Genomic DNA, 50,631 nt, shown 5'->3' on the forward strand with positions numbered 1-50,631 from the left:
CAAATAATAGTATTTCTTTATTTACACAGAAATATTATGTAAATTTGTAACAACTTATTAATTATGTTATAATATAATTAAATATATTATATGATTTGTGCTTAATGTCAGCTGTTTATTTAAGTTATTTTTGAACCATATAATATTTAAGTAAAATTAGTATATAAATAACTTATATAACTGGAGGTGTAAATATATGAATAAAAAATTTACAGCAATAATTATCTCGCTATTAATAGGTTTTTCCATGATTTCTTGTCAGAATGGAGATAAAGACAATAATATATCGGAAAAAAATAATACTGGAAGTTTTTCTAATAATAATGATGATTCTAAAAACAATATTAATAATTCCAATAATGAATCTAGTGAAATAGTTTCTGATGATGCAAGAATTTATTATTATGATGTTGTTATTGATAAAATAGTTTATATTAATAAAACTATTGAAATAAAAGATAAAGCTACAGCTACAGCATTAATTAATGAATTAAAGAAATCTCCTAATAGTGATATTTCTCCTGCTATATCTAATGATATTTCACTAATATCAGCTAAAGTTAATGATGAAAATGATACTATAACATTAAATTTTTCTTCTAACTTTGTTGAAGCTCAGAATTTAGGATCTGGTGCTGAAACAAATACTTTAAAAGCTATATGTAATACTTTTGGAGATTATTTTAATGTTAGCAATGTTATAATAAATTTAGATGATAAGCCTTATACTTCTGGACATATCTTAATGAAAGATGGAGATTCATTTAAAGTTGATACAAACAACTCTATTGAGTTAAAGTAACACAAATCCTATCTTGCAGTAAAAATTAAGAATAAAAAAATTAATTTTGAAAACTTCCATAGTGATTTTCAAAATTAATTTTTTTTATCTTTGTTATAGCCTTTTATTTATATTCTATACCTCTTGTATAGAATAAGTCATCAGAAATAGCTGCAATTCCCCTTATTTCACTTCCACTTTTTACTTTTCTTTCTTTTATAGGATCTAAAGGATATGCATTACCATTAAATTTTAATACTCTAAAATCTTCTTTTTCACTATCTAATACTTTTACTATTAAGTCTCTATACCCATTACTTTTATTTTCAGAAATTATTATTGGATTTACAATATTGCTTATTTTAGATATTAAATTATATTCATCATTTTTTCTTTTGAATATGGCTAAAGTTCCCCCTCTTTCGGTACAAAATCTAGGCCCCTCTAAATAAACTAATATGTGATAATTAGCATCATCATTCAAGTTCACTTTATTATATAAATAATTAACCTTATCCTCTCCATGATTTAAATTAAAAAACTTTTCTATTGCTCTTTCTATAGAACTATCTTTTACTAATTCCGATTCTATAAATTCAATTTTAGAAAAATTTATATAACTCTTATTGCTTATTTCCTTTGATCTTATTAAAGGATTTGGTAACTTTTCTCCTAATATACCTACAAATGAATCTTCTTTTTCAAAAGTTATGTTCCTAAAGCTTAAAGTACTATTCATTACAGCTAAAATATCACTTTCACTTCTTCCAATAATTTTTTGTATTAATAAAAGGTCTAATACATCTTCTCTTCTTATATCTATCGGACTTATTCCTGATACTGGAAGAACCTTCCCTATTATCTTTTTCTTTAATAATCCATTATCATTATATATTTCGCTTAAGTAAAGTTTATCTTTTCTACTTATATCTATTGAATAAACTGTATTTTTCTTAGTATCTACAACATCTACCACATAATTATCTTGATATATTACCTGATATGATTCACTTTGATTATAGTAATTTGTATCAAAAATTTTGATAACTTTGTCTCCATCTAATGTAAAAACTTGTGCTGTTATATATGCATTGGTACCTATATCCTCCATAGAAAATAATATTTCATTATCTTTATCAGCCTTAAAATGCTGCAATGTTATTCTCGGCTTGTATCCTTCGATTCCTCTTAAGTCTATATTAACTATCTTACCGGTCTCCCCATCAGAAATTAATATTTCCATATTATAAAAGATGGTATTTTTCCCACTGCCTTTTCTATTTCCTACTAAATATACAATATCTAGGGCACTACTTCCTATTACGTCTCCAACCCTAGTTGAAATTACTTCTTTTTTATCTCCTATATTCATTTCAGTTCTTGGGATATGACTTATATATATTGACATAAAAATTTCCCTTTTAAATTACTATTACAGTATATACTATTACAATGCATTTAATTTTGTTATTCTAAATAAAGATAAGGTAAGAAAAAATCCTACCTTAATATAAATAATGCAACTAATTGCTAGACATATCTAGTTTATGATAAACCTAAAGTTTTCCCCCACCTTCACAAACAGGACATTTAAAACTCCCTTCACCACCACAAGTTAGGCAACGTTCATTTGGCGATTCTTCTGTACACAATCGCATTTTATTCTTCCTGTTCCACTACAACTTATGCATTGAGACATATATTCATCTTTATCTATCATTTATATTCCTCCCTTACTAATTCTATCTATTAATTATTGTCTAATTTAACTATTTTATTCATTTTTCATTAATATTCTTACTAAAATAAATAAGTCATAAAGTATTATTTTTATAACACTTCATGACTTTTTAACTGCTTTATTATACTAAAATCTCTGTTTCTATTTGTAACGCATCTTTATTTTCTTCAATAACTGGTCTTATATAAGTATCTATAAATTCTAAAACTTGACTTGGAGCTCTCCCAATAAATTTAGTTGGATCTATTATATTTAATATTTCCTCTTGATTTAACATAAAACTTCTATCATTTATTATTCTTTCTATAAGATCATTTTCTAATCCTTCACCTTTCACTCTTTGAGCTGCTTCCATTGAATGAACCCTAATTTTTTCATGAAGCTCTTGTCTGTCTCCACCTCTTTTAACTGCTTCCATCATGATATTTTCTGTAGCCATAAATGGTAACTCTTTATTAACGTGAGAGCTTATAACTTTTTCATATACAACCATATTTTCAGCAATATTTATATAAAGATTCAATACTCCATCCAATGCTAAAAATGCTTCAGCAACTGCTATTCTTTTATTAGCTGAATCATCTAAAGTTCTCTCAAACCATTGTGTAGCTGCTGTTATAGCTGGATTTAATGAGTTTACTATTACATATCTTGCTAGAGAACCCATTCGTTCGCTTCTCATTGGATTTCTCTTATATGCCATTGCTGATGATCCTATTTGATTTTTTTCAAACGGTTCTTCGATTTCCTTCATACTTTGTAATAGCCTTAAATCATTACTAAATTTATAAGCACTTTGAGCAACTTCTGATAACCTATTTAGTACTATAGAATCTAACTTTCTTGGGTAAGTTTGACCCGTTACACCGTAGCTTTTCGCAAATCCCATTTTTTCAGCTACAATATAATCTAATTTCTTTACCTTTTCTTCATCATTATTGAATAACGCCATGAAACTTGCTTGTGTGCCAGTAGTCCCTTTAACACCCCTTAATTTAAGCGTTGACAGTAAAAAGTCTATATTTTCTATATCTAAAACTAAATCTTGCATCCATAAAGTAGCCCTTTTTCCAACAGTAGTTAATTGAGCCGGCTGAAAATGTGTAAAACCAAGTGTAGGCATTTCCTTATATTTTAATGCAAAACTAGATAAATGATTTAATACTAATATAATCTTTTTCTTAATTAATAATAGTGCATCTCTCATTATTATTATATCTGTATTATCTCCAACATAACAGCTAGTTGCTCCTAAATGTATAATACCCTTTGCTCTAGGACACTGAAGTCCATAAGCATAAACATGGCTCATAACATCATGCCTAACTTCTTTTTCTTTTTTAATTGCTTCTTCATAATTTATATTATATATATTGGATTTAAGTTCTTCTATTTGCTCTTCACTTATATTTAATCCTAGTTCTTTTTCTCCTTCTGCTAATGCAACCCATAGTTTTCTCCATGTTGAAAATTTCATATCATCTGAAAATATAAAACTCATTTCCTTTGATGCATATCTTGAATTTAATGGTGAATTATATAAATCTCTCATCTTTAGATAACCTCCGAATAAATTTTTAGTTTTTTTATCATCATTCGTATTATAACATAATTATAATACTTTTAAATAGCTTTTATATTAATTTTCAGTTATATTTTTGTTTTTTTTTAATATATATATACTGTATTATTTATAAGAGGTAAATATGTGTAAAATATCTTTATTGGATAAGATATCTTTTATATTAGTATTAATTGGTGCAATAAACTGGGGTCTCATAGGTTTATTAAGTATAAATATTGTAACTCTACTAGTTGGAGGCTCTGTTATACTACAAAGAATAGTATATATCGTAATATTTATTGCTGCTTTGGATATAATCGCCTTAGTTTTCAAGTGCAAATCTTTAAATTTATTTAATTAACTACATACTAATAAAAGATTAATAAAAAGTGCCTTTTGGCACTTTTTTATTAATCTTCTAAGTTAGCTATTAAGTTAACAATTTCTTCTGCTGCTAAAGCTTCGTCATCTCCGCTTGCTAAAACAGTTATTTTAGCTCCTTTAGTTACTCCTAAAGAAAGAACTCCAATTAAACTCTTAACGTTTGCTTTCTTTCCGTTAAACTCTATGCTTACATCTGATTTGAAAGATGAAGCCTTCTTTACTAATAAAGTTGCTGGTCTAGCATGTAAACCAGTTCCGTTGTTTACTACAACCTCTTTAGATATCATTAAACACACCTCTTTACATTAAATTTAAAATAGTTTTCTATTTAACTATTTCATTATATATGTAATTTTAAAAAATTTCAAGGCTTATAAAGGCTATTTTGCTTAATATGAAAAGGAACTACCTAAATGTAGTCCTTTTCTTTATTTCCCCTAAATAGATTTTCTCCCCAATTTAAATATAAAACCTTACTATCTTGGTTGTACAATTAATTTTATTGCAGTTCTTTCTTCACCATCTATTTCAATATCAGTGAATGCTGGAACACAAACAATATCTTTTCCGCTAGGGGCAACGAAGCCTCTTGCTATAGCAATTGCTTTTACTGCTTGATTTATAGCACCTGCTCCTACTGCTTGGATTTCTACTATATTTTTTTCCTTAATTATGGCAGCTAATGCACCTGCCACCGAATTTGGATTTGATTTTGTTGAAACTTTTAATACTTCCACTTGTCTTTACCTCCTAGATAAAAATCGTTTACAATATGTTATAGAGCTTTTGCTCCTACATCATATATATTCTATAAGATACAAAAAAATCCTTCTTTATTTTTAAAATTTTTATACTTTTATTTTTTTAATTTATATAAAAAATAAATTTCTTTAAAATGAAAAATAAAGTACATTTTGCACTGCAAAATGTACTTTATATTATTTAGCATAATCTACTGCTCTTGTTTCTCTTATAACATTAATTTTTATTTGACCTGGATATTCTAATTGTTCTTCTATACTCTTAGCTAAACTTCTAGCTAATTCTACAGATCCAGCGTCATCTAACTGATCTGGTTTAACCATAATTCTAATCTCTCTACCAGCTTGAATTGCATATGATTTTTCTACACCTTCGTAAGAATTTGCAATTTCCTCAAGTTTCTCTAAACGCTTAATATAAGCCTCAAGAGTTTCTCTTCTAGCTCCTGGTCTTGCTGCTGATATTGCATCAGCCGCTTGAACTAATACAGCTTCTAGTGTTAGCATCTCAACATCTCCATGATGTGCAGCTATAGCATTATATACAGCTTGTGATTCTCCATATTTTTTAGCTAAATCGCCCCCTATTACAGCATGGCGGCCTTCTTCTTCTTGTGTTGCTACTTTACCAATATCATGTAATAATCCTGCTCTCTTAGCTAAATTTACATCTAAGCCTAACTCTGCAGCCATAACACCAGCTAAATATGAAACTTCAATTGAATGCTTTAACACATTTTGTCCATAACTAGTTCTATACTTTAGTCTACCAAGTAATTTAATTATTTCAGGATGAACACCATGAACACCAGTTTCTAATGTTGCTTGTTCTCCTTCTTCTTTGATGTCATTTTCAACATCTTTGGTAGCTCTTTCTACCATTTCCTCGATTCTAGCTGGATGAATTCTACCATCCACAATTAACTTTTCTAAAGCTATTTTAGCAATTTCTCTCCTTACAGGGTCAAAACTTGATAAAATAACTGCTTCCGGAGTATCATCTATTATTAAATCTACTCCTGTTAATGTTTCAAGAGTTCTGATATTTCTACCTTCTCTACCTATAATTCTACCCTTCATTTCATCATTAGGAAGGGCAACAACATGTACTGTTGATTCTGATACATGATCAGCTGCGCATCTTTGAATGGCAGTTGTTATAATTTCTCTAGCTTTTTTATCTGCTTCTTCTTTTGCTCTAGATTCTATTTCTTTGATCATAATAGCAGTTTCATGAGTGATTTCTCTTCTAACTTCTTCTAAAAGAATTTCTCTAGCTTCATCAGTAGATAGAGTTGCTATTCTTTCAAGCTCCTCTCTTCTTTTAGCAAATAGTTCCTGTACATTTGCTTCCATTTCATCGATTTCTTGTAATCTTTTACTTAATGCTTCTTCTTTCTTTTCCAGAAGATCACTTTTCTTATCTAGGGATTCCTCTCTTTGAATTATTCTTCTTTCAAGTCTTTGAATTTCATTTCTTCTTTCCCTTGAATCCCTTTCTAAATCATTCCTAAGTCTATGAACCTCTTCCTTTGCCTCTAAAATTGACTCTTTCTTAGTTGCTTCAGCTTCTCTCTTAGCATTTTCTAAAAGAGTTTCCGCTTCTTTTTCTAAGCCTTCTATCTTATTTTTAGAAGCACTTTGTATAGCCTTATAAAGTAATAAGCCAAGTATGACTAATACTATAATATCAACTATTATCCAAATAAGAACCTTATTCATATCCATAACAACACCTCCTCCATTCATATAAACTTATGTTTAAACGAAAATGTAGTAGGCATCACATTTAATCTTAACTGATATTTGAAATATGATAAAACCAGTATTTGTTATTATTTTATCTTAAAATTAAAATTATGTCAAGTTTAGTTATTTATTTGATAAACAAAATTTAATTGTTTACATTATTAATAATGTATTGATTTCTATGTTTTATTTTATAATTAATAAAAAAGTCGACAATAATAATATTTCAATATTATCACTATCGACTATTAGTATTAACATTTTTATCTAATTATATTCAATATATTATTAAAGTTTATTATTCTTTTGCAGTTTTATCTTTTGTAGTTTTATCTTTTGCAGTTTTATCTATAGCAACTTCTTTCATTATTGGAAGTTGAAACTTTTCTCTAATTTTATTTTCTATTTCTAATGCAATTTCAGGATTATCTTTTAGATATTGCTTTGCATTTTCTCTTCCTTGACCAAGTCTTATATCACCATAAGAGAACCAAGCTCCGCTCTTTTGAACCATTCCCTCTTTAACTCCAACATCAACTATATTTCCATTTCTTGATATACCTTCATTATACATTATATCAAATTCAGCTTGCTTAAATGGAGGTGCTACCTTGTTTTTCATTACCTTAACTCTTGTTCTATTTCCTACAATACTTTCACCTTGTTTTATTGAATCTATTCTTCTAACATCAAGTCTAACTGAAGAATAGAATTTTAAAGCTCTTCCGCCTGTTGTAGTTTCAGGATTTCCAAACATAACTCCAACTTTTTCTCTTAATTGGTTTATAAATATAGCTACACAACCCGTTTTTTGTATAGTTCCTGTTAATTTTCTTAAAGCTTGTGACATAAGTCTTGCTTGAAGACCAACGTGAGAATCTCCCATTTCACCTTCTATTTCCGCTCTTGGAACTAAAGCTGCAACTGAATCAACTACTATTACATCTATTGCACCTGAACGAACCAATGCCTCAGCGATTTCAAGACCTTGCTCTCCTGTATCTGGTTGTGAAACTATAAGATTTTCTGTGTCAACTCCCAAATTTTTTGCATAACTTGGATCTAATGCGTGCTCAGCATCAATAAAAGCAACAGCGCCTCCAAGCTTTTGTGCTTCAGCAGCAATGTGTAATGCTACTGTTGTTTTACCTGAACTTTCTGGTCCATATATTTCTATTATTCTACCTTTAGGAACTCCCCCTACACCTAAGGCTATGTCCAAATCAAGACAACCTGTTGAAATAGTTTCTATATTTAATGAACTATTTTCTCCTAGTTTCATTATAGAGCCTTTACCAAACTGCTTTTCAATTTGACCCATTGCATTTTCTATAGCCTTTAACTTATCCATATCTATATTTCCCATATAGCACCTTCCTCTCTTTGCGAACATTTGTTCTATGATTAATTATAAAGTATTTCTTACTTATAGTCAACATATAATATTCATTTTAATATAAATATATAAATTTCAATAATTATTCAACATTTAAATAAATTAGCTATGCTAATCTTTAATTTATAGCACTTTTCTATTTATATAATTTATTAATTAGAAACTATATATATTAAAAATATATTAAAAGTTCCAACTATCTAAGATGGAACTTTTATTTTTAATTATACCCATATTTCTATTTTTAAACTACTTATTAGTATCTATTATTTTCATGTTTTTAGCAAAATAATCATATCCAGATATTATCGTCATTAGTACAGCTAAAAACAATGCAATCTTAGGTCCATATGTAATAACATTTTTAAATATATCACTTTCTGATACTAATGATATTAGATATTTTGAAGATGCTACATTTACTTGAATTAATAAAAATATTATGGCAATTATTTGAGTAACAGTTTTTAGCTTTCCCCAATTGCTTGCAGCAATTACTTTTCCTTCTGCTGCTGCTATAGTTCTAAGTCCTGAAACTGCGAACTCTCTCGCTATTATTACTACTGTAGCCCAAGCTGGTATAACTTGAAGTTCTACTAATGAAATTAGGGCAGCTGTAACTAAAAGTTTGTCTGCAAGAGGATCCATAAACTTTCCAAAATTGGTTACTTGATTTCTACTTCTTGCAATATATCCATCTAATTGATCAGTTAAAGACGCAATTATGAATATAAAAGTAGCTATGAAAGTTCCATATGGAATGTTTTTTACAGCAATAAATATTAAAAATATCGGTACCAAAAATATTCTTATCATTGTTAGCTTATTTGCTAAATTCATCGCATATCTCTCCTATTAAATCATACTCTAATGCTTCCTTAATTTTGACTTTCACAATATCGCCTTTTTTAAGACTTCTAACTTCATCAATTAATATACTTCCGTCAATTTCAGGTGCCATTTCTGAACTTCTCCCAATGAAATATTTCCCTTTTCTTCCTTCTATAATAGTATCATAAATCTTTGAAATTTTCAATTTGTTTAGTTCCTCAACAACATTTTTTTGAATTATCATAATCTTTTTTTGTCTTTGCTCTTTTGTATCTTCGTCTACCTGATTTTCCATATTAGCAGCTGGAGTTCCTTCTTCTTTTGAATATTTAAAAACTCCTACATTATCAAGTTTATAATCTTCTAAAAAATTGCACAGCTCATTAAAATCTGCATCTGTTTCTCCTGGAAATCCAACTATAAGAGAAGTTCTTAGAGTAATTCCTGGTATTCTTTTTCTTAATTTATCTATTATTCCTATTATAGCTTCCTTATTAGTTCTTCTCGCCATACCTCTTAGTATATTACTACTTATATGTTGTATTGGTAAATCTAAATATTTAACTACCTTAGGATTAATTGCTATTTCTTCAATTAGTTCTTCTGTTATTTCTTCTGGATAACAATATAATAATCTTATCCATTCTACTCCATTTATATTTGAAATTTCTTTAATTAATTCATGAAGTTTATTTTCATTGAATATATCCATTCCGTAATATGTTAAGTCTTGAGCTATTAGAATAATTTCTTTTACTCCATTTTTAGTTAGATAATTAATTTCTTCTAGTATAGATTCTTTACTTCTACTTCTAAATTTTCCCCTTATTTTTGGAATTATACAATAAGTACAATAATTATCACAACCTTCTGCAATTCTTACATATGCAGTGTGCTTATCTGTAGTTAAAAGTCTTATTCCTTCGTTTATATTATCATCGCTATAATTCGTTGCAAGTAGCTTTCTTTCTCCTTTTATAAAATCTAATATAAGCTTATGCAGTTTCATATAGTCATTAACACCCATAAGAATATCAATTTCTGGCATAAGTTCTAAAAGTTCTTCTCCATATCTTTGAGCTAAACATCCTGTTGCTATAAGCATTTTACATTTATATTTATTTTTATATTCAGCCATCTCTAATATTGTATCTATTGATTCTTGTTTTGCACTTTCAATAAATCCACATGTATTGACTATTATTATTTCTGCCTCTCTAGGATCATTTGTTATTTCATAAAATTTATTTATAGTTCCAAGAATAAGTTCTGAGTCTACCCTATTCTTATCACATCCTAAACTTACCATACCAACTTTATATTTTTCCAAAGCTACTTCCTCCTACGTTTCCTAAATTCTTGATTTTTAGCCTAAATATTATTTTAATGTAGAAAAATAATATTTACAAGTTTTTTTAGTCATCCATATTTAATTCTTCTTTAGAAAGTAGAACTTGCCTTGGTCTGCTCCCATCTTTTTCGGATATAATACCTCTCTCTTCAAGTTCATCCATTATTCTTGATGCTCTATTAAATCCTATCCTAAGTTTTCTTTGTAAAAAAGATGTTGATGCTTGATTATATTCTATAACAATTTTTATTGCTTCATCTAAAAGCTCATCATTTTCTTCTATATCATCTGATTTTCCACTTTCCTTGCTTCCGTTTTCTATATGTTCAAGTATTGATTCTTCATAATCAACCCCAGCTTCTTCCTCTTTTATAAAACTTACTACTTTTTCTACTTCTTCTTCTGAAATAAACGCTCCTTGAACTCTAATAGGTTTGTTTTCACCTATTGGACAATATAGCATATCTCCTCTTCCTAGAAGTTTTTCTGCTCCAGTTGAATCTAGTATAGTTCTTGAGTCTATCCCTGATGAAACAGCAAATGAAATTCTAGATGGTATATTAGCCTTAATAACACCAGTAATTACGTCAACAGATGGCCTTTGAGTTGCTATTATCAAATGCATCCCTGCTGCTCTAGCCATTTGTGCTAGTCTACAGATATAATCTTCTACATCATTAGGGCACGCCATCATCAAGTCAGCAAGTTCATCTACTATCATAACTATATAAGGTAATTTTTCTTCAATTATACCTTTATCATAAAGAGAATTATAACTTTCAATATTCCTTACAGAGGAATCTGCAAATAACTTATATCTTTTATTCATTTCATTAACTGCCCAATTTAATGCTGCTGCAGCTTTTTTAGGATCTGTAACTACAGGAATTAAAAGATGAGGTATCCCATTATAAACACTAAGTTCTACAACCTTAGGATCAACCATTAGTAGTTTAACTTCATTCGGACTGTATTTATATAATAAACTAACTATAAGAGTATTAATGCATACAGATTTACCTGAACCTGTTGCCCCTGCAATAAGCATATGAGGCATAGTTGCTAAGTCGCCAACTACACATTTACCCGCTATATCTTTTCCTAAAGCAAAAGCTAGTTTTTTATCTGAAGTTTCAAACTCCTTGGAATCTAAAACTTCTCTTAAAAATACTGATGTTTGCTTATTATTTGGTACTTCTATCCCTATAGCTGCCTTTCCAGGAATAGGAGCTTCCATTCTTACACCACTAGCTGCAAGTCCTAATGCTATGTCATCTTGAAGGTTCACTATTTTAGAAACCTTAACTCCTGGACTCGGTTGAATTTCAAATCTTGTTACTGATGGCCCTTTAGTCACTTGTACAACCTTTGCATCTACTCCAAAGTCATTTAGAATTCCTTCAAGCTTTCCAGCATTTTCTATAAGCTCTTTTTTATCTTCGCTTCTAAGCTTCATTTTGCTATTTATATTTAAAAGATCTACTGATGGATGTATATAAATTTTCTCTTCTTTTTTTTCATCTGTTAAACTTTCTTCTATCTCCTTACTTACTACATCCTTAACTGAGCTATCTAACTTCTCTTTTTTCTTAGGCTTTTCATCTTCTTTTACATTTTTATTAGCTTCTTTATTTGCCCTACTTTCATGATTTTCTTCATCAAAAACTTCGATATTAAATGGATTATTATTTTTATCTACTTTAAAATCTTCTTGATTACTTTCGATCGTACTTTCTTCTAAAGAAGAATTTTTCATAAAATCTAAAATTTTTATTTTATTATTTATTCCATTTATAAATTCTTCTCTTTCCTTTTCTTTTTCCTTAGGTATAACTTCTATTAAAGGTGCATTTTCTTTTTCTGCTGCTGATTCTATAGCCGCTTCCTTTTTTAATGCTTTATCTTTTTTGGCATTTTTACTTTTTTCTTTAAAATACATGATTATATCGTAGAAAGTTATATCAAATAGTAATACTGTTCCTATTACCCATATCGAAATGTATAATATATATGATCCTATATAACCAATAAGTTTACTTAGTGGATAAGCAAAGATATGCCCTATAAGCCCTCCATGCACCCCATTTATATTAACAACTTCTAACCAACTTTCATAAAATCCGCCTTTATTTTGTAATATATTAATACTACCAGTGGCGCATCCTAGTGTTATTGCTAATATAATAAGAGTAATTGCAAAAACTCTTCTTGTTACTTTTATACTTCCCTTTGATACAATTGTATAATACCCAAAATAAATTAAATATAACGGAAGAACAAAAGTGCTAACCCCTAATAATTTATATATTACTTTTCTTGATAAAACAGATAATGCACCTGCCCAAGTTGTATAAATCGCAATAGATAATAGCATACCTACTACTATATAAATTATTCCCTTAATATCTCCACTTTCTTTTAAATCATTGTTTTTTTTATTTGTGTCCTTTTTTTTGCTAGTATTTTTACTCTTAACTTTAGACAAAGAATCACCTCACTGTTTTCCCACTTATTGTAAACTAATTATTTACATAATATTATTATAAACATTAATAAAAAAAAAGCAATTTAAATAACTACTCATTATTCAAACCGCCTAAATTAATTTATAATCTTTTAAATATAAAATATATTTTTTATACTCTTTCATATCTATTATAATTATTCCTTAATATCCATTTCTTTTTTCTCTTCTTCCTCTTTTTCTTCTATTAATTGTTTTAATTTAGCCAATGCATCCTTAATCCCGCCTTCTTCATCTATAAGTCCACATTCTACTGCTTGACTTCCTATTAATATAGTACCCATATCATTCAATAACTCATCAGATTTTAACATCATTTCTTTTAATTCATTTTTATTTATTTTAGATGTTCTTACTATAAAATTATCTATACGCTCTTGCATTTTTTGAAAATAATTAAAAGTTTGAGCAACTCCTATAACAAACCCATTCATTCTTATTGGATGTACTATCATTGTTGCAGATGGTGTTATAAATGAGTAACTAGAAGATGTTGCAAGTGGGACTCCTATTGAATGACCACCTCCAATTACTATTGATACTGTAGGTTTAGATAAAGAATTTATCATTTCTGCAATAGCTAATCCTGCCTCCACATCTCCACCAACTGTATTTAATATTATTAATACTCCTTTCACTTTATCATTACGCTCCATTGAGATAAGTTGTGGAATTACATGTTCATATTTGGTTGATTTTGATTGAGCCGGAAGTACTTGGTGTCCTTCTATCTGGCCTATTATTGGTAATATCTGAATACTTTCATCTTGCTCTACTTCATTAGTAGTACCAAATTCTTTTATTTCTTCTCTTTTTTCTTTAGCTTCATTTAGTTTTTCTTCATCCTTTTCCATATCTTTATTTTCACTTTTTAATGAGTAAAAAAAATTTTTCATAATAAAATCCTCCTATACAATATTATTTTGTACAAGAGGATTTATTTTATTCACCTAATTTAAAAGCTTTATGAAGTAGATTAAGAGCTTTTATAATATTTTCAGATTTAATTAGACACCATATGGTCATATTTGAATCTGCTGTTTGTAATATATCTATTGAGTCCTCAGATAATGTCTTTATTATTTTAGCCATTATTCCTGGAACTCCAGTCATTCCAATTCCAACTATAGCTATGGTACTACAATTGTCCATTATACTATATTTTATATTCTGATCTTTAAGAACATTTTCTAATTTTTCTTTCTTACATGAATCTATAGTAAAAATTTGTTCAGTAGGAAATATATTTATAAGATCTAAACTTATATTATTTTTTGCTAAAGTTTCTAATAGGTTTCTGTAATTATCTTTATTGCTATTTTCTTTCAGCCTTACTGTTATTTGTGTTCTGTTATTTAAATGAGTTATCCCAGAGATAACTTTTTCCTTCCTGTTCATTCCATTGTTATTTACTAACGTGCCCTTACATTGACTCATTGTATTCTTTATAACTATTGGAATATTAGCCTTTCTTGCACATTCTACAGCTCTTGGATGTATAACTTTTGCCCCTTGATCTGCAAGTTGAAATACTTCGTTATAGCTTATAGTGTCTATTAATGATGCATCATTAACTATCCTTGGATCTGCAGTCATTATTCCATCTACATCTGTGTAAATCTCTATTTCCTCTGCATTTAAAGCTTGACCTAAAAGACATGCTGATGTATCACTTCCCCCTCTTCCAAGAGTAGTTAAATATCCTCTTTCAGTTATACCTTGAAATCCAGCAACAACTGGGACTTTTCCGATTTTCAAGATTTCTTTTATATCTTCTGTTTTTGTATAAATTAAATCTGCCTCTGAAAAATTATCATTTGTTATAATACCTGCTTGCCCACCAGTAAGTGGAACTGCTTGAATACCTGCATTTATTAGCATATTACTCATTACTACACTACTTATTATTTCTCCACAGCACATAAGCATATCAGTTGCTTGTAGGTTATTTCTTTTAAAATTATTATCTAGTAAAGATAATAATGTATCAGTAGCATAAGGCTCTCCCTTTCTTCCCATAGCAGATACTACTACTACAGTGGAAAATCCTTTATTTATTGCCTCTTTGACCTTAGATACTACTTGATTTCTTCTTTCTTCGGTAGATACTGATGTACCTCCAAATTTTTGTATAATTATTTTCAAGTAATAACCTCCCTAAGTTTCTACGCTCTTGCCCTCTTAATCTTATCTTTATCAGCTGAAACAACAATAACATTTGCTCCAATCTTAGTGACATAATTCCAAGGAATTTCTACATATTCCCTACCACCAAATAAGCCTAATTTACTTCCGGCAACAGCAGCAACTATAAATTGTAAATTCCCATTTTCATCAATTATAAAATCTAAGGCTTGTTGAGTATCATATTTTTCTGCTTCTTCTGTATTAAATATTTCATATCTTTCTAAATCACTAAGAAGCCTATATTTTGATTCTCTCTTAGATTCCTCTTCATAGTATTCTCCTCTTTTTTATCTCCTCTTAACATAAGATTCACCTCCATACCATCTTATGTAAATCTTATGCTAATTAGAGATACTTTAGTACATAATATTCTAATAAAGATTACATTCTTTTTATTCCATCTTTATTAGAATTGTCATATGCCTTTATATCTGGCTCTATAATTTGATTTAATTTCTCATACTCTATATCTTGACCTACATATGCTGAGCTTATTATGCCTGGTTTAAAGCACGTATCTAATACATAATTTATGTCATCGCTATTTATATTGTTAATTCTTTTTATTACTTCTTCTTGAGTTTTAATTTTGTTTTGAAGTAACATACTTTTTGCGTTAGAAAACATTCTAGATGAAGTACTTTCAAGACCTAATATATAACTCGCCTTTATCTTTTCCTTATTAATTTCTAGTAATTCATTTGATATTCCTTTATCCGCAAACTTTTTAAGTTCCTTATTAATAACATCCAAAGCCTTATCTGCAGATTGTTTACTTACTCCTGTATATATATTATTGATTCCAGTACCTAAATATGGCTGACCATAAGAATAAATAGTATAGCATAGTCCTAATTCTTCTCTTACATTTTGAAATAATATTGAAGATGCTCCTCCTCCAAATACATTATTTAATAGTACTAAAGAATATGCCTTTTCATGTGCATATGGTAATCCTTTAAAGGCTAAATTTATATGCAACTGTTCTATAGGCTTATTTGTATACTTACTTTGAGAAATCAAAATTGGAGACTTGTATTCTGGTTTATAATCTCCTTCTCCTTTCCATGAACCAAAGTTTTCTTCTAGCATTTTCATTAGTTCCTTTTCATCAAACTTTCCACATACAGATACCACTGAATTATGTGGAGCATAATGAGATTTAACAAATTTTTTAATTTTTTTACTATTAAATGATTTTATATTTTCTATTGTTCCTAATATAGGATATGATAATGAATTTTCTCCAAAAATAGCTTTTGATGAATCATTATCTAGAACATCTTCTGGAGTATCTTCACTCATATTTATTTCTTCAATTACTACACCTTGTTCCTTTTCTATTTCTTCATCATCAAATTTAGAATTTAATATCATATCCGCTAATATTTCTATAGATAAATCTAAATGTGTATTTAATGCTTTAATATAATAGCAAGTTGCTTCCTTGCTAGTATAAGCATTTATTTGCCCTCCTACATTTTCTATCTGCTGAACTATTTCTTTTGAGGTTCTTTTTTCTGTACCTTTAAAAAACATATGCTCTATGAAATGAGAAATACCATTTAACTCTAATTCCTCATTTCTTGAACCATTTTGCACCATTACTCCCACACTTATTGAATTAACATGATCTATATATTCAGTTACAACCCTTAATCCATTTTTTAATGTATATATATTGTACATAGCTCCTCCTTGCTTTACACTTTTTTAATTTATTGTATATTACTATTATTCTATATTATTTTAGAGTTATGTAATACTAGTTTATTTATATTTAATTTAATTTTTATTATATGAAAATTTATTGAAAGGTAAATTTGCTCCTAAACTCAATTTATTCAAAGGAAATAGATACTTACATAAATTCACTTGAAAATTAAATAAAAGAAGTCATAAAGAACTGATTTAAAAGATAAACTTCTTATAAAGCCATAAAATAAGAAAAAAGGCAATAAATTGCCCTTTACTAACTTTTTTACTATTCACTTTTTTCTTTTTTATCTTCTGAATCATCAGTTAAAGCATCTTTTCTTGAAAGATTTATTCTTCCTTGATTATCTATTTCTGTTACTTTAACTAATATTTCGTCTCCTACAGATACAACATCTTCAACTTTATTTACTCTTGCTTTATCTAACTTTGATATATGGCATAGTCCTTCCTTATTTGGAAGAATTTCCACAAAAGCTCCAAAGGTTGCTATTTTAGTTACTTTGCCTAAATAAACTTCCCCTGATTTAACTTCTTTAGTTAAACCTTCTATAATAGCTATCGCTTTATTAACGCCATCATGATCTGTCGAAGATACAAATACTGTACCATCTTCTTTAATATCGATTTTAACTCCAGTTTCATCAATAATTTTATTTATAACTTTTCCACCTGCACCTATAACGTCTCTAATTTTTTCTGGATCAATGCTTATTACTGAAGTTTTAGGAGCATATTTTGAAACTTCTTCTCTTGGAGTTGGAATACATTCGCTTATTTTATCTAATATATGAAGTCTAGCTTTTCTAGCACCCATTATAGCATCTTCTATTACTTTAAAGCTTAGTCCTTTTATTTTTGTATCAACTTGTATTGATGTAATACCCTCTACAGTTCCTGCAACCTTAAAGTCCATATCTGCAAAGAAATCTTCTATGCCTTGTATATCTGTTAAGACTTCTTCCCTTGAAAGATCTTCTGAAGTTATAAGTCCCATTGCTATACCAGCGGCCGGTCTCTTAAGCGGTACACCTGCATCTAATAAAGCTAAAGTACTACCACAAACTGAAGCTTGTGAAGTCGATCCATTAGAACTTAACACTTCCGATACTAATCTAATAGTATATGGAAACTCTTCTTCTGAAGGTATTAATGGCTCTAATGCTCTTTCGGCTAAAGCTCCATGACCTATTTCTCTTCTTCCTGGGCCTCTAAGAGGTCTTACTTCACCTACTGAATAAGCAGGGAAGTTATAGTGATGCATATATCTCTTAGATTCTTCTTCACCTATTCCATCAATTATTTGAATATCACCTACAGCACCCAAAGTAGCAACTGTCATTACTTGAGTTAATCCTCTTGTAAATAGTCCTGTACCATGAGTCCTTGGTAGTATTCCTACTTCACAAGATATTGGTCTAACTTGATCAAAAGCTCTTTCATCTGGTCTTCTATGGTGATTTAAAAGCATATCTCTTACAACTTCTTTTTGTAAGTTATAAATTATTTCCTTTATATCTCCTAAATTTTCTGGATACTTTTCTTCAAATTCTGCATAAACCTTTTCATTTACTTCGTCCATTGCAGCATTTCTTTCATCTTTATCACTTATCCACATAGCTTTTTTAATAATTTCACCAGCAAATTCTTTTATGTCATTTTCTAATTCCTTACTTGGTTTATATAACTCAGGAATCATTTTTTCTTTTCCAAATCTTTGCATAGCTTCTTCTTGAAACTTGATTATATCTTGACAACTATCAAATCCAAATTTAATAGCACCAAGCATAACATCTTCTGGAATTTCTTGACCACCAGCTTCAATCATCATAACTCTTTCATTAGTTGCACAAACAGTTAATTGAAGTTCACTTTCTTCTCTTTCTTTAGATGTTGGGTTTAAAATGAATTTTCCATTGATTAGTCCTACTTGCACAGCCGCAACAGGAGTTGTAAAAGGAATACTTGATAAGCATAATGATAATGACGCTGCATTAATTGCTAGAATTTCTGGTAGGTTATCCTTCTCAACTGATACTACTGTACAAACAACTTGAACATCATTCCTATATCCTTTTGGAAATAGTGGTCTTAAAGGTCTATCTACCGCTCTTCCAAATAATATAGCATTTTCTGAAGGTCTACCTTCCCTTTTGATAAATCCACCTGGGATTTTTCCTACTGAATATAATCTTTCTTCATATTCAACACTTAGTGGGAAAAAATCTATTCCCTCTCTTGGTTTTTCTGAAGCATTAACATTAGTTAAAATAACTGTTTCTCCATAACTAATAAATGATGCTATATTTGATAACATCCCAACTTTTCCAAATTCTAGTTTAAGTTCTCTACCAGCTATGGTTGTTTTCATTACATTGTTCATTTTGTAACCTCCCTTCAGGCTTGTATCTTATCATTTAAAATTGTTAAAATAATAGAGCGGCTTAAAAACCGCTCTAAAGACTATCTTCTTAAGCCTAATTTTTTGATTATAGCTCTATATCTTTCGATATCTTGGTCAGCTAAATAGTTTAAAAGACCTCTTCTTTGTCCAACCATCATTAAAAGACCTCTTCTTGAGTGGTGGTCTTTTTTGTGCATTTTTAAGTGACCTGTCAAAGAATTAATTCTTTCTGTTAATAATGCAATTTGCACTTCTGGTGATCCAGTATCTCCTTCGTGTCTTGCATGTTCTTTAATTATTTCTTGCTTTCTTATTGCGTCCATTGTTCGCACCTCCGTAAAATTATCCCCTATATCCATGAAATGAGATAGCACCCTCATATCTTAGAATTAGGTTCTTCTTTGCTATTATAACAAATGATATACATATTGTAAATTATAAATTTACATAATTAAACTACTATATCTTTATCTATAGCAAATTTTTCATCTTGCTTAATTTGTTCTATTAATTCTTCTAAAGAATTAAATTTTATTTCATCTCTTATTCTTTCAATAAAATAGACCTTAATCTCTTGTCCATAGATTGTATCATTAAAGTTCAATATAAATGTCTCTATAGTTAATTGTTTCCCATTTACTGTTGGATTATTCCCAACTGATGTAATTCCTTTGAAAATTTTATTATTATATTCTATATTTGTATAGTAAACACCTTTTTTAGGAATTATCATCTTTCCATCAAATTGTAAATTTGCAGTTGGAAATCCTATAGTTCTACCTAATTTTTTCCCATGAATAACTTTTCCCTTAATTAAATATGGTTTAGATAGCATTTTAGTGGCTTCTTTCACATCACCTTCTAAAAGTATCTTTCTTATTCTGGTACTACTTATTACATCACCATTATAAGTATAAGGCTCCATTATGTATAACTCATATCCATATTTATCTTGAAGATTTTTTAGCAACTCTATATCACCTAAGTTTTTATATCCAAACTTAAAATTAAATCCAACTATAATTCCTTTTACATTATAGTCTAAACAAAGAAGCTTTATAAAATCTTCTGCAGACATTGACATGAATTCTTTATTAAAACTTTTAAGAACGACTATATCTATATTTTCCTCTTCTAAATACTTTAACTTTGTTTCTAGATCCATAATTAATTTAGGTGAACTTTCTGGTTTAACCAATGTTTTAGGATGGTTCTTATATGTAAACACCATACTTTTCCCATTCTTTTCCTTTGCAACCTGAACAGTTTTTTTTACAAGAGATAAATGACCATAGTGAAGTCCATCAAAACTTCCTAGTGCAACATAAATTTCACTTTCTTTATTATTCATAATAATATCATCTATTACTACCATATCCTGCTCCCCTAATTAATTAATAATTTTTCTATCTTAAATCCTTGATGATCACTTTTCCCAAGACCGATGAAATTATTATTCTCATCATAAACCCTATATAATTTTCCTATTTCAGCTTTTTCTTTAGTAAGCCTTTTATCGAAAACCTTAACTCCATTAATTAAAAGTTTTGAAAATTTATTTGAAATCACTAATTTTTGATAGCTATCTAATGCATCTTCTATGCTTATAATATAATCTTTTATGTTTTCAGAGTTTATATCTTCTATATTAATAGATTTTTCTTCAGTAAATTTAGATGTTTTACTTCTTTTAAGCTTTGTCATTGTTGCTCCAACTTGTAGATCTTCCCCAATGTCATAACAAAGACTTCTTATATACGTTCCTTTGGAACATATAACTTTCATACTAATATATGGATTATTTATTCTCACATCTTCTATTTTATGGATACTTACAAGCCTGCCTTTTCTTTCAACTTCAATTCCTTTTCTTGCAAGTTCATAAAGTCTTACTCCATTTTGCTTTATTGCTGAATACATAGGCGGTATTTGAGAGTATTCTCTTTCAAAAGAATAGATAGATTTTAATATTTCTTCATTTTCTATATTAGATGAATCCTTTTCTTGTATTACATCTCCTTCTAAATCATATGTAGTAGTTTTTATTCCAAGTTTAAATTCTACTTCATATATTTTATCACTGTTCATTATATAATCAATAATCTTTGTTCCCTTACCTATACACACAGGTAGGACTCCACAGGCTTCTGGATCTAACGTGCCTGTATGTCCAACCTTTCCTGTTCCTGCTACTTTTTTAATTTTCCTAACAACATCAAAGGAAGTCATTCCAGTATTCTTAAAAATATTAATTACACCATCCATTACAATAACTCTTTCTCTATTTCTTCTAGAATTTTATCTTTAGCTTCTTCTAACTTTATTCCTTTTAAAGTTATTCCTGCCGCCTTAACGTGACCCCCGCCACCTAATCTTTCAGCTATATTCCTAACATCAAATTTATCTTTTGATCTTAAACTTACTTTAGTTCCATTTTCTACTTCTTTAATTAATACAGCTACTTCTACACCCTTTATTTGTAATCCAAAAGATATTATATCCGAAGTATCACCTATTTCTATTCCAAGTTCATTGCCATAAGAAATTGGAATTTTAATTAATGATACTTTTCTATCAAGTAGAAGCTCCATACCATTTAAGGCTTTACCTATTAATCTAATTTTTTCAAAACTTTTGTTATCAAAGAGATTTTGATGTATATACGTATTATTTACTCCGATTTTTTTTAACCTTGCTGCTATAGTATGTGTTCTAAAAGTTACATTTGAATGCCTAAAAGCTCCAGTATCTGTAACTAATGATGTATAAAGACAAGTTCCTATATTTTTTATAGAATCAGTTTCTTCATTAAAATTTAAACCTAATTCTTCTAAAAGTTCAAAAACTATTTCTGCTGTCGCAGCCGCATCTGTATCTATATAATTTAATTCACCATAATTATCATTTGAAACATGATGATCTATATTTATTATGCTTCCTTTAAAAGTATCTAGGTCGGCAGATATTCTTTCATAATTTCCACAATCTAACACTACAACTATTGAAGTATCTTCTGTTGCAGATGTTAAATTTCCAGTAGCTTCCTTTGCTCCTTTAAGAAATTGAAGGTTTTCTGATATTATATCTTTTGAAATTAAATAAGCGTCTTTTTTTAATTTCTTTAAGGCATTTAATAGTGCAAGTGCACTACCTACTGCATCACCATCAGGTGATACATGATAGGTAATGCCTATTTTTTTACTATCTAAAATTATCCTGCTTATATCTTGTAAATTATTCATTTACTTTTCTTTAACTTTTTCTATAAGTTCTTCTATTTTCATACTATAGCTTATAGAATCATCAAGTTCAAATAGTATTTGAGGGGTATTTCTCAAATTCATTCTTTGACTTACTTCTTTTCTTATATATCCGCTTGCACTTTTTAATGCTGCAAAAGTCTCATTTTTCTCTTCTTCACTTTTTCCATATATACTTACAAATACTTTTGCATATCTTAGATCCTTTGTAACTTTGACTTCTGTAATTGAAACCATAGCCGTCATTCTAGGATCTTTTATTTCATCTCTTATTATAACGCTTATTTCTCTTCTAACTTCTTCGTTAATTCTTCCGCCTCTGTAATTAGCCATTTAAATCACCTCTTTAATTAAAGCTGCTTTCTTTCAATTGCTTGCATGCTAAATGACTCTATTACGTCACCTTCTTTTATATCATTAAATTTCTCAACGCTTAGACCACATTCATAGCCTGCATTTACTTCTTTAACGTCATCTTTAAATCTCTTTAATGAAGCTAAAGTTGATTCAAATATTACTATTCCATCTCTTATAACTCTAACTTCTGAGTTTCTTAATATCTTACCATCTGTAACGTAACATCCAGCAATTGTTCCTACATTTGAAATTTTATATACTACTCTTGCTTCTGCTTTACCATTTACAACTTCTTTATATTCTGGATCAAGCATTCCAATCATTGCTGATTTAACATCTTCTATTGCATCATATATTATTCTATATGTTTTAATTTCGACTCCTTCTTTATCTGCAATTATTGTTGCATTTGAATCTGGTCTTACATTAAATCCTATAAGTAGTGCATTTGATGCAGTTGCAAGTGTCACATCGGTTTCTGTTATTGCACCAACTCCACCATGAATTACTCTTACCTTAACATCTTCTGTTGAAAGTTTTTCTAAAGACTGTTTTATAGCTTGAACTGATCCTTGAACATCAGCTTTAACTATTATACCAAGTTCTTTAACTGTTCCTTCTTGAATTTGGTTATATAAATCTTCAAGAGATACTCTATTAGCTGAATGGAAGCTCTCATCTTTGATTTTTTGCTTTCTAAGTTCAGCCATATTTCTAGCTGTTTTTTCATCTTTAACAACAGTAAATCTATCTCCTGCTGCTGGTACTTCTGAAAGTCCTAAAATCTCTACTGGTATTGATGGCCCAGCTTTTTTTATACTCTTTCCTTTATCATCAAACATTGCTCTAATTCTACCGTATGTAGACCCAACTAATATTGAATCTCCAACATGTAATGTACCATTTTGAATAAGTAGTGTTGCAACAGCTCCTCTACCTTTATCAAGTTTAGCTTCTATCACTGTACCCTTAGCTTTTCTCTTTGGATCAGCTTTAAATTCTGCCATCTCTGATGTTAATAAAACCATTTCTAATAATTGCTCTAAATTTTCACCTGTTTTAGCTGATACAGGAACACAAATAGTATCTCCACCCCAGTCTTCAGCTACTAATTCATATTCTGTTAATTCTTGTTTAACTCTTTCTATATTAGCTCCTGGTCTATCTATTTTATTTATAGCTACTATAATAGGAACTCCTGCTGCCTTACAATGACTTATAGCTTCCTTAGTTTGTGGCATTATTCCATCATCTGCTGCAACAACTAAAATAACTACATCTGTAACTTGAGCACCTCTTGCCCTCATTGCTGTAAAAGCTTCATGTCCTGGTGTATCTAAAAATGTTAACTTTTCTCCATTTAGGTTTACAGTATACGCACCAATATGTTGAGTTATTCCACCCGCTTCGTGTGCAGTAACATTTGCTTTTCTTATAGCATCTAATAATGAAGTTTTACCATGGTCAACGTGTCCCATAACAGTAACAATAGGAGGTCTCTTTACTAGATTTTCTTCAATTACATCTTCTTCTTCAACTATTTCTAGCTCTTCTTTTTCTTCTTTTTTTACAACTAAACATTCATATTTTTCACATACTTTTTCAGCTGTTGCAAAATCTATTTCTTGGTTAATAGCAGCCATAACTCCTGTAAAAATAAGAGTCTTTATAACATCTGCTGTTGGTTTTCCAAGCTTTTCTGAAAGTTCTTTAACAGTTATTGTCTCTCCTATTTCAACAACTCCAGATCCACCTTCTCCAATCACGTCTTCTTCTTCTTCTGATTTTTTCTTCTTTCTCTTTTTAGCTTGATTATTAACTTCTTCTGCTAATATCTCTTCATATTCATCAACTATAGTTTTGTTATCTGAAGAATTATTTTCTCCAATTAATTCTTTAATTAATTCTGCATCTTCATCTTCTATAACGCTCATATGATTTTTTACATCAACACTAAATTCACTCATTAATAATTCTATAAGCTCTTTTGAACTTATTTGCAGTTCTTTTGCCAATTCATATACTCTGATTTTTGACAATAAAATCACCCCCGGTTAAATTTTAACTTTTTCCTCTTCGTAAAGGGTATAAAGTTTTTTTGCCATATTTTCATCTGTTACAGCTATTATCTTCACTTCTTCTCTTCCAATTGAAAAACCTAATTCTTCCTTTGAAAAATCCTCTATTAGCCTTATATTTTTTGCTATACAATGGTTTTTAAACTTTTTTCTGGTACTATCAGATGCATCGTTAGATATTATAAACAAAAAAATGTTTTTTCTATTTCTTTGTTCATCGCATTTACTATACCCTTCAACTAAATTTCCTGATCTCTTTGCTAATCCTAGAAAATTAAAAAATTTATTCATTTCCTATTTCTTCCCTTAATCTATTATATATAGCCTCATTTATAGCTATATCTAAGTTTCTTGACAACCTTTTAGTTTTAAAAGCTTTTTCTAAGCATTCTTTATCTTTGCAGATATATGCACCTCTGCCTGATTTCTTTCCAGTCAAATCAACTGAAACTTCATTTTCCGGGCTTTTTACAACCCTTATAAGTTCTTTTTTAGGTTTCATTTCCATGCATCCTGTGCACATTCTTAAAGGAATTTTCTTTACCTTCATAAAAATCCTCCCCTTACTCTAAATTTTCTTCTGCTTTTAATGCTTCTGCTTGAGATTTACTTTTAATATCTATTTTCCAGTTAGTTAATTTTGCTGCAAGCCTAACATTTTGCCCTTCTTTTCCTATAGCTAATGATAATTGATTATCATCTACCACAACTTTCGCAGATTTTGAATCTTCAAAAGCTACAACTTCTAAAACTTTGGCAGGACTTAATGAAGCTGCTATAAATTCTTCTGGATTTTTGCTCCATTTTATTATATCTATTTTTTCGCCTTTAAGCTCATTTACTATATTTTGAACTCTAACTCCTTTTGGGCCAACACATGAACCCATTGGATCTACATTTTCATCATTTGAATAAACTGCTATTTTACTTCTTGATCCAGCTTCTCTTGATATACTCTTTATTTCTACAACACCTTCGTATATTTCAGGTACTTCTAATTCAAAAAGTCTTTTCACTAATCCAGGATGAGTTCTTGAAACTAATATTTGAGCTCCTTTTGAGCCATTTTTAACTTCTACAACATATAGCTTTACTCTTTCGTTAAATTTATATTCTTCACCTGGAATTTGTTCGTTTGGTCCAATAGAAGTTTCTATTCTCCCAAGATTTACAAATACATTACCTTTGTCTTTTCTTAGTACAGTTCCGGTAATTATATCATATTCTAATTCCTTATATTCTGAATATACTATGTTTCTTTCTGCTTCTCTTATTCTTTGAGTTACTACACCTTTAGCAAGTTGAGCTGCTACTCTTCCAAAATTCTTTGGAGTAACTTCTAAATCAACTATATCATCAAGATCATATCTTACACTTACGTCCTTAGCATCTTCTAAACTTATTTCAGTTACATCATCATATACGTCTTCAACTACAACCTTTTGAGCATATACATGAATTTCTCCTGTTTCTCTATTTATACTTACTTTAACATTTTGTGCTGAAGTTGTCGGACTAGCGTAATTTTTTTTATATGCTGCAACTAAAGCATCCTCTATAGTAGTAAAAATTAAATCTTCGCTAATCCCCTTATCTTTAACAATTTCTTTAAGAGCACTTATAAACTCTTGGTTCATTTTAATATCCTCCTTATTATATTTCCCCTTCTAAATTGGCTGATTTTATTTTATCCTTTGGAATTGTAACTAATTTGTCAGCTTCAACTACAATCGAATCATCATTTACTTCTTTTAATATGCCCTTTACATTTTTTCTTCCATCTAATGATTTTGTAAATCTAACCATTATTTCTTTTTCTATTTGTTTTTTAAAATGATCATCTGTAAATAATCCTCTATTTAATCCTGGTGATGATACTTCTAGAAAATATGCTTCTTTTATTGGATCTTTTTCATCCATGACATCGCTTACTCTTCTTGATAAAGCTTCACAGTCAGATAAAGTTATACCACCATCTTTATCTATATATATTCTTAAATAATATTCTCCATTTTCTTTTACATATTCAATGTGATAAATCTCATACTTTAATTCTTCTGCTATAGGTCTTACTAATTGATCAATAGTTTCCAATAATGCATCAACTTTCATATTACCCCTCCTTTGCTATATTCAGTTTTAATTTTAAAGATTTACTAAACTCTTAACTCCCTATAAAAAAAGCAACTATTTTAGTTGCAATTAAATAGAAAAAGCGGGCATTTATCACTCCCACTCACATTTTCTAGCTATTAGTAAATTACTTCTTTAATTATCCTATCATAATTTCCTAAATAATACAAGGGGTAGCAATAAATTATTACTTTTCTTATATTTATTACTTGCCCCATATATATTGTTTTTATACTTATTTTAAAATAATGATAATTGATTTGTTTCTGACATTCCCTCAAGACACCCATGGTTGCTTAAAGTTTCTATTACCGTCTTCGAAACCTTTGACCTTATTCTTAAATCTTCTTTAGATATAAATTCACCTTGTTTTCTAGCTTCAACTATACTTTTTGCAGCATTTTCTCCAACTCCCTGAAGCGCACTAATAGGAGGTCTTATTCCATCCTTTTCAATTGTAAATTTTGTTGCTTCCGATATATATAAATCTACTTTCAAAAAATTTAGCCCTCTTGCATAAAGCTCATAAGAAAGCTCAAGTACAGTAATTAATCCCTTATCTTTTGCAGTAATCTTATTTCCTAGTTCATAAAGCTCATCTAATTTTGCTTTTATAGCCCCTGGACCTTTACAAATAAGCTCTGCATCAAAATCATCCGCCCTTACAGTAAAATATGTAGCATAATAAGCTTCTGGATAATACACTTTAAAATATGCTATTCTTACAGCCATCATAACATAAGCAACTGCATGCCCTTTAGGGAACATATACTTAATTCTTTTACATGATTCTATATACCAATCAGGAACATTATTTTCTTTCATTGTTTTCTCAAACTCTTCCGTTAGCCCTTTACCTTTTCTTACACTTTCCATTATAGTAAAGGCCATTTTAGGTGGAACTCCTGCATACATTAAATAAACCATGATATCGTCTCTTGTAGATATACAATCTTTAAGAGTTGTATATCCTTCTTTAATAAAGTATTGTGCATTATTAAGCCATACATCTGTTCCATGTGAAAGTCCAGATATTCTAACTAAATCGGCAAAACTCTTAGGTTGAGTATCAACAAGCATCCCTCTAACAAATTTCGTTCCAAATTCCGGAAGTCCATAACTACCAACTTCACAGCCTAATTCTTCCTTAGTTACTCCTAATGCATCTGGAGAAGTAAATAATGAAATAACCTTTTTATCATTTAATGGTATGGTTTTGGGATCAACTCCTGTTAAATCTTGAAGCATCCTAATCATGGTAGGATCGTCATGCCCAAGTATATCAAGCTTAAGTAATCTACCTGATATAGAATGATAATCAAAATGAGTAGTTGTAACATCTGAAGTTGGATCGTCTGCAGGGCGTTGTATTGGTGTAAAATTATAAATTTCATTATCACTTGGAACAACCATAATACCACCTGGATGTTGTCCTGTTGTTCTTTTTATTCCTGTACAGCCAATAGTCAATCGTTCAATTTCAGCAGTTGAAGTTCGTATTCCTCTCTCATCAAGATATTTTCTTACATATCCATAAGCTGTTTTTTCAGCAACTGTGCCTATTGTTCCTGCTTTAAAAACATATCCCTTTCCAAATAGAACTTCTGTATATTTATGAATTTCTCCTTGGTTATCACCCGAAAAGTTAAGATCTATATCCGGCTCTTTATCCCCTTCAAAACCTAAAAAGGTTTCAAAAGGTATATCATGACCATCCTTTATATATTTAACTCCACATTTAGGACAATCCTTATCTTCTAAATCAGCTCCTGAACTAACAGAACCATCTAAGAAAAATTCAGAATTTTTACAGCTAGGACAAACATAATGTGGAGGTAATCCATTAACCTCTGTTATATTTGACATCGTAGCAACAAAAGATGAGCCTACCGACCCTCTTGAACCAACCAAATATCCATCTGCCAAAGATTTTGCCACTAATTTTTGAGCTATTAGGTAAAGAACTGCATATCCATTACTTATAATAGAATTCAATTCCTTATCTAATCTTTTTTGAACTATTTCAGGTAAGGGATCTCCATATATTGAATGTACTTTTTTCATTGTCATTTCCCTTATTTCTTCATCTGCACCTTCAATTTTAGGTGGATATGTTTCATCTGGTATTGGCTTTAAAACATCTATTGAATCAGCAATTTCTCCTGGATTGGTTATGACAACTTCTTTTGCCCCATTTTCCCCTAAATATGAAAATTCTTTTAGCATCTCTTCGGTTGTTTTCAAATATAAAGGTGGTTGATTATCCGAATCTGAAAATCCTTGTCCTGCCATTATTATTCTTCTAAAAACTTCATCTTGTGGTTCTAAAAAATGAACATCTCCAGTTGCAACAACAGGCTTATTTAATTCTTTTCCCAAATTATATATTTTAGTATTTAGTGTTCTTAATTCATTTTCATCTTTTACATTTCCTTTTGCAATAAGATATGCATTATTTCCTATAGGCTGAATTTCTAGGTAATCATAAAATCTCATTATATCTTTTAACTCTTCATCTGACTTACCATCTAAAACTGCTCTATATACTTCACCAGCCTCACAAGCAGAACCTATAATAAGGCCTTCTCTCATTTCCATAAGCTTACTTTTTCGAATTCTTGGATTTTTATGAAAATTATCTATATGTGCTTCTGACACAAGTTTATAAAGATTTTTCATCCCTTCTTGAGTTTTAGCAAAGATTATTATATGATATGTTTTTTCTTTCTTAATATCCATTTTTCTAAGAATTCTTTATTCAAGTCATTAAGTTTATTAATATTTAACTCTTCTATCATTTTCTTTATTGATATTAAAAAAATTTCTGCTGTCGCCTTTGCATCATCTACTGCTCTATGGTGATTTTGTAGTGAAACTCCTAAATGTTTTGCTACTAAATTTAACTTAACTCTTTTTAATTCTGGATATAAAAATCTTGCAAGCGGAACTGTATCAACTATAGTAGAATTAAACTCAAGACCTAAATCATTGCAGTTCTTTTTTATAAATCCTGTATCAAAAGCAGCATTATGAGCTACAACAGCCGAATCCTTTATAAATTCCATGAATTTAGGTAAAACAACTTCTATAGGGTCTGCATCTTTTACCATTTCATCTGTTATTCCTGTAAGTTCTGTTATATTATACGGAATTCTACATTTAGGATATATAAATTCACTAAAGGTATCTATTACTTCTTTTCCTTTAATTTTTACAGCACCTATTTCAATTATTTTATCATTTTTAGATGAAAATCCTGTAGTTTCTATATCAAATACTACATATGTATCATCAAAACTTTGTCCCTTATCATTTAATGCTATAGGTATTCCATCATTAACTAGATATCCTTCTACACCATATAATACTTTAATCTTATTTTTTTTAGCTGCAATTTGAGCATCTGGAAAAGCTTGAACGACACCATGATCTGTTATTGCAATAGCTTTATGCCCCCACTTAGCCGCTCTTTCTATTAATTTTGTAGCTGATGTAATTCCATCCATAGCACTCATAGCCGTATGACAATGAAGCTCAACTCTCTTTTCTTCAGATCCATCCATTCTCTCTATTTTGCCCATTTTTAAAATATCTCTTCCCATTATTACTACTTCTCTTGCATAAGTATCATAAATGGCTTCTCCTCTTACTTTACAGTAAAGTCCTTTTTTAACATTATCTAATACTTCTTCAGTTTCTTGTGGCTTTAAAAAGCATTTTACAGTTATTGAGCTTGTATAGTCTGTAACAAAGAAGGTAAGAATTATTTTGCCTGTTTTCGTTTCAACTATATCTGTCTTAAAAACTTCACCTATAACAGCAACAACTCCAGAAGTTTCATCAATTTCCTTTATTGAAATAGCTTCTTGACTTATACTTCTCCCTAAAATGCTATTTTCACTTTTAGGTTCTCTTTTGAATTCTCTTTTTTCATAAGTTTTCTTAGGTTTAGCATTTTGTTTTTCTTCATTTTGTTTATTGGTAGATTGTGCTGAAATATTTCTTCCACTAAATATTTCTTTTAAAACTTCTTTTTCTTTTTTAATTTTTTCATTATAATTGCTTTCTACTTCTAAGCTGCTATCATATTCTAAAGTTACTTTACTTTTAACTCCAAAAATATTTTCAATATTAAGAGCAATTTGTTTAGGAACTTCTTTAATATTTAAATGTTCATTTATTTTTTCATACCCACTTTTTATAGTTAAAATATTTCCTTTTGTAGTCTTTAAGCCTTTAGTTAAAACAACTTTTGACAGAGGAATTCTTTGCATAATGCCTTCTATTACTTCAGACCAATGCTTTTCAATTATTTCTTCTATCGTTAGGGTAGATATATCTCTATAAAATAATACCTCTATATCTATTTCTATTCCTAAGGTTTTTTTAATAGCTTTCTTTACATCAGCTTCTTCTTCATTATTTAGTCCATCTTTTCCTCGTAATACCACTTTAAGAAGATTACTTTTTTTCAAAAATTGGAATCTTACTATATTTATTTCTTTATCTTCTAAGGATTCATTTTTATTAATTTCCTTTTTTATAAGTTTTAAAGCATTTTCACTCAAATAAACAACACCTCCTATACAATCAATAATTAGTAATGGATAATGTTTAATTGATAACAGATAATTTAATATTTACCAATTAAAATTCAACGAAATAATTGACAATGTTAATGTTAACTAAGCATTTATTTAAACTTAATTTTTCATTACTCATTGTCAATTATTTTAATTACATATTTTCTATTTCTTTCATTAATTCTTCAATTAAATCTTCTTCTTTAACCTTTTTCACAATTATACCTTTTTTGAAGATTAAGCCTTCTCCTCTTCCACCTGCAATTCCAATATCTGCTTCTCTTGCTTCTCCTGGTCCATTAACAGCACATCCCATTACAGCAACTTTAATATTTTTATTTATACTTTCTAACTTTTTCTCAACTTCTTGTGCTATTTTAATAAGGTTTATTTGAGTTCTACCACAAGTAGGGCAAGATATAAATTGTAAGCCACTTTCTCTTAATTTTAAAGCTTTTAATATTTCTTTAGCTACTTTTATTTCTTCAATAGGATCACTAGTTAAAGATACTCTAACTGTATCCCCTATACCTTCAGCTAAAAGTGTGCCAAGTCCTATACTTGATTTTATAGTTCCTCTAAAAGGTGTTCCTGATTCAGTTACTCCTAAATGAAGAGGATAATTACAACTTTCGCTCATTAATCTATAAGCTTCTATCATCATTACAACATCTGATGATTTTATAGATATAACTATATCATAAAAATTTAATTCTTCTAATATTTTAACATGTCTTAAAGCTGACTCTACTAATCCCTTTGCAGTTGGTTTCCCGTCTCTTTCTAATATATCCTTTTCTAAAGAACCTGAATTTACGCCAATTCTAATTGGTAAACTTTTAGCTTTTGCAGCTTCTGCAACTATCTTAACTTTTTCTATACTTCCTATATTGCCTGGATTGATTCTTAAAGCAGATACTCCATTTTCAATAGCCGCCAAAGCTAATTTATAGTCAAAGTGTATATCAGCAACTACAGGGATAGGTGAATTTTCACATATATCTCTTAGAGCTTCCGCAGCTTTCATATCAGGAACTGCACATCTTATTATCTCGCATCCTGCTTTATATAAATAATCTATTTGTTTTAGCGTTGCTTCTGCATCTCTTGTATCTGTATTAGTCATTGATTGAATAGATACAGGAGCATCACCTCCTATATAACAACTTCCAACTTTAACTTTTCTTGTTTTTTTTCTTTCCATTTTATTTCCTCTCCTAAATTTGTATAGGGAATAATATATCCTTTATTGTAACTACTATCATAAGTCCAAAAAGTAGCATTAATCCAACGTAGTTCATTGCCCCAACTACCTTATCTGGAACTTTTCTTCTTGTAATAAGCTCTATTAATAATATTACAGTCCAACCACCATCTAATGCTGGGAATGGTAGCATATTAAATACAGCTAAGTTTATACTTATGAAAGCTACAAAATACATAAGATTCCATATACCATTTTTTGCGGCTTCACTTGACATTCTAATTATAGATACCGGTCCCCCTACATCAGTCTTAAAGTTTACATTTCCTGTAATCATCATTTTTAGACCTTTATAGGTTTGATTTACTACAGATGCTGTTTCCTTAAAACTTTGTTTAAAACTTTGAACAATTCCCGGTTTTTCTATTCTTTGAAATTCAAAGCCTATCATATATCTTTCTCTATCGCTTTCCTTTACTAGTTTAGGAACAACAGTAATTTCTTTTTTCTCCCCATTTCTTTCTATTAAAAAGTTAATTGGCTTATCTTTAGCCAAATTTATACCTATTGTTAGGTCATCAGCTGAAAAAACCTTACTTCCATTAACTTTTAAAAATTCATCACCTTTTTGTAATCCAGCTTCTATAGCAGGCATATTTTCAGATAAATTTTTTACTGTCGGTAAACTATAACCAAATTTATTTAAAAACACCGTAAATATTATTATAGCAAACAAAAAGTTCATCGTTGCTCCTGCTATAATTACACTTATCCTTCTAAGAGGTGACTTTGAAGAAAAACTTCTTTCATCTTGAACTTCTTCTTCTTCCCCCATCATTTTAACATATCCTCCAATAGGAAACAAACCTATTGAATATTTTGTTTCTTTTCCTTGAGTTGAAAATATTTTCGGGCCCATTCCAATAGCAAATTCTTCAACCTTTATTTTATTTAACTTTGCCATAGTAAAATGACCAAGTTCATGAACTATTATAAGTAAACTAAACCCTAATAACGCGTATATTATATACAATCTCTCTCTCCTCCTAACTCCATTTTAACCTTATATACTCTCTTACTTTTTTATCTAACTCAATTACATTTTCTAGAGTGACTTTTTTTAATTTTTCCTCTTTAAAGTATTCTAAAGATTCTTCAATTATTTCTGAAACTTGTAAAAATTTTATTTTCTCTTCTAGTAATAAAGCTACAGCTTCTTCGTTAGCACCATTTAATATACATGGAGCTAAGCCACCTTCTTTTCCAACTTTATAAGCAAGTTTCAAGCATTTAAAAGTTTCCAAATCAGGTTTCTCAAAAGTTAGCGTTCCAATTTCATAGAAATTAAGTTTTTCTGCTATAGCATGTTTTCTTTCTTTTTTATTAATTGCATATTGAATTGGTAACTTCATATCTGTTGAGCCTAATTGAGCAACCACACTTGCATCTTTATATTCTACCATAGAATGAATTATACTTTGAGGGTGAACTACAACTTCTATATTTTCATATGGACAATTGAATAAAAAATGTGCTTCAATAACTTCAAGACCTTTGTTCATAAGTGTTGCTGAATCAATAGATATCTTTTGCCCCATATTCCACTTTGGATGCTTAAGCGCCTCTTTAACGCTAACACTTTTTAAATATTCAGTATCCTTTCCTCTAAAAGGCCCTCCAGATGCTGTTAGAATAATTTTGCTCACATCCTTTTCAGTATACCCATTTAATGCTTGGAATATAGCACTATGTTCTGAATCTACTGGAAGTATATCAACTCCCATCTCTTTTGCTTTATTTATAACAAGTTCTCCAGCCACTACTAAAGTTTCCTTATTTGCTAAAGCTATATCTTTTTTAGCTTCAATAGCTTTCATTGTCGGTCTTAAACCAATCATTCCTACAACAGAAGTCACAACCATATCTATTTCATCTAAGGATGCAATTTTCTCAAGTCCTTCTATGCCTGAGAAAACTTCTATCATTAACTTATTTACTGAACAATAATCTTTAATTGATTTATAACTTTCTTCATCCATCATAGCTACGTATTTAGGACTAAATTCATTTATTATTTCCTTAATCTTTTCAACAGAAGAATTAGCACTTACTCCTATAAGTTTTATTTCTTTATTTGAGTTTCTTATTACTTCTAAAGTTTGTGTGCCTATAGAGCCTGTAGCTCCTAAAATTGAAATTTTTCTCATATTTACCTCCTAAGTACTCAGTATTTAACTGCCGTAAATCATATCTTTTGCAATTATGCTATAAATTGGTCCTGATATTATACCAATAAACCCAAACATTTTTACCCCTACATAAATCGATATTATTACTATTAAAGGATGAATGGCTAATTTATTACTTAAAAATTTAGCTTCAAGTATTTCTCTTGTCAAACGCTCTAATAAATATAATGCAATTAATCCAAATACTAATAAATATCTCTTCATTACAATATTGTATATTATAATTGGTATAAAAACAATTGTTGTCCCAACAAAAGGAAGTATATCTAAAACGGCACATAAAATTCCTAAAAAAATACTATTATGTATTTGAAGCACCTTAAAACCTAAAATTATTATACATGCACTTAATATTATCAATTTAAGTTCAACTTTGAATACTTCTTTTAAATTTTTTATTTTTTAGAAAAATTAATTATTATTTCATTAGGAAATAAATTTTTTAATAAATCATAAATCTTATTTTTATCTACTAATATAAAATAATCTACTATATTTGCTATAAAATATGATACGATTCCGCCCCCTGTAACTATAGCACCTTGCATAATCATATTACTATTAAGAAAACCACTTAATGTTTGCAAAATTTTATTTAAATCGAAGTTTAAAAGTACTTTCATATTAGTAATGAAAGCATCTACCTCTTTCATATTATTTCTATAAAATTTATAGAACATTTCCAATATTGTATTGCCGAAATAAAATACTATCATGAATATTCCTAAGTTTACTATAAGCAAACTTAAAATCGCACATATTGATTTTGGTATATTAATTTTTAAGAAAAATTTATATATTGGTTGAGTTATTAATATCATTATTAATATTATTAAAAAAGGTTGAAAATAGTTTTTTATTAAAATAGTTATTACAGAAACAATAATAAATGTAATAACTAAGTTTATTATTTTATTGTAATTTTCATATAATTTCATAGCACTACTCCTAATTATTTCATACTATGATTATATTAATTATAATAATAATACATACCTTTTATCTATTTATATAAGTATATTTATTTAAAAATAAGGTAGAGAAGTTTCTCTACCTTATTTTTAGCTAATATATTAAATTCCATTTTATACTTATGTTCTTCTAAATTCCTACAATAAAGGTTAAGTAATAAAAGACTACTACCGCATTAAATAATATTGAGTCAAATCTATCTAAAATTCCACCATGACCAGGTATTAAATTACTATAATCCTTTATTCCAACATATCTTTTTACAGATGATGCTACTAAATCTCCAAGTTGCCCCATTATGCCACATAATCCACCTATTAAGAAGAAATGGATTGTTTGAACTTCTGGTACATTAATTCCTATTATTATACCATAAATTCCACATCCAATAGTACTTCCTAAAAATCCCCCTACCGATCCTGCAATTGTTTTTTTAGGGCTAATCTCTGGACATAACTTTCTTTTTCCTAAATACTTTCCACAATAATAGGCTGTAGTATCTGCAATCCAAGACCCAAGGAAAATTAACCAAACTAAGTATTGTCCTCCAACTTTATTATTAACTATCGGAATAAAACTAAATAATATTGCTACATATAAGAATCCTAATAAAGTTAGTGAAACATCAATAAAATTATATTTTAAATTTACAACTGGTATTATTAATAATAAAATAGTTGATAATATTAAAATATACATAGCTTCTTCAAAATTATTTCCTCTTAAATAAAAAATAATTAAAAGTGCATATCCTCCTATAGATATTGGGTTAAATTTTTTTTCTTTTAAAGCATTGTAAAATTCATATAATCCAAATATTGAAATCACTATTGTAAAAGCCTTAAGCCATATTCCGCCTAAAAAAATAAACAATATAAATGGCGCTATCATAGCGGCTCCTAAATATCTACTATTTAACTTCATTACTCCACCTCAACTACTATACTCCACCATATCGTCTATCTCTGTGCTGATAATCATATATGGCTTTATGTAAGTGTTCTTCTTTAAAATCAGGCCAGCATACATTAGAATACCAAAATTCTGAATAAGCACATTGCCATAATAAAAAATTACTAATTCTTTGTTCCCCTGATGGTCTTATTATCAAATCCGGGTCTGGTATATTATAAGTATATAAATATTTTTCAAATATATCTTCGCTTATGCTATCTTCATTTATATTTCCCTTTTTAACTTCTTCTAATACCAAATTAACCGCCCTTAATATTTCATCCCTTCCACCATAATTGAAAGCTATATTTAAAGAAATTCCAATATTATCTTTAGTTGTCACAATGGCTTTTTTTATTTCTCTTTGAGCATCACTAGGCAACTTATCAATATCACCTAAAATATTTATAACAACTTGATTTTTATTTAACTCTTCTAACTCATTTTTCAAATACTCAACTAGTAGTTTCATAAGAGCCGAAACTTCATCATTTGGTCTCTTCCAATTCTCAGTTGAAAATGCATATAAAGTTAAATATTTTATCCCTAACTTATTAGATTCCTTTATTACCTTTCTTATAGTTTCCACTCCTGCTTTATGTCCCATAGTTCTTGGAAGATTTCTTTGCTTAGCCCATCTTCCGTTTCCATCCATAATTATAGCTATATGTTTAGGTATATTTTCTTTATCTAAAACTATTTGTTCTTTATTCTTTCTACTTTTATTAGTTTTAAAAATATCTAACATATTTTTATTCCCTCCGCCACTTCTAATATGGAAAAAACCTGCTAAAGGCAGGTTTTAAATTGACATAATCTCTTTTTCTTTTGCCAAAATTATTGTATCTACTTCTTTAACGAAAGAATCTATTATTTTTTGAACTTTTTCTTCTGAATTTTTAAGTTCATCTTCAGTGATCTCTCCATCTTTCTTTAACACTTTAATTTTATCATTAGCTTCTCTTCTTATTGATCTTAAAGCAACTTTTGCTTCTTCGCCAGTTTTCTTAACATTTTTAACAAGATTTTTTCTTGTTTCTTCTGTTAACTCTGGAACAACTAATCTAATCACACTTCCATCATTGGATGGATTAATTCCTAAGTCTGATATAAGAATAGCTTTTTCTATTTCTTTTATTAAACTTCTTTCCCAAGGTGAAATCACTAAAACCCTTGGTTCTGGAGCTGATATATTAGCCACTTGATTTAGCGGACATTGACTGCCATAATAATCAATGTGAATTCTATCAAGCATAGTTGGGTTGGCTCTTCCGGCTCTCATTGTCGAAAGATCTGATTTTAATACAGAAATAGTTTTCTTCATTTTCTCTTCTGCTTTTTGAATAATATCCTTAATCATAAAAACCTCCTATTTTTTAGATGAAACTAAAGTTCCTATTTTTTCACCAGAAATAGCTTTTTTTATATTTCCTGGCTCATCTAATCCAAATACTAAGATTGGAATATTGTTATCCATACATAAAGAAGTTGCAGTTGAATCCATTACTTGTAATCCTTTTTCAAGTACTTCTATATAATTAAGTTTATCATATTTTTTAGCATCTGAATACTTATATGGATCTTTATCATAAACTCCATCAACTTTTTTAGCTAGAAGTATAACATCAGCTTCTATTTCTGCTGCTCTTAAAGCTGCTGTAGTATCAGTTGAGAAGTATGGATTTCCTGTTCCTGCTGCAAATATTACTACTCTACCTTTTTCTAAATGTCTTACAGCTCTTCTTCTTATAAATGGCTCGGCAATTTCTTTCATTTCTATAGCTGTTTGTACTCTCGTCATAACTCCATTTTGTTCAAGTGAATCTTGAAGAGCTAGTGCATTTATACATGTAGCTAGCATACCCATATGGTCTGCTTGTGACCTATCCATGCCCTCTCCACTTCTTCCTCTCCAGATATTTCCTCCACCTACAACTAATCCAACTTCTACTCCCATTTCAACTAAATCTTTTACTTCTAAAGTAATTCTTTTTACTATATCAAAATCAAATCCAAATCCATTTACTCCTGCTAAAGCTTCCCCCGAAACCTTTAGTATTACTCTCTTATATTTGCTTTTTTCCATTCTTAGTACCTCCATATATTATTTGACTATTTCCTAAAAAAGAGAACACCTATGTGTCCTCCTTTGTATTACTTAGTCATCTTAGCTACTTCTTCAGCGAAGTTATCTTCTGCTTTTTCGATACCTTCTCCTCTTTCGAATCTTACAAATTTGTTTATAGTTATTGGAGAACCAACTTCCTTTGATTTTTCTTGAAGGTACTTGCTTATACTCTTATCTCCATCTTTTACCCATGCTTGATCTAAAAGACATACTTCTTTATAGTATTTTTGAATTCTTCCCATTACCATTTTTTCTACTATGTTTTCTGGTTTTCCTTCATTTAAAGCTTGAACTCTGTAGATTTCTTTTTCTTTTTCTAAAGAGTCTGTATCTACGTATTCTCTACTTAAGAATGTTGGATTTGCAGCAGCTACTTGCATACAAACATCTTTTGCAACTTCACTTAAAACAGCAGTATTATCAGCATCGCATCCTAATTCAACAACAACACCAATTCTTCCGCCACCGTGAATGTAGCTTTCAACTACACCATTTGCTACAACAAATTTTTCAAATCTTCTTACAGTCATGTTTTCACCTAACTTAGCTATTAATGCAGTTAGTGCTTCTGAAACTGTATTTTCAGCATCAAATTTTTCAGCAACAAATCCTTCTAAAGTTGTAGTAGAAGTTGTTGATGCCATTTCTGCTAATCTATTTGCGAAATTCACAAATTCTTCATTAGCAGCAACAAAGTCTGTTTCACAGTTTAATTCAACTATACCTGCTGTTTTTTTGTCTTCTGATATGTAAGTTTTAACTATACCTTCAGCAGCAACTCTTCCTGCTTTCTTAGCAGCAGCAGCCAAACCTTTTTCTCTTAATATTTCAATAGCTTTTTCCATATCTCCTTGAGATTCTGTTAAAGCTTTTTTGCAGTCCATCATTCCTGCACCAGTTTTTTCTCTTAATTCTTTAACTGATTGAGCAGTTATCATAATGTAAATTCCTCCTAACTTAATGTAAACCTTATTATTTAGGTTAAAAGGTAAATGAGAATTCTCACCTACCTTTAATTTTATTATTCAGCTAATTGTTCGCCTTGTCTTCCTTCGATTATACCATCAGCAATTTTTGCAGTTATTAATTTAACAGCTCTTATTGCATCATCATTTCCTGGAATTACGTAATCAACTTCTTCTGGATCACAGTTAGTATCAACTATACCTACTACTGGTATTCCTAAAATCTTAGCTTCTGAAATAGCATTCTTTTCTTTTCTTGGGTCAACTACAAATATAGCGCCTATATTAGTAGCATCTAAGTTCTTAATTCCACCTAAGTTCTTTTCTAGCTTTTCCATTTCGCCTTTTAATTTTATAACTTCTTTCTTAGGTAAAACTTCAAAAGTTCCATCTTCTTCCATAGTCTTTAAAGCTTCTAATCTATTAATTCTAGTTTTGATAGTTTTGAAGTTTGTTAACATACCACCTAACCATCTGCTATTAACAAAGTGCATATTTGATCTTATTGCTTCTTCTTCGATAGCTTCTTGAGCTTGTTTCTTAGTTCCTACAAATAAGATATCTTTTCCTTCTGTTGCAACTTCTTTTATAAAGTTATAAGCTTCATCTACTTTTTTAACTGTTTTTTGAAGATCTATTATATATATTCCATTTCTTTCTGTGAATATATAAGGAGCCATCTTAGGGTTCCATCTTCTTGTTTGGTGTCCAAAGTGTACACCTGCTTCTAATAATTGTTTCATTGATATAACTGACATTTTTCTACCTCCTGGTTATTTCCTCCATTATCTTCTTATAAAGTTTCCTCAAAATAAGGCACCATCTCTATAAATCTGATAATGTGTGTATTTATTTACCTTTGTTAGTATAACATAACCTAATTATAGTGGCAAGATTTTTTTCATTTAAAAATCATTAAATGTAAATTTTTATAGTTTTACATTTTTTCTAATATTCAAATTTTTATGGATAATATAAAACATTTTTATAGTTTTTATATTCTATTTGTTTTATAAATTCTTTCAATTTCAAAATATATTTTTTAAAATTTAAAAGCGCCATATTACATTAGTAATTGACGCTTTTATTTTATGTTAATTTATCTTTTTTAATTCGTCTAATAGCTTTTCATTTAAGATTTTTATATGTGTTCCCTTCATCCCAAGTGATCTAGACTCTATTACCCCTGCACTTTCAAATTTTCTAAGTGCATTAACTATAACACTTCTTGTTATTCCAACTTTATCAGCTATCTTAGATGCAACTAGTAATCCTTCATTTCCTTCTAGCTCTCCAAAAATATGCTCTACAGCTTCTAGTTCTGAATATGATAAAGTTCCTATTGCTAATTGTACTACTGCTTTTTTTCTTGCTTCTTCTTCTATTTCAACTTGTTTAGATCTTAGTATTTCCATGCCAACTATAGTGGCACTATATTCAGCTAATACTAAATCTTCATCTGTAAATTTCTCTCCAAATCTTGCAAGCATTAAAGTACCTAATCTTTCTCTATTACCTATTATAGGAACTATTGTAGTTATTTTATCTTTCATAATACAATTTCCTTGATCTTCAAATACACATAGACCTTTATTTGCTAAATTAGCAATACTTTCATGAATATTTAGTAAATTATCGTTATAATCTTTTGGAAATCTCTTTTCATCTATGACTTGATTTTTCATAACATCACATTCAAAATTTTTCGAAAATGCATATCCAAGTATTTTACCTTTCCTACTTGTTACATAAACATTACATAATAAAACTTCACTTAATAATGCGCATATATCTTCAAAAGCTACAGGATCTGTACCGGATTTTTGTAATATTTTATTCAACATTCTTGTTTTGTTTAATAATGACGACATCCCATCTTCCTCCTATAAATACAATAATAAATTTTTTGAAAATTTAAAATTTTTAAAATTTTCTCAAAATATCTTTATTACTTATTTATACTATCATAGAAGATTTCTATTTTCAACAAATTTCTTGCTATTTTCGACATTTCTGTTGAAAAAGCATTTATTTTAATATTTTATTAATTTGTAATTGATTTCTATTCCTTATTTTCATTATTTTCTTTATTTATTATAATAACTTTATTACAATCAGAATTTGAACACTGAGCATAATTTCCCTTAGTTTTACTATATTTCAAAACCATATAAGAACTACAATCTGGGCATTTATCTTTTAATGGTTCGTTCCAACTTACGAAGTCACATTGTGGATAATTAGAACATCCAAAAAATTTTTTCCCCTTTTTACTTTTCTTTGCTAGAATCTTCCCACCACATTTTGGACAAGGAGCTTCAATTTCTTCCACAATAGGTTTGGCATTTTTACATTCTGGATATCCAGGACATGCTAAGAAATTTCCATATCTCCCACGTTTTATAACCATCATTCGACCACATTTATCACAAGGAACATCACTTACCTTATCTTCTATAACAACTTTAGAAACTTCTTTTTCAGCTTTATCTATTGCTACTTTTAATGGTTGGAAAAATTCTGCTACAACTTTTCTCCACTCTTCTTCGCCTTCTTCTATGTGATCTAAGTTCTTTTCCATTTCTGCTGTAAAATCTACATCTACTATTTGTTTAAAATATTCACTAAGCATATTATTAACTATAAATCCAAGCTCAGTTGGAATTAAGTTTTTCTTTTCTCTCTTAACATAATCTCTACTTAATAATGTAGTTATTGTCGGCACATAAGTACTTGGTCTTCCTATGCCTTTTTCTTCTAATAACTTTACAAACGAAGCTTCACTATATCGTGCTGGTGGTTGAGTAAAATGTTGTTTTCCTTCTATGTCAACTTTATTTAAATCATCATTTTCTTCTAACTTAGGTAATAAAACATCCTCATTATCTTCTTCAGTTGCATATTCATACAACTTCATAAATCCATCAAATTTTATTGTGGATCCGCTTGCTTTGAATTTATAATCACCGTTTCTAATTTCTATACTATTAGTGTTTAATTCACATGAAGCCATTTGGCTCGCCATAAATCTATTCCATATTAAAGAATATAATTTAAACTGTTCTGATGTTAAAGAATTTTTTGCAATTTCCGGCGTTATTTCAATTATTGATGGTCTTATTGCTTCATGAGCATCTTGAATATTTTTCTTTCCTTTATATATTCTAGGTGACTTTGGTGCATAGTCCTTTCCATAATTTAAATTAATAAATTCTAACGCTTTACCTTGTGCCTCATCAGAAATTCTTACTGAATCAGTTCTCATATAAGTTATTAACCCAACTGTACCATAACCCTTAACTTCTACTCCTTCATATAATACTTGAGCTATTGACATAGTTCTTTTAGTCATAAAATTTAGTTTTTTTGATGCTTCTTGTTGAAGTGTACTAGTTGTAAAGGGAGGTAATGGATTTTTCGCCTTAGTACCTTTTTTTACTTTAGTAACTATAAATTTGTCTTTTTTTAGTTCTTCTATTATCTTATCGCTTTCTTCTTTAGTATTTATCTCAATTTTCTTGTTTTTATACTGAACTAATTTTATAGGAAACTTTTTTCTATCTTTAGTTGCTACACAGTCAACAGTCCAATATTCCTTAGGCTCAAATTTATTAATTTCCTCTTCTCTATCACAAATAAGCTTTAAGGCTGCTGATTGAACTCTTCCAGCACTTAATCCCCATTTTATATTTTTCCACAAGATTGGGCTTATTTCATAACCAACTAACCTATCCAATACTCTTCTAGCTTGTTGTGCATCTACTAAGTTGATATTTATTTTTCTAGCCTCTTTTATTGATGATTTTACTGCTTTTTTTGTTATTTCATTGAAAACTATTCTACATTTTTCATCTTCTGAAATATTTAATATATTAGCTAAATGCCATGATATTGCTTCTCCCTCACGATCAGGGTCAGTTGCAAGATATACTTTATCAACTTTTTTAGCAGCTTTCTTAAGCTTAGTTATAAGATCGCCTTTTCCTCTTATTGTTATATATTTCGGATTAAAATTATCTTCTATATCAACGCCTAGCTTACTTTTTGGCAAATCTCTCACATGCCCCATGGATGCTTCTACTATATAATTCTTACCAAGATATTTTCCTATAGTCTTAGCCTTTGCAGGTGATTCTACTATTACAAGATTTTGTCCCATACATAAAAACTCCAGTAAATTTTATGGAGTCTACACCCCCTTAAATTCATAATGATTTTGCATAATAATTGCCAGGAAGGCAAATTATTTCATTTCTGTTTTGCATTTCAAATAATAACTCAAACAATACCTTTCTGTCAACATTTACCGATTCTATTATATCATCCAAATGCTTCGGTTCATTATTTATAACATTTAACAAGCAACTTTTCAAACCATTTTTTACCGTTTTTTCATTGTTTTCTTTTTTTATATTAAAAAAATCATATAAATCCTGTAGTTCAGTAAATGGTCTTGCTCCATCTCTTATTAATTTATTACACCCTTCACTATTACCATTTATAATAGGTCCCGGAACAGCCATTATATCTTTTCCCATTTCTAATGCATAATCAACTGTTATTAATGATCCACTTTTTTTAGTTGCTTCTACTATTATTACTTTTTCACTTATTCCACTTATTATTCTATTTCTTCTTGGAAAATTATACGGCATAGGTGGTGTATTAGGTAAAAATTCTGAAAGTAATAATCCTTCCCTTATAACCTTTTCATAAAGATATCTATTACTTTTAGGATATATAACATCTATTCCACAACCTAATATGCCTATTGTTTTACCTCTAAATTCTAATGAACTTCTTTGTGCAGCTGAATCTATTCCCGATGCTAATCCACTTACAACCGTTACGTTATTTTCACTTAATTCTCTTCCTATAATCTTAGCTACTTCCATACCGTATTGAGTACATTTTCTAGCACCTACTACAGCTCCCAATTTTCCTTTTAATAAATCTATATTTCCTTTATAAAACAATACATATGGAGGATCTATGCTATTTTTTAAACTTTCTGGATAGTCTTTTGACTTAATTGTAATATATCCTATTCCATTATTATTCATGTAATTAATAAAATCTTTAATCATATCCTCTGAAATTACTTTATCTTTTATCTTTTGTAATTCTTTAATATTGTTTTTATATTTCCTAATGTTACTCTCATTTTCATATTCTTGCAATAGTGTATTTTTCTTTTCATTGGATATATTGGTTAAAATAAACCATATTTCATCATTTTTCATGGTAACCACCCTCATACTAAACTATTTCTCCATCCACATTTTTTCTATATCCTAAAGCTTCAAAAATATGATAATCTTGAATTTTTTCTGACCCTTCTAAATCAGCTATAGTTCGTGAAACTTTTATAATTTTATCATATCCTCTCATAGTTAAATTTAGTTTTTCATAGTGTATTTTTAGTACTTTTTTTGATTCTTCTGATAAATTAAATAAATTTTCTATATCCCTGCCTTTTACCTCCGAATTATAATTATACTCACTTTTTTTATACCTATCTCTTTGTATTTCTCTTGCTTTTAGCACTCTTTCCTTCATTTTTTCCGAACTTAAACTATCTTTTCTTTTAGAAATATCTTCATATTTTAAACGTGGAACATAATTCAACAAATCTATTCGATCTAATAAAGCTCTAGATAATCTATTTAAGTATCTTTTTCTATCACTTTCTGAACAAGTACACCTATTTTCATCAATTCCATTTAAAAATAAACCACATGGGCATGGATTAAAGGCCCCTACAAGCAAAAAATTAGATGGAAGCTTATATGTCCCATTAATTCTATTTATATTTATCACCTTTTCTTCTAAAGGCTCTCTTAAAACTTCTAAAACATCCCTTTTAAATTCTAATATTTCATCTAAAAATAATATTCCATTATGGGCTAAAGTTATTTCTCCTGCTTTTATTTCTTTTCCTCCTCCAACTAAAGCTATTTTGGTTATTGTATGATGCGGATTTCTAAAAGGTCTAATAACTCCCTCATCCCCTGAAAATATACCAGATGCACTATATATTTTAGCAATTTCTATTTCTTCTTTATATGTTAGAGGAGGTAGGATAGATGGCAGTGCTTTAGCAAGCATTGTTTTCCCTGACCCTGGCGACCCATAAAGTAATATATTTAAATACAAAATCAAGGATTTTATTTAATTGATATGATAATTATAGACATGTGAATTATGTTTTATTCACTTATTAGAATAATGATTTCCTCTATTAACACTTCTAATGAAGTAATTATGTTTATTTCATCATTATTTATACGAATTGATTCTATTATATTGATAAACTTCTCTTTATTTATATTTTTACTTTTTAAAATTTGGTTATTTATTTCTTTTCGCAAATTAATTAATTCATCTCTTATAAGTACGAACTCTGAAATTCCATTATTGAGATTATCTAACTCTTTATCTAACTCATCTTTCTTCGTTAGAATTTCTTGTTGCTTTTCCTCAAATATTTCTTTAGGTAAACTGCTATCCATATATAAATTTAGTAATTTTTTATTATCCTCATTTAATATATTTATCCTTTTAAATATATTATCCTTTTTATTTCAATATCTTCTTCTAAAATAGCACCATTATACTCTTCAATTTTGTTATCAATCTGATTTTTATATCTTTAAATTTATTACATATATATATGTAGAAATTTTTTATATACTCATCTAAAATCATTTCTAATTTGCTTAAAGATATATTTTTGTTGTCACATTTATTTACTCCAAAACGCTTTTTATTACAACAGTTAAAAAACCTTCTTCCATCATCCATGTTTGATATATAATTCGAACCACATTTATCACAAACTATTTTATTTGAATAAACAGATTTACCTGAATATTTTCCTATACCTTTATTTTCCCCTAACCTTCTTGCTCTTAACTCTTTCGCTTCATTGAATATTTCTTTTGAAATAATTGCTGGAATTCTATCACTATCCTTATAAATTATATCCTCTTCTTTATTTCTACTTATCTTATTGCTTTCAAATAATTTAGGGGCTGAGTATGTTAACCGATTTGATATTCCACAATACTTAACATTTCTCAGTATATTATTAATTGTACTAACTGCAAAAGCTTTTTCATTTCTAGTTAATATTCCTTTCTCCGTTAATATCCTTTGTATAACTCTATTTCCATAACCTTCAATGCATAGGTCAAATATTAATCTTACTACTTTAGCTTCTGCCTCTATTATCTCTAATCTGTTCTCACTCTCTATAAATTTATATCCGTATAGATTCCCATTTGTATGAATCTTATCAGTTCTCATAGCACTTCTTTTGTATCCATTTGAAACTTTTATTGATTTATCTCTACTTTCTTGTTCATCCATAGTAAAGAATATATTCAATAAAGTTTCATCCTCTGGCTTTTCTGTAGATTTAGATAAATCCTTAAATACAACATAAACACCTTTTTCTTTTAATGCTCTTATTATGGAAACAACTTCAACATTTCTTGCAAATCTACTTGTATTGGTTACATAAATATAACTAAACTTACTTTCTTTATTCCTACTAGCTGTATATATACTTTTTCCATTAACTATGTCTATATCTAATCCAGCCATAACTAACATTCTATTAAACTCTTTTCTATTAGAAAACTTTGTGCCAGACAATCCTTTATCTGCAAAAATATCTATTAATTCATATCCATTTTCCTCATTTAATTCAGCTTCAAAATAAGACTTCTGATTTTGAAAACTGTTTTCTTGGTCTAGTTTATCTGTACTAACTCTACAATAAGCCACTACTTTCTTTAAATCCATATAATCATCCTCCAAACAATTAATTATATTATATATTATGTATTCTAATTTTCTAATATTTTTTACTGGTTTTTAATACCTTTCTTAAACTCTCAATTATTTTCTTGTCCTTTTTATAATCCATTTACATCCCCCCCAAAAAATTCCTTCCTTTATATATGCAAAAAAGGCTAGACTTTTTACATCTAACCTTATTTCCTTATTATGTATTATTTTAATTCTTCAACTAACTTGTCTATTTTAACTCCAACTCCATCAATTTTATTATTAATAGAAGCTACAAGCTCAGAATTAGTCTTTACTAGTTCAGCGTTCGCATTTGTAAGTTGATTACAAGTTGCTCTTATTGTGCTCCACATTTGCCACAAAATATATGCTAATGCACAAGCTACTGTTATTGGAAACCCAACATTACTTATAAATGTATCCAATTGAATCAATACACTTCACCTTCCTTTACTTTAAATTTCTTGGCTAAATTTTTCTAGTCTTAGATTCTCATATCCTTTTCTCTTTGCCTTAATTGTGTATTTAAAAGTGAAATCTTCCCTATCACTCTCTACTATGAAGTAATCTTTAGTTTGGTCTTTTATCTTAAAATCTCCCCAACCTATTTTATGAATGTCTATAATATAATTGTTCTCTAAGTTTGCACACTCTTTAAATATGGTATCTATTAGTATAACTCTTTCAAATATTCCTGTTTCTGTTTTAGATACAGTCATTAATTCAGAACAAGTATCTGTCAAATAAGATTCTGTATCTTCTGTTGAGTAAAATAATCTATTGCCATATTTTTGTGTAGGTTGAATACAGTTTTTATTTCCAACAACAGAAAAATCACCAATTACAGTAGTTTTACCACTAATGTACGTACCACCATTTAAGGCATAGAATCCGAGTTGACCGTTTGGACTTGATAACTCTCCACCTAATATTTTAGAACCTTCTAGATTTATATTTTGCCAAAACTTAACCCCTTCAAAAAAAGTTATTGGTTTAGGATTTCCGGTAACTCCATAATAGTCAAAATCAACGTAGGATCTATTAATGTTTGTACTTTCACTCTCGTCATAGCCTATGGAAAAGTATGAGTTAATGCCATTAGCAATTCCCAATCCTGTTTTATTAGCATCACCATTCCTTCTTGAACTATAAATAAATCCAACTGGGGATGTCCTTGTTGTTCCTTCCCAATCATAAAAATTTATAGTACGTCCAACAAACTCTAGTGCTTTATTTCCATTTGCTTTTGTATATATATTCCCATTAGTTATATCTATTAAAGCATTATTACCTTCTAATTTACCTTTTCTAAATGTTACTTCTCCAGCATTAAGATTTATTATCAGATTATCATTAAATCCTCTTATAATTCCTGTTTTAATTAATGCAGCATTAATTTCCCCACTATTTAAAATACTACAATTAAAATTCCCGTTGATATCCATAATTAAAGTAACATCATTAGCTTCACCAGTTTCTATATTAATACCATTCCTAAAAAACATTATTCCATGCTTGTTGGCTACTATTCCTTTTCTAGCTTGTTTTATGTCAGTTTCATCTGTCCAAGCAGTGAAATTTTTAGCATAATGACTATAACCACCAAATCCATCCATTACAGTATTTATAGACTCTTTTTTGGCAGTTAGTATAACATCTTCTACTGTAGGTAGTTTTTCAATTTCTTTCTTAATGCTATTTAATGTAGGCGGTTTTAAATCTTTGATATCATTATTACTTAAAGTAATATTAGTTACTTCATCAGCTAATACATCAACTTCCATCTCAATAATTCTAGTTTCTATATCTATATTGAATTTAGGAATATATGTGGCAATCTTATCACCTATGCTTAACCATACTTTAGTATCATCCTTATGTTCTTCTACTGTAGATAATTCTAAAAACTTAGTATCAAAAGTCATTTTAGGTTCATCAATTTTATTTACTGTAAATTCTAATCTAGCGAGTCTTTCTAATTCTGCCTTTGCTTCTTCCTCGGTATTGTAATATGTATAACCTTCATCATTTTCTTTGCCTTCTTCTTTTACTCTTACTGGATATACTTTCTCAACTGTTTCCCCTAACATATTAATATTAGTTGATAACTTTCCACTATAGATAATATTGTCGGCATAAAGCTTATCATAACCTTTAGCTAATACTCCTTTAGTAATTGTTAAATCTTCTTCAGCTTCATTAGAAATTAAGTTTTTCCCATATTCAACTTTATATTTAGGTATTTTACTTCCTACATAGTCAACCAATTCAACCTTAAATTCTTCTTTTTTAATCTCACACCCATAAAGTTCTTTCAAATCAGAAACTATATTATAAAAGCTATCATGCCAAGCATTTATAGATTTTAAATCACTTAAATTAGAGCTTACTTCTAAATCCCTAGCAAACTGTTTACCTTGTTTATACTCTTCACTATTGCTTTTTAACCAATCCAATATAGCTAATCCATTTAAATTTCTTGGTTTACTATCCACTATAAACATGCTTCTTAAAGTTTCAGTTCCCCAATGCCTACAAGTTAGC

General features: G+C 29.1%; 44 protein-coding genes and 2 pseudogenes. 2 read left to right on the forward strand and 44 right to left on the reverse strand.

Annotated elements, in window-relative coordinates; translation table 11 throughout:
• Positions 1–196: 196 nt before the first annotated feature.
• Positions 197–802 (forward strand): GerMN domain-containing protein, encoded by a 606-nt coding sequence (locus A500_RS03995; protein WP_016206307.1) that lies wholly within the window; start codon positions 197–199, stop codon positions 800–802.
• 103 nt (positions 803–905) lie between these two features.
• On the opposite strand, the gene A500_RS04000 is transcribed toward A500_RS03995, so the two are convergent.
• Complete coding sequence (locus A500_RS04000) at positions 906–2,189, reverse strand: hypothetical protein (RefSeq protein ID WP_016206308.1); 1,284 nt, start codon at positions 2,187–2,189, stop codon at positions 906–908.
• Positions 2,190–2,643: 454 nt separating this feature from the next.
• On the reverse strand, positions 2,644–4,074 hold the full coding sequence (purB, locus tag A500_RS04005) for an adenylosuccinate lyase (protein WP_016206309.1): 1,431 nt from the start codon (positions 4,072–4,074) through the stop codon (positions 2,644–2,646).
• A gap of 154 nt (positions 4,075–4,228) precedes the next feature.
• Between purB and A500_RS04010 the strand changes: the two genes are divergently transcribed.
• Entirely contained in the window at positions 4,229–4,447 is a 219-nt protein-coding gene (locus A500_RS04010) for a DUF378 domain-containing protein (protein ID WP_016206310.1), read from the forward strand.
• Positions 4,448–4,496: 49 nt separating this feature from the next.
• Here A500_RS04010 and A500_RS04015 read toward each other — a convergent pair whose 3' ends face one another.
• The 42 genes and pseudogenes from A500_RS04015 to A500_RS04210 form a co-directional block, all read right to left on the reverse strand.
• Positions 4,497–4,757, reverse strand: a complete 261-nt coding sequence (locus tag A500_RS04015; protein WP_016206311.1) for an HPr family phosphocarrier protein — start codon at positions 4,755–4,757, stop codon at positions 4,497–4,499.
• Positions 4,758–4,946: 189 nt separating this feature from the next.
• The gene (locus A500_RS04020) at positions 4,947–5,207 is read right to left on the reverse strand and encodes a stage V sporulation protein S (RefSeq protein WP_016206312.1); all 261 of its coding nucleotides are present in this window, start codon (positions 5,205–5,207) and stop codon (positions 4,947–4,949) included.
• A gap of 201 nt (positions 5,208–5,408) precedes the next feature.
• Positions 5,409–6,953, reverse strand: coding sequence for a ribonuclease Y (gene rny, locus A500_RS04025; protein ID WP_016206313.1), 1,545 nt, complete (start codon positions 6,951–6,953; stop codon positions 5,409–5,411).
• A 325-nt stretch (positions 6,954–7,278) separates the two neighbouring features.
• A complete protein-coding gene (gene recA / locus A500_RS04030; protein WP_016206314.1) occupies positions 7,279–8,346 on the reverse strand; it encodes a recombinase RecA in 1,068 nt (355 codons plus the stop codon).
• A 279-nt stretch (positions 8,347–8,625) separates the two neighbouring features.
• Positions 8,626–9,216, reverse strand: a complete 591-nt coding sequence (pgsA, locus tag A500_RS04035) for a CDP-diacylglycerol--glycerol-3-phosphate 3-phosphatidyltransferase (RefSeq protein ID WP_016206315.1) — start codon at positions 9,214–9,216, stop codon at positions 8,626–8,628.
• Entirely contained in the window at positions 9,200–10,537 is a 1,338-nt protein-coding gene (gene rimO / locus A500_RS04040) for a 30S ribosomal protein S12 methylthiotransferase RimO (protein WP_016206316.1), read from the reverse strand. Before rimO ends, pgsA begins: the two co-directional genes overlap by 17 nt.
• Before the next feature lie 85 nt (positions 10,538–10,622).
• Positions 10,623–13,043 (reverse strand): FtsK/SpoIIIE family DNA translocase, encoded by a 2,421-nt coding sequence (locus A500_RS04045; RefSeq protein WP_016206317.1) that lies wholly within the window; start codon positions 13,041–13,043, stop codon positions 10,623–10,625.
• Between the two features lie 176 nt (positions 13,044–13,219).
• Complete coding sequence (locus A500_RS04050) at positions 13,220–13,978, reverse strand: ClpP family protease (RefSeq protein ID WP_016206318.1); 759 nt, start codon at positions 13,976–13,978, stop codon at positions 13,220–13,222.
• A gap of 46 nt (positions 13,979–14,024) precedes the next feature.
• A complete protein-coding gene (gene dapG / locus A500_RS04055; RefSeq protein ID WP_016206319.1) occupies positions 14,025–15,227 on the reverse strand; it encodes an aspartate kinase in 1,203 nt (400 codons plus the stop codon).
• A 20-nt stretch (positions 15,228–15,247) separates the two neighbouring features.
• Positions 15,248–15,478: a YlmC/YmxH family sporulation protein gene (locus A500_RS19890; protein ID WP_083935666.1), complete on the reverse strand. Its 231-nt coding sequence runs from the start codon at positions 15,476–15,478 to the stop codon at positions 15,248–15,250.
• 172 nt (positions 15,479–15,650) lie between these two features.
• Positions 15,651–16,958, reverse strand: a complete 1,308-nt coding sequence (locus A500_RS04060; protein ID WP_016206320.1) for a M16 family metallopeptidase — start codon at positions 16,956–16,958, stop codon at positions 15,651–15,653.
• 295 nt (positions 16,959–17,253) lie between these two features.
• Positions 17,254–19,368, reverse strand: coding sequence for a polyribonucleotide nucleotidyltransferase (locus tag A500_RS04065; protein ID WP_016206321.1), 2,115 nt, complete (start codon positions 19,366–19,368; stop codon positions 17,254–17,256).
• 80 nt (positions 19,369–19,448) lie between these two features.
• Entirely contained in the window at positions 19,449–19,712 is a 264-nt protein-coding gene (gene rpsO / locus A500_RS04070) for a 30S ribosomal protein S15 (protein ID WP_016206322.1), read from the reverse strand.
• Between the two features lie 128 nt (positions 19,713–19,840).
• Positions 19,841–20,764: a bifunctional riboflavin kinase/FAD synthetase gene (locus A500_RS04075; RefSeq protein WP_016206323.1), complete on the reverse strand. Its 924-nt coding sequence runs from the start codon at positions 20,762–20,764 to the stop codon at positions 19,841–19,843.
• An 11-nt stretch (positions 20,765–20,775) separates the two neighbouring features.
• Positions 20,776–21,654 carry a tRNA pseudouridine(55) synthase TruB gene (gene truB, locus A500_RS04080; RefSeq protein ID WP_016206324.1) on the reverse strand — a complete coding sequence of 293 codons (879 nt, stop codon included), beginning with the start codon at positions 21,652–21,654 and terminating at the stop codon, positions 20,776–20,778.
• Positions 21,654–22,631, reverse strand: coding sequence for a DHH family phosphoesterase (locus A500_RS04085; protein ID WP_016206325.1), 978 nt, complete (start codon positions 22,629–22,631; stop codon positions 21,654–21,656). Before A500_RS04085 ends, truB begins: the two co-directional genes overlap by 1 nt.
• Entirely contained in the window at positions 22,632–22,982 is a 351-nt protein-coding gene (gene rbfA / locus A500_RS04090; protein WP_016206326.1) for a 30S ribosome-binding factor RbfA, read from the reverse strand.
• Positions 22,983–22,999: 17 nt separating this feature from the next.
• Positions 23,000–25,045: a translation initiation factor IF-2 gene (gene infB / locus A500_RS04095; RefSeq protein WP_016206327.1), complete on the reverse strand. Its 2,046-nt coding sequence runs from the start codon at positions 25,043–25,045 to the stop codon at positions 23,000–23,002.
• Between the two features lie 15 nt (positions 25,046–25,060).
• The gene (locus tag A500_RS04100; RefSeq protein ID WP_016206328.1) at positions 25,061–25,375 is read right to left on the reverse strand and encodes a 50S ribosomal protein L7ae-like protein; all 315 of its coding nucleotides are present in this window, start codon (positions 25,373–25,375) and stop codon (positions 25,061–25,063) included.
• Positions 25,368–25,634, reverse strand: coding sequence for an RNase P modulator RnpM (gene rnpM, locus A500_RS04105; RefSeq protein WP_016206329.1), 267 nt, complete (start codon positions 25,632–25,634; stop codon positions 25,368–25,370). The genes A500_RS04100 and rnpM overlap by 8 nt, the downstream gene beginning before the upstream one ends.
• 13 nt (positions 25,635–25,647) lie before the next feature.
• Positions 25,648–26,721 (reverse strand): transcription termination factor NusA, encoded by a 1,074-nt coding sequence (gene nusA / locus A500_RS04110; protein ID WP_016206330.1) that lies wholly within the window; start codon positions 26,719–26,721, stop codon positions 25,648–25,650.
• 16 nt (positions 26,722–26,737) lie between these two features.
• Positions 26,738–27,196 carry a ribosome maturation factor RimP gene (gene rimP / locus A500_RS04115; RefSeq protein WP_016206331.1) on the reverse strand — a complete coding sequence of 153 codons (459 nt, stop codon included), beginning with the start codon at positions 27,194–27,196 and terminating at the stop codon, positions 26,738–26,740.
• A gap of 261 nt (positions 27,197–27,457) precedes the next feature.
• Positions 27,458–31,785: pseudogene (locus A500_RS04120) on the reverse strand (PolC-type DNA polymerase III).
• A 169-nt stretch (positions 31,786–31,954) separates the two neighbouring features.
• Complete coding sequence (gene ispG / locus A500_RS04125; protein ID WP_016206332.1) at positions 31,955–33,004, reverse strand: flavodoxin-dependent (E)-4-hydroxy-3-methylbut-2-enyl-diphosphate synthase; 1,050 nt, start codon at positions 33,002–33,004, stop codon at positions 31,955–31,957.
• A 13-nt stretch (positions 33,005–33,017) separates the two neighbouring features.
• A complete protein-coding gene (gene rseP, locus A500_RS04130; RefSeq protein ID WP_016206333.1) occupies positions 33,018–34,037 on the reverse strand; it encodes an RIP metalloprotease RseP in 1,020 nt (339 codons plus the stop codon).
• Positions 34,038–34,050: 13 nt separating this feature from the next.
• Positions 34,051–35,211, reverse strand: a complete 1,161-nt coding sequence (gene dxr / locus A500_RS04135) for a 1-deoxy-D-xylulose-5-phosphate reductoisomerase (protein WP_016206334.1) — start codon at positions 35,209–35,211, stop codon at positions 34,051–34,053.
• A gap of 24 nt (positions 35,212–35,235) precedes the next feature.
• Positions 35,236–35,613: an AI-2E family transporter gene (locus A500_RS19355; RefSeq protein ID WP_051993120.1), complete on the reverse strand. Its 378-nt coding sequence runs from the start codon at positions 35,611–35,613 to the stop codon at positions 35,236–35,238.
• A gap of 35 nt (positions 35,614–35,648) precedes the next feature.
• Entirely contained in the window at positions 35,649–36,191 is a 543-nt protein-coding gene (locus A500_RS19360) for an AI-2E family transporter (protein WP_051993121.1), read from the reverse strand.
• Between the two features lie 163 nt (positions 36,192–36,354).
• Positions 36,355–37,149 carry a phosphatidate cytidylyltransferase gene (locus A500_RS04145; protein WP_016206335.1) on the reverse strand — a complete coding sequence of 265 codons (795 nt, stop codon included), beginning with the start codon at positions 37,147–37,149 and terminating at the stop codon, positions 36,355–36,357.
• Positions 37,150–37,165: 16 nt separating this feature from the next.
• Complete coding sequence (locus A500_RS04150; protein WP_016206336.1) at positions 37,166–37,927, reverse strand: isoprenyl transferase; 762 nt, start codon at positions 37,925–37,927, stop codon at positions 37,166–37,168.
• A 54-nt stretch (positions 37,928–37,981) separates the two neighbouring features.
• Entirely contained in the window at positions 37,982–38,539 is a 558-nt protein-coding gene (frr, locus tag A500_RS04155) for a ribosome recycling factor (RefSeq protein WP_016206337.1), read from the reverse strand.
• A 9-nt stretch (positions 38,540–38,548) separates the two neighbouring features.
• The gene (gene pyrH, locus A500_RS04160) at positions 38,549–39,265 is read right to left on the reverse strand and encodes a UMP kinase (RefSeq protein ID WP_016206338.1); all 717 of its coding nucleotides are present in this window, start codon (positions 39,263–39,265) and stop codon (positions 38,549–38,551) included.
• A gap of 68 nt (positions 39,266–39,333) precedes the next feature.
• Positions 39,334–40,245: a translation elongation factor Ts gene (tsf, locus tag A500_RS04165; protein WP_016206339.1), complete on the reverse strand. Its 912-nt coding sequence runs from the start codon at positions 40,243–40,245 to the stop codon at positions 39,334–39,336.
• Between the two features lie 83 nt (positions 40,246–40,328).
• On the reverse strand, positions 40,329–41,030 hold the full coding sequence (gene rpsB, locus A500_RS04170) for a 30S ribosomal protein S2 (protein ID WP_016206340.1): 702 nt from the start codon (positions 41,028–41,030) through the stop codon (positions 40,329–40,331).
• Between the two features lie 336 nt (positions 41,031–41,366).
• Entirely contained in the window at positions 41,367–42,143 is a 777-nt protein-coding gene (gene codY / locus A500_RS04175) for a GTP-sensing pleiotropic transcriptional regulator CodY (protein WP_016206341.1), read from the reverse strand.
• Positions 42,144–42,334: 191 nt separating this feature from the next.
• Positions 42,335–44,431, reverse strand: coding sequence for a type I DNA topoisomerase (gene topA, locus A500_RS04180; protein ID WP_016206342.1), 2,097 nt, complete (start codon positions 44,429–44,431; stop codon positions 42,335–42,337).
• A 46-nt stretch (positions 44,432–44,477) separates the two neighbouring features.
• On the reverse strand, positions 44,478–45,515 hold the full coding sequence (gene dprA / locus A500_RS04185) for a DNA-processing protein DprA (protein ID WP_016206343.1): 1,038 nt from the start codon (positions 45,513–45,515) through the stop codon (positions 44,478–44,480).
• A gap of 16 nt (positions 45,516–45,531) precedes the next feature.
• Complete coding sequence (locus A500_RS04190; protein WP_083935665.1) at positions 45,532–46,434, reverse strand: ATP-binding protein; 903 nt, start codon at positions 46,432–46,434, stop codon at positions 45,532–45,534.
• Between the two features lie 47 nt (positions 46,435–46,481).
• The gene (locus tag A500_RS04195; protein WP_016206345.1) at positions 46,482–46,784 is read right to left on the reverse strand and encodes a hypothetical protein; all 303 of its coding nucleotides are present in this window, start codon (positions 46,782–46,784) and stop codon (positions 46,482–46,484) included.
• 85 nt (positions 46,785–46,869) lie between these two features.
• The gene (locus tag A500_RS04200; RefSeq protein ID WP_016206346.1) at positions 46,870–48,081 is read right to left on the reverse strand and encodes a recombinase family protein; all 1,212 of its coding nucleotides are present in this window, start codon (positions 48,079–48,081) and stop codon (positions 46,870–46,872) included.
• Between the two features lie 209 nt (positions 48,082–48,290).
• On the reverse strand, positions 48,291–48,521 hold the full coding sequence (locus A500_RS04205; RefSeq protein WP_016206347.1) for a hypothetical protein: 231 nt from the start codon (positions 48,519–48,521) through the stop codon (positions 48,291–48,293).
• A gap of 21 nt (positions 48,522–48,542) precedes the next feature.
• Positions 48,543–50,631: pseudogene (locus tag A500_RS04210) on the reverse strand (phage tail protein); the annotation flags it as partial.

Source organism: Clostridium sartagoforme AAU1, from assembly GCF_000401215.1.
Classification (GTDB): domain Bacteria; phylum Bacillota; class Clostridia; order Clostridiales; family Clostridiaceae; genus Clostridium; species Clostridium sartagoforme.

Excerpts from the sequence above, each read along its gene's own strand:
- A500_RS03995 (WP_016206307.1), top strand. The coding sequence starts at position 197 with ATGAATAAAAAATTTACAGCAATAATTATCTCGCTATTAATAGGTTTT.
- A500_RS04000 (WP_016206308.1), bottom strand. The coding sequence starts at position 2,189 with ATGTCAATATATATAAGTCATATCCCAAGAACTGAAATGAATATAGGA.
- purB (WP_016206309.1), bottom strand. The coding sequence starts at position 4,074 with ATGAGAGATTTATATAATTCACCATTAAATTCAAGATATGCATCAAAG.
- A500_RS04010 (WP_016206310.1), top strand. The coding sequence starts at position 4,229 with ATGTGTAAAATATCTTTATTGGATAAGATATCTTTTATATTAGTATTA.
- A500_RS04015 (WP_016206311.1), bottom strand. The coding sequence starts at position 4,757 with ATGATATCTAAAGAGGTTGTAGTAAACAACGGAACTGGTTTACATGCT.
- rny (WP_016206313.1), bottom strand. The coding sequence starts at position 6,953 with ATGAATAAGGTTCTTATTTGGATAATAGTTGATATTATAGTATTAGTC.
- recA (WP_016206314.1), bottom strand. The coding sequence starts at position 8,346 with ATGGGAAATATAGATATGGATAAGTTAAAGGCTATAGAAAATGCAATG.
- pgsA (WP_016206315.1), bottom strand. The coding sequence starts at position 9,216 with ATGAATTTAGCAAATAAGCTAACAATGATAAGAATATTTTTGGTACCG.
- A500_RS04050 (WP_016206318.1), bottom strand. The coding sequence starts at position 13,978 with ATGAAAAATTTTTTTTACTCATTAAAAAGTGAAAATAAAGATATGGAA.
- A500_RS04060 (WP_016206320.1), bottom strand. The coding sequence starts at position 16,958 with ATGTACAATATATATACATTAAAAAATGGATTAAGGGTTGTAACTGAA.
- A500_RS04065 (WP_016206321.1), bottom strand. The coding sequence starts at position 19,368 with ATGAACAATGTAATGAAAACAACCATAGCTGGTAGAGAACTTAAACTA.
- rpsO (WP_016206322.1), bottom strand. The coding sequence starts at position 19,712 with ATGGACGCAATAAGAAAGCAAGAAATAATTAAAGAACATGCAAGACAC.
- A500_RS04075 (WP_016206323.1), bottom strand. The coding sequence starts at position 20,764 with ATGGTAGTAATAGATGATATTATTATGAATAATAAAGAAAGTGAAATT.
- truB (WP_016206324.1), bottom strand. The coding sequence starts at position 21,654 with ATGGATGGTGTAATTAATATTTTTAAGAATACTGGAATGACTTCCTTT.
- A500_RS04085 (WP_016206325.1), bottom strand. The coding sequence starts at position 22,631 with ATGAATAATTTACAAGATATAAGCAGGATAATTTTAGATAGTAAAAAA.
- rbfA (WP_016206326.1), bottom strand. The coding sequence starts at position 22,982 with ATGGCTAATTACAGAGGCGGAAGAATTAACGAAGAAGTTAGAAGAGAA.
- A500_RS04100 (WP_016206328.1), bottom strand. The coding sequence starts at position 25,375 with ATGAATAAATTTTTTAATTTTCTAGGATTAGCAAAGAGATCAGGAAAT.
- rnpM (WP_016206329.1), bottom strand. The coding sequence starts at position 25,634 with ATGAAGGTAAAGAAAATTCCTTTAAGAATGTGCACAGGATGCATGGAA.
- nusA (WP_016206330.1), bottom strand. The coding sequence starts at position 26,721 with ATGAACCAAGAGTTTATAAGTGCTCTTAAAGAAATTGTTAAAGATAAG.
- rimP (WP_016206331.1), bottom strand. The coding sequence starts at position 27,196 with ATGAAAGTTGATGCATTATTGGAAACTATTGATCAATTAGTAAGACCT.
- ispG (WP_016206332.1), bottom strand. The coding sequence starts at position 33,004 with ATGGAAAGAAAAAAAACAAGAAAAGTTAAAGTTGGAAGTTGTTATATA.
- dxr (WP_016206334.1), bottom strand. The coding sequence starts at position 35,211 with ATGAGAAAAATTTCAATTTTAGGAGCTACAGGCTCTATAGGCACACAA.
- A500_RS19360 (WP_051993121.1), bottom strand. The coding sequence starts at position 36,191 with ATGAAATTATATGAAAATTACAATAAAATAATAAACTTAGTTATTACA.
- A500_RS04145 (WP_016206335.1), bottom strand. The coding sequence starts at position 37,149 with ATGAAGTTAAATAGTAGATATTTAGGAGCCGCTATGATAGCGCCATTT.
- A500_RS04150 (WP_016206336.1), bottom strand. The coding sequence starts at position 37,927 with ATGTTAGATATTTTTAAAACTAATAAAAGTAGAAAGAATAAAGAACAA.
- frr (WP_016206337.1), bottom strand. The coding sequence starts at position 38,539 with ATGATTAAGGATATTATTCAAAAAGCAGAAGAGAAAATGAAGAAAACT.
- pyrH (WP_016206338.1), bottom strand. The coding sequence starts at position 39,265 with ATGGAAAAAAGCAAATATAAGAGAGTAATACTAAAGGTTTCGGGGGAA.
- tsf (WP_016206339.1), bottom strand. The coding sequence starts at position 40,245 with ATGATAACTGCTCAATCAGTTAAAGAATTAAGAGAAAAAACTGGTGCA.
- rpsB (WP_016206340.1), bottom strand. The coding sequence starts at position 41,030 with ATGTCAGTTATATCAATGAAACAATTATTAGAAGCAGGTGTACACTTT.
- codY (WP_016206341.1), bottom strand. The coding sequence starts at position 42,143 with ATGTCGTCATTATTAAACAAAACAAGAATGTTGAATAAAATATTACAA.
- topA (WP_016206342.1), bottom strand. The coding sequence starts at position 44,431 with ATGGGACAAAATCTTGTAATAGTAGAATCACCTGCAAAGGCTAAGACT.
- dprA (WP_016206343.1), bottom strand. The coding sequence starts at position 45,515 with ATGAAAAATGATGAAATATGGTTTATTTTAACCAATATATCCAATGAA.
- A500_RS04195 (WP_016206345.1), bottom strand. The coding sequence starts at position 46,784 with ATGGATAGCAGTTTACCTAAAGAAATATTTGAGGAAAAGCAACAAGAA.
- A500_RS04200 (WP_016206346.1), bottom strand. The coding sequence starts at position 48,081 with ATGGATTTAAAGAAAGTAGTGGCTTATTGTAGAGTTAGTACAGATAAA.